The sequence below is a fragment of the Clostridium drakei genome, from assembly GCF_000633595.2.
GTDB classification, from domain to species: Bacteria; Bacillota; Clostridia; order Clostridiales; family Clostridiaceae; genus Clostridium_AM; species Clostridium_AM drakei.
In genome coordinates, this window is sequence record NZ_JIBU02000050.1 from 1 (window position 1) to 57,671 (window position 57,671).

The window sequence follows — 57,671 nt, forward strand, 5'->3', positions numbered from 1 at the left end:
TGATGAACCACTTACCATATATCACGGAATAAAAGTTAAAATCCAAACTTCCACTGCACCTTTGCATCGTAATATGCTTAAAATGTAATGTAAAACTTCATAGTGTTTCAAATACCAATAATGTGGTATTGCTGTAAGTTATATGATTTTTTATATAATGAAGATAAAATTATATTCCACCTTTTATATAAAATATTCCTATAATGAATACAATATATAACACAGCATTAAATGATAATCTTTTTGCTGATAAGTGATGTCTTTTCAAGGTAGTCCATATTAATAAAATTGCTACAAAAGTTATAATTGCTGAAATCATGAGGGATTTATCAAGCATCCATGGTGTAAAAATAATACCTAATGCACTTGGTACTGTAGCTTGAATCATCATAGACCCACTAATATTTGAAAGAGCCAAGTTTTCTTTACCTTGTCTTACCCATATAACAGCATTTAAAGTTTCTGGTAATTCTGTTGCCACTGGACTCAATAGTAAAGAAACCATATGAGCTGGAATTCCAAGGGAAATACTTAAAGTACTTAAATTGTGTACAAACATTTGTGATCCAATAAAAATAAATATAAGTGATCCTATAGTTTGAAGTAAAATTAATGATTTTTTAGGATTTTCACTTTTAGGACTGAATTTTAATGGTTCTAGTTCTCCAACAACCTCCACATTGTCACTATTCATTTCTCTATAAAAGTAAAGTCCATAAGCTAATAAAAATAAAATTCCAAGCCAAGGTTTTATTGCGAAGGCTACAAGACCTAATCCAATCTTAAATACAAAGATGCACATAAACCAGACTTGATCTCTTGCTAATTTTTTGCCATCAAATTTAATATGATCACCAGCTCTCCTATTTCCACTAAACATAATTATACTGATTCCAACAACAGCATAAGCAATTGTGCTTAAAACAAGAGGACCTCCTAAAGCAGCACCAACACCAATATCCTTTTGACTTGAACTTGCTCCAAATACTACAGCTATGAATGTAACAATACTTTCAGGTAAAGCAGTACCAAAGGCTGCTAAAACTGAACCTACAGCACTTTGAGAAATATTGAAGGCTTTGCCTACCCATTCAATTCCATTTACAAATAGTTCGCAACTAAAATAAATTAAAAGTGCTGCAGAAATCATTACTAAAATAGTTATTATCATTTTTTCTCCTCCTCAAAATAAAAAAATAAAAGACCTTTGGCGTATTAGAAAAACACGCCAAAAGTCTCGTTTCGCATTTTGCGGATACTGCCAGGCTCATCACCAATATGTTGACAATATCTATCAAACTACTCCCTTTTGTAAATATGTATTTATAAAGTATACTAAATTCATTTTATTATGTCAACAAGCTAGTTTTATTTAGAAGCTACAAAGGCAATAATAGATTATTTCTTAGGTATCTCTCCAAAAGAAACAATTCTTTAATTTTAGTTTATATACCTTGTTTATACATGAACAAGGTATATAGTTTATAAATTTTTATGAAACATCAGTGTTTTTATCATCTTGCAATCCATTCATATCTTTTATTGTTTCTGTTTTTTCATTTAAATTATTATCACTTTCTATACCTTGATTATTGATTTGTGTTAACTCATTTATAGGTGATATTGCGAAACTAAATGCACCCATATTTGCTGCCTGAGCAATAGAATTTTGAAAATAGTTTTCAAAGTTATCTAAATCTCTTGTATCCTTTGACATAATCTCACCTCTTTTAAATTTAGTTTTTACAAAATGAACTATATTATTCGGTAATAATTTTAAACGCTGTATACTATATATTTTTGAATTTCTATGTGTTGAATTTAGCAAATCAAGTGATTCTTAGACTCAGGTTGAGTTTGCTTATGGAATATGTATTAACAAAGCAGAACTCATGAAATATCATTTAGGCATTTTACCCATCTGAGTCTTAAAAGAACTTATACAGGGGTGTATCAGCTGTTAGCTCACATTTAAATAGGATTGGTAGCCATCGGATAAAATTTTTCATATGGGAAATCATATATAAAGTGAAATAAATTCTGTCTATATATATGAAATGAAGGTGTTTAAATAAATACAAGAAATTAAAAAGTAGGGGGTAGATACAATAGTGCTTAGATTATTAAAATATTTAAAACCATTTATTGGACTTATTATTGCTGCTATAGCATTACTATTTGTTCAGGCAATGTGCGATTTGGCACTGCCAGACTATATGTCTAATATAGTAAATGTAGGTATACAACAAGGTGGAATTGAAAATGCAGTACCTCAGGCTGTAAGAAAGAGTGAAATGGATAAGCTTACATTATTTATTTTTGGAAAAGACAAAGATACAGTTATGAGTAATTATGTATTTGTAGACAAATCAAGTAAAGATTATGTCAAGTATATTAAAGAATATCCTGTTATTTTAAGTGAACCAATTTACGTACTTAAGAGTGTAAGCAATACAGAAATTGATAAGTTAAATCCAATTATAGGCAAAGCACTTCTCACGGTTTCAGGTATTGATAATATGAAGAATGATGCAAAGGGTGGTGTAATTAATTTTAATGGAAGGAAACTTCCTGTAAATACAAATTTATTTGCTTTGTTTGGAAAATTACCTGAAGATCAACGTGGAAAAATCATGGAAGAAGGAGCAAAGAAGTTCACGGCTTTAGGAGATAAGATGATTGTTCAGGTTGCTGCTAGCTCAGTAAAAGCTGAATACAGAGCTTTGGGAATTAATACAGATAAAATTCAAAATAGCTATATAATTAACATTGGAGTCAAAATGATTTTAATATCTCTTTTAAGTGCAGTGTGCATCGTAGCTGTTGGTTTTTTTGCAGCTAGAACTGCTGCAGGACTTTCAAGGAATTTAAGAAGTAGAATATTTACGAAAGTTCAAAGTTTTTCAAATGCTGAGATAAATAAGTTTTCTACAGCTTCGCTTATTACAAGAACTACTAATGATATTACTCAAATTCAGATGCTTATTGTTATAATGATAAGAATGATATTTTATGCTCCTATTATAGGTATTGGAGGTGTTATAAAGGCTATGTCTCGAAGTACTTCTATGTCCTGGATTATTGCATTGGCAGTAGCAGCACTTCTGATAATTATTATTACTGTGATTTTTGTTGCTATGCCAAAATTTAAGATTATACAAAAACTTATAGATAAACTAAATCTTGTTACTAGAGAAAATCTTTCAGGTATCATGGTAGTAAGAGCCTTTAATACTCAAAAATTTGAAGAAGAAAGGTTTGATAAGGCGAATAAGGATCTCACTGATACAAACTTGTTTGTAAACCGTGTAATGGTAATCTTATTTCCTTTCATGATGCTTATAATGAATGGTGTAACAGTACTAATTGTTTGGGTTGGCGCTCACCAGATCGCAAATTCCAGTATGCAGGTTGGAGATATGATGGCCTTTATGCAGTATGCTATGCAGATTTTATTTGCATTTCTTATGATGTCTTTTATGTTTATTATGATACCCAGAGCGTCTGTAGCTGGACAGCGTATAGTAGAAGTTTTGGAAACAGACACCGTAATAAATGATCCTAAATTACCAAAGAATTTTGACAACAATTTAAAAGGCATTTTAGAGTTTAACAATGTTTCTTTTAGATATCCTGGGGCAGAAGAAGATGTACTTAAGAATATTAGCTTTAAAGCCTTACCCGGACAGACAACAGCTATTATCGGGCCTACTGGCTCGGGTAAAACTACACTCATTAGTTTAGTACCAAGGTTTTATGATGTAACAGATGGTCAGCTTCTTGTAGATGGTGTTGATGTACGAGAGGTTACTCAATATGATTTAAGGGATAAGATTGGTTATGTTCCTCAAAAAGGCAATTTATTCAGTGGTACTATAGAATCTAACTTGAGGTATGCAAAACAAAATTCAACAGAAGAAGATCTAAGAAAAGCTTCAGAGATAGCTCAGGCTATGGAATTTATAAATGATAAGCCTGATGGTTTTAAAACAGAAATTTCACAAGGAGGAACTAATGTTTCTGGAGGGCAGAAGCAGAGACTGGCTATTGCCCGTGCTCTTGTAAAAAAACCAGAGATCTTTATATTTGATGACAGTTTTTCAGCACTTGATTTTAAAACTGATGCTGCACTTAGAAAAGCACTTAAATCCAAGACTAGTTCTACAACAGTGATAATTGTAGCCCAAAGAATTGCAACTATAAAAAATGCTGAACAGATAATAGTTCTTGATGAAGGCAAAATAGTAGGTACGGGTACTCATAAACAGCTTATGGACACATGTGAGACCTATAAAGAAATTGCTTTGTCGCAGCTTTCGAAGGAGGAGTTAGCATTAGTGGGAAAAACAATAAATCTGTAAACTCTGAAGGTAGAAAACATCGAGGTCCGGGTGGTCCAATGGCTATGATGAAGGGTGAAAAGGCTCGCGATTTTAAGGGCACAATGAGTAAGTTAATCAAATACTTAAATGTTTATAAAGTATCAATAATCATAGTATTTATTTTTGCAATAGTCAGTGCAGCTTTAAGTGTAGCAGGTCCTAAAATTTTGGGAAAGGCAACTACAAAGTTATTCGAAGGAATAATGGCTAAAATTGCGGGTACAGGAAATATTGACTTCGATTATATTAGAAATATAGTTATTATACTTATAGTACTATATTTGATAAGTGCTTTTTTTGCTTATATACAGGGGTGGATTATGTCGAGTGTATCCATGAAGGTAAGCTATAATATGAGAAAGGAACTTTCAAAGAAAATTAATAAAATGCCTCTTAAATATTTTGACAGTACAAATTATGGTGAAGTATTATCTCGTGTTACAAATGATGTTGATACATTAAGTCAGACACTTAACCAGAGCTTGGGACAGATAATTACATCAGTAACTACTGTAATTGGAGTTCTTGTAATGATGCTTACAATTAGCTGGCAACTTACTCTTGTAGCGCTTGTTATGATTCCGATATCTTTTTTTCTTATAATATTTATTGTAAAGAATTCTCAAAAATTTTTTAAACAGCAGCAGGATTATCTGGGAAATGTAAATGGACATATTGAAGAAATGTATAGTGGACACTTAGTAATGAAGGCTTTTAATGGAGAGAAAAAAAGTGTTGAAAAGTTTGACAAATTAAATAGAAGGCTTTTCAGCTCAGCATGGAAGTCACAGTTTTTAACAAGTATAATGATGCCACTTATGAATTTTGTAGGTAATCTAGGTTATGTTGGAGTATGTATACTAGGTGGATATCTAGCTGTAAAAGGAAGTATTTCTGTTGGGGATATTCAAGCCTTTATACAATATGTACGTCAATTTACACAGCCTATTTCACAGATTGCCAATATATCCAATATACTTCAACAGACTGCTGCATCAGCTGAGAGAGTATTTGAATTTTTAGCAGAGGAAGAAGAAGTGCCTGAAGCCTCTAACCCTGTAAATCCTGAAAATGTAGATGGAAGTGTAGAGTTTAAGAATGTGCATTTTGGATATAAATCTAAGACTACAGTTATAAATGATTTTTCAGTTAAAGTTAGAGAAGGACAGAGGGTTGCAATTGTTGGACCAACAGGCGCAGGCAAGACTACCATGATAAAACTTCTTATGCGATTTTATGATGTAACTAAAGGTGAAATATTGATTGATGAACATGATATAAGAAATTTTACACGTGAAGGGTTGCGTTCAATGTTTGGAATGGTCCTTCAAGATACATGGCTGTATAATGGCACTATAATGGAGAACATAAGGTATGGAAAACTTGATGCAAGTGATGAAGAGGTCAAAAAAGCAGCAAGAGCAGCTCATGTGGATAGCTTTGTACATACTCTTCCAGATGGTTATAATATGGTTCTTAATGAAGAAGCAAGTAATGTATCTCAAGGACAAAAACAGCTTTTGACAATTGCAAGAGCTATTCTTTCAAATCCAAAGATACTTATTCTTGATGAAGCTACAAGTTCCGTTGATACTCGTACAGAAATACAAATTCAAAAAGCTATGAATAATCTTATGAAAAACCGAACTAGCTTCATAATAGCTCATAGGCTATCAACTGTTCGTGATGCTGATCTAATACTTTTTATGAAACATGGTGATATTGTTGAGCAAGGAACTCACGAAGAATTGCTTCACAATGAAGGCTTTTATGCTAGCCTTTACAATAGCCAATTTGAATTATCTGAAATGGTAATAGATGATAATCTTTAAAATTATATTTAAGCAGTTATTTTATATAATAGTAACATTGCGAAGCAAAGCCTCGCAATGTTTTTTAAACTATGAAATTTGATAATTAATATATTCCATAATCTAATATGCATAGTTCTCTATTTTCATCATATCCAAAGGTACTTAGTTTTGAAAATTCATGCTGCACAGCAGCAGATTCAAATACTAGATTTTCTTTAAAACTATCAAGAAGGGATAAAAATGCATTACTGTTAGCAAAAGAGTTGCCCTCTTTAATGTGAGAATATATGGTATCAGGACAATCATCGTTTTTAGCTAAAGGAACCACGGGTTTGTGTATGGTTAAATATATAAACTTACTTTTATATATGGCATAAACAGGACAAAGTATTTTTTTAAATGGCATTATAGAACCATCTTCGGAATGATATAAATTAAATTCATTAATACATTGTTCAGCACCAAAAGGTAAACCATTTAAGGTTGAGTCAGAAGATGTTTTTATTATTAGATTATCCACTAAATATACACATCTAGCACTGCGTGCAATAAGGTTTTTTCTATTTAGTTGTTTCATGAGTTTTTTACTTATTATTTTATTCTCACCTAGGTGCATATTATAGTTATCTTTTAAGTATTTTTCAACTTGAGCTAAATTGTAATCCATAAAACACCTCCGTTTAAGAAAAAAATGACCAAACAAAAATAAATAAATTCAATTATTACAATATTCTATAATAAATAATATAATATGTATCGCCAAATGTCTAGATGTTTTATGTAGAAAATTTAATTAATATGAGAAAATACATTGAATTATGATTCTAAATTTATAATATTATGTATTTATTATAGGTATTATATTTATAATTTGATTTTGTATATTGAATATAACATATTTATTATATTCAATATGTTTTAAAGAAAGTAGAAGGTTTTAGAATATTATAAATAAAAATCTTAAATTTGAAAAGTTATGTGTAAACTTGTATAATAAAGGAAAGAATTTTAATATGCATATGTTTAAATGGAAGTATGTGAATTTCTATAGCAATTGTAGAAAAAAATGCAGTTTTATGATATATTTATTTCATTAGAAATGAAAAATTTAAATTAAGTATGATAGAAAGAGAAGTGGAATTCATGGAAGAAAATAACGTTAAGTCCAATTTTATTAAAAATATTATTACAGAAGACTTGGAATCAGGAAAACATAAACAAATAGTTACTCGTTTTCCTCCAGAACCAAATGGATATTTACATATAGGCCATGCTAAATCTATAACATTGAATTTTGAGTTGGCAGATGAGTTTAATGGAAAAACTAATTTGCGTTTTGATGATACAAATCCTGTAAAGGAAGATACAGAATATGTAGAGTCTATAAAAGAGGATGTTAAATGGCTAGGTTTTGATTGGGATGCATTATATTTTGCTTCTGACTATTTTGATGAAATGTATAAGAGAGCTTTAGTACTTATTAAAAAGGGTAAAGCTTTTGTATGTGATTTAACAGCAGAAGAAATAAGAGAGCATAGAGGAACTTTAACAAAACCAGGAGTAGAAAGTCCTTATAGAAATAGAACAATAGAAGAAAACCTAGATTTATTTGAACGTATGAGAAGTGGTGAATTTAAGGATGGAGAAAAAGTTTTAAGAGCAAAAATTGATATGAGTTCGCCTAACATAAACATGAGGGATCCTGTAATTTATCGTATAGCTCATTCTACTCATCACAATACAGGAGACAAATGGTGTATATACCCTATGTACGATTTTGCACATCCTATTGAAGATGCTATTGAAGGAGTTACACATTCAATTTGTACTTTAGAGTTTGAAGATCATCGTCCTCTATATGATTGGGTAGTAAGAGAATGTGAAATGGAAGCACAACCAAGACAAATTGAATTTGCAAGATTGAATGTTACAAATACAGTTACAAGTAAGAGAAAACTAAAAAAATTAGTGGATGAAAAGTTTGTAGATGGATGGGATGATCCACGTATGCCAACTATTGCAGGTATTAGAAGAAGAGGATATACTCCTGAATCCATTCGTAATTTCTGTAGAGAGATTGGAGTGGCAAAAGCCAGTAGTGTGGTAGATGAACAAATGCTAGAGCATTTTTTAAGAGAAGATTTAAAAGCAAAAGTTCCAGCTACTATGGCTGTTTTAAGACCACTAAAAGTTATTATAACAAATTATCCAGAAGGTAAAGTAGAAATGCTTGAAGCTGAAAATAATTCTGAAAATGAAGCATTAGGAGTACGTCAAATTCCATTTTCAAGAGAGTTGTATATAGATCAAGAAGATTTTATAGAAAATCCTCCTAAGAAATACTTTAGATTATTTCCGGGAAATGAAGTAAGATTTAAAAATGCTTATTTTATAAAATGTAATGAAGTTGTAAAAGATGATGATGGTAATGTAGTAGAACTTCACTGTACTTATGATCCAGAAACAAAATGTGGAACAGGATTTACAGGAAGAAAGGTGAAGGGAACAATTCACTGGATAGATGCAAGTCACGCTCTTCCAGCAGAATTTAGATTATTCCAGCCTTTAATATTGGATGAAGAATCAGAAGAAGATGATGGAAAAGATTTCTTGGATAAGGTTAATCCAAATTCATTAGAAGTATTACAGGGATTTGTAGAAGAAAATATGAAGGGTGTAAAGCCACAAGAAAAATTCCAGTTTATAAGAGTAGGATATTTTAATGTAGATGCTAAATACAGTACTGATGAGAAACCGGTACTTAATAGAATAGTATCATTAAAGAGTTCATTTAAAATAAAAAAATAAGTTAATGTGTATTTAAAAAATTACCTAAAGAGATTGAATTGTGTGAAACATTTGTAATTGATATGGTACTATGAAATTAAAACTCCTGTCCTTTAGTTAGGAATGGGAGTTTTTTATTTGTGAAAAAATTGAAATTAGGAACAATTAATGTAACTATAATAAAATCAAGAAAGAAAGTTGTACAGTCACTTTCCATGGCGGCTTAATATTTTTGCGTTTTCAACTATGGTAATACAAAGGTAAATGGGTATATTAGGGAAAATAGTGATTTTAGAAAAGGGTGATGTTAATGAGTTATGTACCTGTGGTTATTGAACACACAAATTAATGAGAACGTTCTTATGATATTTATTCAAGATTGCTTAAAGATAGAATAATCATGTTAAATGGTGAGGTAACAGATGCAAGTGCTAGTGTAATTGTAGCACAACTTTTGTTTCTTGAAGCAAATAATCCTCATGAAGATATTCATTTTTATATAAATAGTCCAGGAGGCTCTATTACAGCTGGAATGGCAATATATGATACAATGCAGTATATTAAATTAGGTGTTTCTACAATATGTGTAGGAATGGCTGCAAGTATGGGGTCATTTCTTTTAACAGCAGGTGAACCTGGAAAAAGGTATGCACTCCCAAATAGTGAAATACTAATACATCAACCATCAGTATATGGAGGTTTTCAAGGACAGGCTACTGATATAAAAATTCATACAGATTGGCTGCTTAAAACTAAGAAAAAAATGAATAAAATATACAGTGAAAAAACAGGTAAGCCTATTGAGCAAATAGAAAAGGATATGGAAAGAGATTGTTTTATGAGTGCTAAGGAAGCTGTAGAATATGGATTAGTGGATAAAATTCTTTCAAAATAGACTTAGTTTTTGTATTTAATATAGAGTTGTAATAATTATTTTAGAATTGCACAAACTATATTTAGCCTTCATTGTACAAATTATCTTACATGAATAAGACCTGTACCTATTATGGTGCAGGTCTTGTTTTGTCAATATTATTCATGAAAGAAAATAGGTGCTGGTTTTCTAGTAGGTGCTGTTAGTTGTGCCTTAGGATATCCAAGAACCATAGGACATACCAATTTGTAGTTACTTGGAACATTATGTTTTGATTTAAAATCCGCAGTATCAAGAGTGTGTTCCCCAAAGCCTATCCAGCATGTTCCAATTCCATATTCATTAGCAGCAAGCATAATGTTACCAGCAGCTAGAGTACAGTCATAAGTATACCAGTGAGAATTAGTGTCACCGTAGATTATTAACAAACAAGGAGCATCATAAAAAATGTTGAATTTCTCATTGGTTAACCAGCTTTCATACTGTTTTAGATATGGATATTTTTTAAAGTTTTCAAGTATGTATTTTTTTGTATCATCAGATAACTGCTTCATTTCATCCCTATCAGTTATAACAGCAAAACCCCAAGCCTCATTTCCAGAACCAGTAGCAGCTTTGGTTCCAAGAGTAATTAATTCAGTGATAATATCCTTGTCAATTTTTTTGTCTGTAAAAGATCGTATACTTCTTCTCTTGTTTATACATTCAATGATATTCATAAATTTTATGTAGTGACAAAGTGTATAATAAGTATCACTTCATCACTATAATTCACTTCCTTTCTTTCTAAATTTTTCTGTATACAACATTATAGCATGTTGATAGTATGTAAAGTAAGGATTATGATTACTATTTGATAAATTAAGCCTAAAGCCATTCTGTAATTTCTTGCAATGGCTTTCGTGGTCGTGGGTATGGTGATTGATCAGGATATCCTATAGCTACGGCTGCCACAAGCTCATCTCTACGATTTAACCATGAGCATATTTCTTTATCACAATAAAAAATATCACAAATCCAAAGAGCACCTAATTTAGAATCCTGTGCTGCCAAAAGAAGTGTTTGTATAGATGCACCTATGGATTGAGTATCAGTAAGTAATCTATGATGATTGTAGTCTTCTTCGAAATTAGAAAATGCATTGAATACTAAAACTACTGCCGATGCTTCATTAATTGAATTGGCACTTAACTCAAAACTTCCAATAGATTTGTTTTGTTTTTTATATAAACTTGATACATCACTCATAATATTTACTAACTCGTTTTTCTTCTTATTTTGAAGAACAACAAATCTCCATGGCTGACGATTTTTACCTGAAGGTGCTTTCGTTGCTAATTCCAGTAAATTTTCAAGTGTTTCTTTTGGTATTATTTTATTTTGAAACTTTCTTATACTTCTTCGTTCTTCTATTGCCTTTATTGTATCCATAGTAATCCTCCTGTAAGTAATTATTATAAGATATATTAATATATTCTATAATTTACTACAAAATAAAAAAATCTATATGGGGTATATGAAAAAACCCCATATAGAAAAATTATTCTACTACAATTAAATCTTTTGTATAATGATTTAAAACTTCGCATCCGTCTTCTGTTACTATTACAAGATCTTCGATACGAACGCCTACATCTCCAGGTAGGTATATTCCAGGTTCGATTGAAAATATCTGACCTGGTTGAACTCTATCTGTATTTGAAGAAGATACATCACCAAAGTCATGACATTCAATGCCGATTGAATGTCCTAATCTATGGGTAAAGTATTTTCCGTATCCTTTTTCAGTTATATAATCTCTAGCTGCTGCATCTATATCGCAAAATCTGACACCTGCTTTAACTTTATCTATACCTCTTTTATTTGCCTCAAGTACAATGTTGTATATTTCTCTACTGTGCTCTGAAACAGATTTGTAGAATACAGTTCTTGTCATATCAGAACAATATGAGTTTTTCTTACAACCAATATCAATTACAACACTGTCTCCTGGTTTAACTGTAGAATTATCCATTACATGATGAGGATCAGCAGCATTTGCTCCATAACCTACTATAGGATCAAAAGAATGTCCCTCAGCACCAAGTTCTTCCCATATACCAGAAAGAAGTTGACCCATCTTTTTTTCAGAATGTTTTTCAGGAACAAGCTTAATCATTTTGTCTACTGCAATATCATTTAATTTTGAAGCTTGTCTCATCAATTCTTTTTCATTTTCATCTTTGCACATTCTTACCATATCGACAATTTCAGATCCATTTACAAATGTGCTTCCGCATTTAAGTTCCATTAATCCTAAAAGAAATTTTGAAGGCCAGTTTTTATCAATACCCATAGGTTTATCTTTTTCAACATGTTTTGCTAGAATTTGTACTGGATTTTCAGTATCATTAAACCATATCATTTCTGTTCCCAAATCTTCAGTTATTGGAAATAATTCATTAATAAATAATTTATTTTTTCCATTTAGATTTAAGTAAAGTACAAGCATTCTTTCACCAGGAAGAATCCACTTCCCTGTAAGATAGAAAATACTAGCAGGATCAGATACTATAATCTGAGGCAGCTTTCTATCTTCCATAATTTTTAAAACTTTTTTTAATCTTTCCTGTATCATGAAAAATTCCCTCCTAAAAATAATATACTTTTTAGTCGCTTGCGGAATTCCGTAAGCATTAAATTAGTCTAATTTTTAGTTATTAGACGTTTATATTTTACCACACTATGGAATAATAAAGTTTATCACAATAAAAATAAGCCATAGCGAGGAGAATAATCATGTTTTATATTAGTAAATTCTATTTTTGAAATATTTACTCATATTAAAATTCAAAATGTTGAATTGTTTTCGTTTTCATGATATTATATTATCATAATTATTACAGTATGTACATAATTAATTTTAGATATACTGTAATTTAACGTGAAAATCATATTATTTGGAGGAAAATGATGATAAATGAAATAGCACAAAAAATACATGATTTACGAAAAGAAAAAAATCTTACTTTAAAAGATTTAAGCAATTTAACTGGGTTATCAATAAGTTTTTTGTCTCAGGTTGAAAATAATTCATCATCTCTTGCAATAACTTCTTTAAAAAAGATTTCAGATGCTTTAGATGTTAATATAAATTATTTTTTTGATATTCCAGAAGTGAATAATTTTTTAGTCAAATCAGAGGATGAAAAACCTTTTAAAATAGAAGGTTCAAATTCAGAGTTCATAAGATTAAGTGGAGATTTTCTCAATCGAAAGCTGGAAGCTATGATCACAACGATTCCGCCAGAACAAAGGCATGGTAGTAACTTTAGCCATCCTGGAGAGGAATTTGTTTATGTTCTTGAGGGGACTCTTATTGTGGTAATTGATGAAAATGAATATGAAGTTAAGGCGGGAGATTCAATACATTATCCGTCAACGTCTAATCACGGATGGATTAATCCATCTAAACAAAGTGTGAAGATCCTTACTGTACTAACACCAGTAATTTTTTAAAAATTTGCTATTCTTTGAAAAGCAATTCTATTTTTTATTGTAATATAGAAAATATTAAATTGCTTTTCTAAAAATAAATTATGAAAGAGATGAACAAATATGAGTGAAGGTGTAAAAAAAATAATTTCAAGATTAAGAAAAATCATGGAACAAGAGAGCTTGGATGCTTATGTTATTCCATCCTCAGACAATCATCAAAGCGAATATGTAGGTGAATTTTTTAAGGCAATAACTTATGTGACAGGATTTACAGGTGAGGCTGCCACAGTAGTTATTATGAAAAATGAAATTGGACTTTGGACAGATGGAAGATTTTTTTTGCAAGCTGAATATCAACTTAAAGGCAGTGGAATTAAGCTCTTCAAAATGGGCAACCCAGGTGTGCCTACAGTGTTAGAATATTTGGAAAATCAAATTCCATGTAATGGTAAACTTGGATTTGATGGACGTCTTATTTCTATGCAAGAAGGAGGAGAAATTGTTCAGAGACTTGCACGTAAGAGCGTGATAGTTGAATATGACCATGACCTTATTGACAAAGTGTGGGAAGGCCGTCCTAAACTTGCAAGTGAACCTGTTTTTCTTCTTGAAGAAAAGTATTCTGGTGAAAGTACAGTATCCAAGCTATGCAGGGTAAGGAAGGTTATGGAAGAAGAAGGCGCAAATCAGCATGTTATTACAACTTTAGATGATATTGCATGGTTACTTAACATTCGAGGTAGTGATGTTTCATATTCACCACTGATACTTTGCTATGTAGTCGTTTCTATGAAAAAGGTAGACTTGTTTATTGAAGAAAGTCGACTTGATGCTAAAGTAAAGGAAGTTTTAGCTAAAGATGGTGTAGTATTAAGGCCTTACAATGATATTTATGAATATGTTAAGAGCTTTAAAGATGAAGATGTAGTAATGATTGATCCAGAACGCATCAATTATGCACTTTATAAGGATATTCAATCTAACACCAAAAAAATAGAAAGGGACAATCCTACAGTACTATTTAAAGCTATGAAAAATTCTGTAGAACTTGCTAATATTGAAAACGCTCACATTAAAGATGGTGTTGCCTTTACAAAGTTGATGTATTGGCTAAAGACAAATGTGGGGAAAACAAAAATCACAGAAATTACTGTTGCTGAAAAATTGGAAGAATTAAGAAAACTTCAAGATGGTTACTTATGGCAAAGCTTTGCACCAATTTGTGCGTTTAAGGAGCATGCGGCTATGATGCATTATTCTTCTACACCTGAAACAGATGTAGAACTTGAAAAAGGCTACTTTTTCTTAATGGATACTGGTGGAAACTATTTTGAAGGCTCAACGGATATTACTAGAACAATAGCTCTTGGAGAAGTGAGTAAAGAGCTTAAACATCACTTTACAACTGTGGCTAGAGCTATGATGAATTTAGCGCGTGCTAAATTTTTATATGGATGCAAAGGATATAACTTGGATGTGTTAGCTAGAGAGCCTATGTGGAATCTTGATATTGACTATAAATGTGGAACCGGTCATGGAGTTGGTTATTTGTTAAATGTTCATGAAGGACCTACTGGTTTTAGGTGGTATATAGTACCATCAAAGCATGAAACACACATATTTGAGGAAGGTATGGTCATAACTGATGAACCTGGAATTTATATAGATGGATCACATGGTATACGCTTAGAAAATGAACTTATTGTTAGGAAAGGTGTTGAAAATGAATTTGGTCAATTTATGCATTTTGATGCTGTAACTTATGCTCCAATAGATTTGGATGCAATAGACTCAGAAGATCTTAACCGTGATGAAAAACTGTATTTAAACAGTTATCATAAACTTGTGTACCAGAAATTAGCTGAACACTTAAATGATAAAGAACGTGAATGGCTCAAATTGTATACAAGAGAAATTTAAAAAATCAAATTTGAAGGGGGAAAATCATGAGTGAAATGACAGTAAAAGACAAACGACCTTTTGGTTTTTACGTTTGTTGTATTTCGTTCTTATTAGAAAGAATGGCCTATTATGCAGCTAAATATCTTATATTTGTTTTTGTTGCAGCCACAATAGTAACAGGTGGATTGGGACTTACAAAAGTTGAAGCTGCACTTATTCAATCAAATCTTGTTGCATTTACCTATCTTGCACCTGTTGTTGGTGGGTTTATTTGTGACAGATATATTGGAGCAAGATATTGTATTCCAGTTGGATTACTTTTGATGGCTGGTGGCTATATAATTGGAGGATCTGCAACAAGTGTATTAACAATGAACATAATGGTAGCTCTTGTAGCTATTGGTACAGGACTTTTTAAAGGAAATGTTTCTGCAATTAATGGATCTTTATTTAAAGATGAAGCACAGCTTGACTCAGCATTTTCAGTTCAGTATTCTTTTGTTAATGTTGGATCATTTATAGGAACAATGGCAGTGGGAGTTCTTGTAGCTAGTACTTTTGCACATGGTGGCGTTCAGGGCTTCAGACCTGCATTCAAATTATGTGGTATTATTTGTATTATTGATGCTTTATGGTTTTTGTTTGGTATGAAATTTCTTGGTGATGCAGGAAAAAAACCTTTTAAAGCGGGTAAGCATATTGAAAAGAAAGTTGAAGCTGAAGTTAAGCCATTAACAAGAGTTGAAAGAAGAAAGGTATTTGCCATTATATTAGTATCTATATTTTCAATTGTATTCTGGATTTTTTGGTATCTAACTTACCTAGCTGTTTATGATTATGGTGCTCAATTTGTCAATATGAACCTAGGTGGATTTACAGTACCACTTTCCTGGTTTGATTCATTAAATTCTTTTGTATGTATTGTACTAGGACCAGTTTTGGCTATATTATGGTTTAAATTGTCTAAGAGACCTCAAGGTGATATAAGCTTGTTCAAAAAATTAGCTATGGGACTTAGTTTCCTTGGATTATCTTTCTTGATGCTTGTAGGAGCTGAACTTTCAAGAGGTATAGGTGCATCAGCTGCATCAAAGGCAAATATTATTTGGATCATTGCGTTTGGTGTACTACTTAGTATGGGAGAAATGCTTTTCTCACCACTTGGTAATTCTTTTGTTACTAAATATGCACCAAATAAGATGTATTCGGTGCTTATGGGGGTTTGGATTTTTGCTACTTTCATTGCTGGTAAATCTTATGGCTATTTATATGCATTTGCTTCAAAATTCCCGATAATGAAGGCATATATTGTAATACCAATCATTTTATTTATATGTGGAGTGTTATTATTCTTATTTGACAAAAAGCTTGTAAGATTGCTTGAAGATGAAGATCCTAGTAAAAAGGATAGTGCTAATTTATCTGCTTAATAGTTTTTATTTTTAAAATAGAGAAGGTGCCTTCTAGTAATTTACAGAGGGCATCTTTTTTTAAATAAAAACATGATATAATAAATTATTGACAGTTTAAATTGATAACATGTGAGTTTAGAGAAGGAGAGATATATGATTCTTTGTACTTTAATAGGCAATCCTAATGTTGGACAAGATATTATATTTAATAAAATAGCAAGAATTCAAAAGAATTCTGATGATGAAGGAAGTTCAAAAATTGAAAAGCAGGAAGGATTTATTGACAACGCAATTAAAATAGTGGCCTTTCCAGGAATATATTCTATAGATACAGATTCAAAGCTTGAAAAAATATTCAATGATTATATAAATGGTAATAAGGTGGATTTAATAATAAATGTGGTAAATGCTCTTAATTTGGAAAGGAACCTTTATCTTACTATGCAACTTAAAAAGTTGAATATACCTATACTTGTAGTTTTAAATAAGATAGATAGAGCAGAAAAAAGTGGATTATATATAGATTGTGAAAAATTGTCTGAAATTTTAGGAGCCAAAATTATATCAATGAATAATATAACTGATAAAGAGGTAAAAAAACTAAAGAATTGTATAAAAAAAGATAAATTTACAGTTTGTAAAAAAATAGACGATAACACAAATAATGAAAAAGAAATTTATTCTTATATAGAAAAAATTATGAATTTAGTTGCTGTAAAAAAAGTGAAAAATGCAATTAGTGGTACAGAAAAAATTGATAGATTTGTTTTAAATAAATACTTGGCATATCCTATATTTATAGCTATTATATATTTAATTTTTAAATTGGTTTTTTCATGGATAGGAACGCCTTTGTCTGAAGTATTTAGAAGTACACTTTTTAATTATGTAATACCTTTTTTAAATAAGCTTTTACAAAACCAAAGTCCGTGGTTTAAATCACTTTTAGTTGATGGAGTTGTATCTGGAATTAGCTCAGTTTTAGTATTTTTACCTGTAATACTTACACTTTTTGCATTACTTTCTTTATTAGAAGACAGTGGATATATGAGTAGAGCAGCTTTTTTAATGGATAAAATTATGAGTTTATCAGGAGTATCTGGTAAATCATTTATTCCTATGATTATAGGGTTTGGTTGTTCTGTTCCAGCACTTATGGCTGCAAAAAATATTGAAAATAAAAGAGAAAGAATAATTACAGCATTAGTTATACCTTTCATGTCCTGTAATGCAAAGCTTCCAGTATACATGCTTTTTACTACCATATTTTTTCCAGGAAAGGAAATTGTAATTTTAGGTTTAATGTATATTACAGGTATATTAATGGCATTTTTCTATAGTTTTATATTTAAATTAATATTTAAAGAGAAGGAATATGAACCATATATGGAAGAATTGCCTCATTATGTCATGCCTGATTTAAAACTACTTTTAATGCATACCTGGGAAAAAGGAAAAGGCTTTTTAAAGAAAATAGGAACTATAATTTTTTCTATGTCCATTATAACATGGGTATTGTCTAACTTTAATTTCAGTGGTATGGTAAATATAAATTATAGTTTTCTTGCATCAGTTGGAAAATTTATATCACCAATTTTTAATCCTCTAGGCTTTGGAAATTGGCAGAATTCAGTTTCGCTTCTTACAGGGCTTATGGGGAAGGAAGTTATAGCAGGAACCTTAGGGGTTCTATATGGTGGCAATTTACCTTCGGTTATTCCACATCAATTTAATTTAGCGTCAGCCTTAAGTTTTTTGATTTTTGTACTGCTATATACTCCTTGTGCATCTAGTATAATAACAATAAAAAAAGAATTTGGAATGAAGCTCACTTTGGTTTCTATATTTTATCAATTTGCTAATGCATGGATAATTTCATTTTTATTTTTTCATATGGGAATGAGGTATTTTTATGGATTATAGAAAAATCATTGAGTTTATTATTGCTGGAATCATAATTATTTTGGCTGTATATATATTATACAAAAATATAAAAAATCGAAATGATAAATGTAGTGGTTGTGGAAGCTGCTCTAAAATGTGCCCTTATTATGAGAATAAAAAAACTATTAATGAAAATAAGAAAAAATAGGTTAAAAAATATTGATTTAATATAATTGCTTTTCCAAAGTGTCAATTTTCACTGAGGTGAAGTTTACACAATTTGAAGACAATAATTTTTGATATTTTTGGGGGAGATGTACATGGGAAAAAGATGTGTATTGGTTTCCGAATGTAAGGTAGGGGATATAATTGCCCAAAAGATAGTAAGTAAATATGGTGCAACTATTGCTGTAGAAAATACTGTAATAAACAATTATATAATAAAAAAGCTTGCTACATTTGAAATAAAATACATTTGGATTTATGCTACAGATAGTGGAGAGTTACCCAAATTCACCAAAACTAGCTTTTCTGATGTAAAAAAGAATTATAAAACTAACATTATGGAAATAAATGAGGTAGTAAATGATCTATGTAAGGGAAAAAAGGTAGAAGTAAATAAAATAGATAAAATATCTAATTCAATTTATAAAAACATAAATGATGAATATTATATTGTTAAATGTCTTAACGAATTGAGAAATTCTGAAGAATATGTATATACTCATAGTGTAAATGTATCTTTTTATGGAATGCTTTTAGGCAAGTGGTTGTGTTTAACTAAAAAGGATATAAACCAAATAGTCGTAGCAGGACTTCTTCATGATATAGGAAATGTTAAGGTACCTATTGAGATTTTAAATAAAAAAGGGAAAATAGATGTGGAAGAGTTTGATGAAATTAAGAAACATCCTGTTTATGGATATAACATGGTGAAAGATACCAGTATTGTATCAGATATAGTTAAAGAAGTTATACTAATGCATCATGAAAGAATGAATAGTACAGGGTATCCTCTTGGTAAAAACGGTGATGAATTAAGTATATATTGTAAAATAATTGCTGTTGTAGATGCTTATGATGCAATTACATCTGACAGAACCTATAGAAATAGAAGAACTCCTTTTGAAGCTTTTGAAATGCTTAAAAACAATAGCATTGAATACTTTGATATACACATAATGAATACCTTTTTAGAAAATATAGCAGCTTGCTATGTGGGATCAAAGGTTTTACTAACTAACGATGAGAAAGGGGAAATTTTATATGTACCTCCTCATTGTATTACAAATCCTGTTGTGAGTATTGGGGAAAGATATATTGACCTCTCCAAAGAATCAGATATTAAAGTTAAAGCAATGCTGTAATTTATAAATGTGCGTTTCCATATAATTATACAAAAGACTTATTTTTACAAAAGTCTATTATTAGTATATATCAATTGCAAGATTTTGTAAAGAGCAAAAGATAGAATATTATGTTTAGAAAATAACCTATAAAAGTAAAAAGCTTTTATAGGTTATTTTTATAAAAAAAACTATGATTCGGAGTGTTTTTTACAGTATTCATTAAATATAATTACAAATGATATTACATATATAAGTAATAATATTATTGAAGTACAAAAACCATAAAATATTATATCTATTATTTCTAATTCCATAAAATCACCTCATAACAATAATTAGTGCATTTACATTCATATTAAATTTTAATTATATTATCTTATAAATTATTTTAGACAAGTTATTCAAAGGTTATACAAATAGTTATATTTTATACTAAAAGTTATAGAGTATGTGGCAGTAATAGTTTAGGTTCAATCTAAGCTTGTTCAAATTTTTACTAATAGAGTTTGACATGCTTTATTTATAAATGATATACTTTTATTGTTAGGATAAACAAAAAATACATTTAATGTAAAAATATAAAGTTTACAATTTGAATAAAACATAATACAATCTGATGGAATGAGTTTAAACATCAGATGGCTAAAAATGGAGGAGAAAAATGGCATATCAATTTACACCTATAAAATTTGATAATATGGGTTATATTAGAGATTCAGTATTTTCCATTTTACGTGGTGCTATTCTTGATGGAAAATTAGAACCTGGTCAAAGATTGGTAGAACGTAATATTGCAGAACAACTTAGAATAAGTAGGACTCCGGTTAGAGAAGCAATTCGTAAACTTGAGTTGGAAAAGCTGGTTACTCATATTCCTAGAAAAGGGGTAGTTGTTTCTGGATTTACTAAAGAGGATGTTGCGGAAATACAATTAATGAGAGAAGCATTGGAATCCCTTAGTTGTAGTATTGCAGCTTCAAAAATCAAAAGTAGGGATCTAGAAAAATTAGAATCTGTTAATAACAAAATGTTAGAAGAATATGAAAAAGGAAATATCGAAAAATCAATATCAGGTAATAAACAATTTCATGAAATTATTTATAAGGCTGCAGAAAGTCCTCATTTATATTATTTTGTTAATACACTTCGTGCTTATATCAGTAAATTTACAAAATTGACATATACTAAAAGTGGTCGTATGAAAGAAGTATATAATGAACATAAAGAAATTATTGAAGCTCTACGCAAACATGATAGCAATACAGCATATGATATAGCTAAAGCACATGTACAAAAAACCGGTAGGGTATTTTTAGAAATGTCTTATTCAGATAATACCTAATGAAAATTTAAAATGAATTGTTTGAATTGTTTGAATTTTATAAAGTTAAGTAATTCTAAATTATTCATTATACTAATAGTAGATAGTTGAAAATATTAAGTTTATAACATAATTCTAAATTTTGAAAATGCAAAAAAATATAATAAGATTAAAAAATATCAAAAACATTTCATGCTAATTATGGAAAAGTATTGCAATTAAAAAAGTATGTGATATAATATAAGTAAAGATGTGCAAAACAGAAAATTCAGAAAAATCACTTCAAATTATTTGCTTAAAAAGTATATTCAATATAAATAAGATTGATTATCACACAATATAAAACACGATCTTAAGATGAAAATTATTTTTTTCATTAAGATGGTATACCGTATACCTAATAGATAATTATATTCCTATAATTTTTAAAATATTACAGCTAATAAAAACATGTCAGATTACCCTGTAAATAAGTATTTAGATGAAGAATACTTTGGATAAAATGGTATACCGTATACCAAAATTAAGTTAATAAACATAATATTTTTCTAGTTTAATACCTAGTAAAAATAGCAAAGAGGTGTTTAGAATGGTTGGAATCAATACTATTAAATTGAAAGTCAAAGAAGGATTAGTAGAAGATTCCCGTAAAGGCATAGTTCGAATAAATAGAGAAGATATGGAGCAGTTAGATATAGATACAGGAGATGTTGTTAGTGTTAAAGGTAAAAAAGATACTGTAGCTAAGGTTTATCCATCATTTAATGATATTTATGGAGTACCACTTATACAGATGGATGGAATTATTAGAAGGAATGCTGGTGCAGGGTTAAATGAGGTAGTAACAGTTAGCAAAATTGAAGTAAAAACAGCAAGAGAAGTTGTGCTTTCTCCAATAGATATGTTCTTTAAGTGCAAGAAAGATGATGTAGTAGAGATAAAAAATTTAATAAAAGGTATTCCAATATTAATTGATGATGAAGTATCTTTAATGGTTTATGGACATAATGAAATTGGATTTCATATAACAGGAACAGCACCATCGGGTCCGGTTCAAGTAACTGAAAAAACTGAACTTGTTTTTGTAGAATGTGAACTTGGAGGTTCAAAAACTAGGGTTACTTATGAAGATATAGGAGGATTAAGTGCTCAAGTCAAAAAGATAAGAGAAATTGTAGAATTGCCCTTAAAATATCCAGAAATATTTAGAAGATTAGGTTTTGAAGCACCAAAAGGTATTCTACTCTATGGACCTCCAGGTACAGGGAAAACTTTAATTGCTAAAGCAATAGCATCTGAAACGGAAGCACACTTTATTCATGTTAATGGACCAGAAATAATGAATAAATATTATGGCGAAAGTGAAGCTAGAATTCGACAAATTTTTAAAGAAGCTAGAAATAAATCTCCAAGTATAATTTTTCTTGACGAGCTTGATTCTATTGCACCAAGACGAGAAAATGTTCATGGTGATGTGGAAAAGAGAGTAGTTGCACAACTGCTTGCTCTTATGGATGGTCTGGAAAGTAGAGGACAAGTTGTTGTAATAGGTGCTACTAACATACCAGATTCATTAGATACTGCATTAAGACGTGCTGGTAGATTTGATAAAGAAATTGCTATAATGCCTCCTGATAAAGATGGAAGGTTTAATATATTGCAAATCCATACAAAAGGTATGCCCCTTGATGATGATGTAGAATTAGAAGAATTAGCTAAGATAACTCATGGTTTTGTTGGATCAGATCTTTCGGCCTTATGTAAAGAAGCTGGTATGGTAGCTTTACGCAGTTCTATGGATAAAATTGGGCTAGATGGTAAAATACCTCTATTCAAAATTTCTATGAATGATTTTATGAAAGCTTTAATGGAAATTGAACCATCAGCTACTCGTGAGTATGCTACAGAAATTCCAGATGTAAAATGGGAAGATATAGGAGGTCTAAATGAAATTAAAAATACTTTAAAGACTCTATTGGAGATTCCATTTACAGATTCCAAGTTATGCAAGGAATATAACTTTACTTCCCCAAAAGGTATTTTACTTACTGGACCATCAGGTACAGGTAAAACTTTAATTGCAAAGGCTGCTGGAAATTCTACAAAATCAAATTTTATAACTATAAGTGGACTTACGTTAGCCTCTAACTGGAAGGGACAATCAGAAAAGATTTTACATGATATATTTATTAAAGCAAAGCAAAGTGCTCCATGTATTTTATTCTTTGATGAAATCGATGCCATTATTCGTTCTAGATCAGAGGTGTCAAATAATTTAACAGAAAGACTTATAAGCCAGCTCATATTAGAATTTGATGATTTAGAAAAATCTAATAAAGTTACTGTGCTTGCTGCTACTAACAGAATGGATTTAATTGATTCGGTTTTAATAAGAGAGGGGCGTTTTGAATATATACTAGAGTTTAATTTGCCAGATGTTAATGAAAGAGAATGTATTTTAAAAATTCATTCTGAAAGATTACCTACATTAAAGGATATAGACTTTAGAAGATTAGCTGAAGCTACAGAAGGAATGACAGGAGCGGAATTAGCTAATTTGTGTCATAAATCCTCATTTATAGCACTTACAGAAGCAATGAAAACAGGTTCAAAGGTGAAAATTGATGAAAATATTTTTGAGCGTGCCATTGAAAATGTGAATGCTGAAAAACAACTTAAGGAGGTGGTTGCCCGCAATTCTTAAGTTAACTATAAAACAAAAATATTTATTATTAAAGGAAGGAAGGTGTAGAACAAAGTGATGAATAAAAATTTGTTCGCTGAACCAGATTTAAAGCAAATCACAGTTTGGGGAAGAGGAGTGTATGAAAACAAAGAAGCTCGTGACGTAGTTGTTTCTTTAACTGAAGCTGCAGCCTTAGAAGGAAAACGCGTTCAAGCTTGGGAGAATTACGTTGATCTTCCAGATCGTATTTATGTTCCAGTAAGGGCATATGGAAAGATTAGCCCTAATGAAATTGAGTCAAAATATGTTTATGAAAATGAGGAACCAGATATAGTTGTTCTTACAGAGGAAACTCTCGTTAAAGGTGTAGACATATTAGATGGAATTAGACCTGGAGCTATCTTGGTAATTAATACTAAGAGGGCACCTGAGTATTTATTCAAATTCATAAAGAAAAATACTGAAAATCTTTCAAAAATAGTTACAATAGACGCAAATAAATTATCGAAGTCTATTATTACTCTTTCAGGAGCAGAAGGTGCTACTGATGCATCCGGTATAGGTAAAGGAATGGGTGCTGCATTAGCTGCTGCTGTTGTTAAAGGTACAGGAATTGTTAAATTTGAAAACTTGTTAGAAATTGTTGTTAATAAGAGTGCTGCAAAGAAAGCTTATAATCAAGCTGTCGTTGTAGATGTAAAGAGCTTACCTAAAGCTTCTGCCTAAAATATTAAGGGGGTGTCGTAAAAATGGCTGTACCATATGAAAAGATTCCTTTTGCAGGGACTGTCCCTTCACCACAAAAAGAAAATGAAGGAATGATTACTGGCAATTGGCGTACAAGAAGACCCGTACTAGATGCTGATAAATGTGTAGAATGTCAAACTTGTTGGATTAGCTGCCCTGATTCGAGTGTTAACCTTATGACAAAGGATCATCCTATTAACTTTAATTTAAAGTATTGTAAGGGTTGTGGTATTTGTGCCGAGGTTTGCCCAGTTGGAGCAATAAGCTTAGTTCCTGAGTTAGATTTTGAAGATTAAGTTTAATATTAACAGGAGGTGAATTAAAAAAAATGAAAAGTAATATAAAGAGAATGTCTGGTTGTGTTGCAACAGCTAATGCAATCAAATTAGCTAATGTTGATGTTATTTGTTCATATCCAATACGTCCATACACTGGGATTATGTCAGAATTATCAAGAATGGTAGCAGATGGAGAGTTAGATGCTGAATTTGTTCTTGGCGAAGGTGAGCATGGACAATTAAGTGTGGTTTACGGTGCTGCAGCTGCAGGAGCTCGTGCTTTTACAGGTAGTTCAGGAGTAGGTGTTACTTACGCAATGGAAGTTTATTCACCAATATCAGGAGAAAGACTGCCATTACAGATGGCTATTGCTGATCGTACATTAGACCCTCCAGGAGATTTCGGTTCTGAACAGACAGATGCTTTATGCTGCCGTGATCAAGGCTGGATACAAGGATGGGCATCCACTCCACAGGAAGCTTTAGATATGAGTCTTATGTACTATCGTATAGGTGAAGATCCTAGAGTTCTTTTACCTCAATATGCTTGCCAAGATGGATACTTTGTATCTCACATACTTGGTGAAGTTGAAGTTCCATCACAGGAACAAGTTGATTCGTTCTTACCACCATATAAGAACCATCATGTTTTAGATACAAGAAATCCTCAGATAATTGGCGCACAGATGGAACCTGAAATGGGTCCTGGTACTCAATATCAACGTCATTTAGCTGTAGAAGGTACCTATAAAGTAATTGAAGAAGTTCATGATGAATTTGGACGTATATTTGGACGTAAATATAATCCATGGTTAGAAGAATATATGACTGACGATGCTGAATGTGTTATCTTTATGCAGGGTGGACATGCTGAAACAGCTAAAAATGTTGCTAAACATTTACGTAACCTTGGAGAAAAAGTTGGTGTAGTTAGACTACGCACATTCCGTCCATTCCCAACACAGCAAGTAAGAGACGTTTTGAGAAAATTTAAGGTTGTAGGAGTAGTTGATAACTCAGTAAACTTTGGAATTTCCTGTGGATCAGGTGTTCTATTAACTGAAGCTAGAGCAGCTCTGTACAATAATGATGAAAAAGTTAAAACAGTTGGATTTGTTGCCGGCTTAGGTGGATCAATGATTACTCATGATGAGTTCTATAAGATGTTTAACATATTAAAAGAAGTTAACAAGACAGGTAAAGTTGATAAACAAAGCTATTGGGCACCATTTGAACTATAAGTATGAGGGGAGGAAAGTCAAGTGTTAGAAGAAATTAAATCTATTAAACAAGCACCAGTAGAAGAATATTATGTTCCTGGTCATCGTACATGTGCAGGGTGTGGTCCTGCTTTGCAGTATAGATTAGTTGCCAAAGCTGCTGGAAAAAATACAATTTTCATAGGACCTACTGGTTGTATGTATGTTGCAAATACAAGTTATGGTTGTGGTCCTTGGGCAGTTCCATGGATACACGCACAAATTACTAATGGTGGTGGAGTTGCATCTGGAATATCGGCAGCTTTTAAAGCTATGATAAGAAAACATAAAACTGATGCAGAATACCCTAATATAATTGTTATGGCTGGAGACGGCGGTACAGCTGATATAGGAATTCAAGCTCTATCTGCAGCTTTCTATAGAGGTCATAATATAGTATTTATTTGCTATGATAATGAATCTTATGCAAATACAGGAATTCAAGCTTCTCCAACTACTCCATATGGTGCATGGACTACGTTCACACCAGCTGGACCTGTAGTTCCAGAAGGTAAGAAGCTTATGCCTAAAGATATTACAAAGGTTATGGCACATGGTCATCCAGAATTAAAATATTTAGCTACTGCATCATTGGGATATCCGCTAGACTTAATGAATAAAGTACGTAAAGCTTGCAATGCTGAAGGACCAGCTTTCTTATATATTCATGCTCCATGTCCAAAAGGTTGGAGTTTCCCAGCTGAAAAGACAGTTGAAGTAGCAAAATTAGCAGTTGATACTGGTATGGTACAATTATATGAACTTGTTGATGGTCAGTATAAGCTTACAATTACACCTAAAGAGTATAAACCAGTTAGTGAATACATCAAGTGTCAAGGTAGATTTAGTCATTTACAACCAGAGCATATAGAAAAACTTCAACAATTTGCAAATCAAAGATTGAAGGAAGTTGGAGTTGATGTTACTGTATCTCAAACAGCAAAATAAATAATTTTAAATTAAACTTGTATTTAATTTAATAAAATAATTAGCAGAGTTTGCCTGCTGTGTTAACCCCGGGCCAATTTACAATTGATCCGGGGTTATAATCAAGTAAAATATCTAGTGCTAAAAACTTATTTTTGGCATTAAGTATTAAATAAATTTAAAAATTAAATATTGATTGGGGAGGAATAACGTATGGCTAATGTTGATGACATTAAAGCTAAGGCTCTTGAGACGTATGGACCAATTCTTGGTAATCGCTGGTTTCAACTAGTTGTTGCTTTTGTATCTATGGTGATGATTGCAAACCTCCAATATGCATGGACTTTGTTCACCATTCCATTAACTAAAACTATAGGAGTGTCTTTAGCAGTTATACAATGTGCTTTTACAATATTTATTGTAATGCAAACTTTTTCTCAGCCAATTGCTGGTTATTTGCTTGATAGACTTGGCCCAAGATTTGTGTTCCTTTTATCAGGTATATTAGTTGGATTTGGATGGAGCATGATGGGACAAATACATTCTGTTGCTGGACTTTATTTTTTCTATGCTGTAGCAGGAGCTGGAGCAGGAGGGGTCTATGGTGGAAGTGTTAGTACAGCAGTTCGTTGGTTTCCTGATAAACGTGGTCTTTGTTCTGGATTAGTAGTTGCAGGATATGGAATGGGTTCAATGGCTTTTGTTCCAGTACTTGCAAAAATGTTAGCGAATGGTAATGTTTCTGTTCCGTTTATGCGTACAGGAATACTTCAAGGTATTGTGCTTATAATTGCAGCATTAGTTTTACGTTATCCTGTTGGAACAAAATCACCTAGTAAAAAAGACAAGAAAGAAGCTATTGCTAATTTAGATCCTTCACAAATTGGATTTAAACCTTCAGAAATGTTAAGAACTCCTCATTTTTGGCTTACATGGACAATGTTCTTTGGTATTAATGTTGGTGGGCTTATAGTAACAGCAAATACAACATCATTTGGAAAGAAAATGGGAATCGCTGCTGCATATATTACATTAGCTGTAACAATGAACTCTTTTGCTAATGGTGTTAGTAGATTTTTCTGGGGATGGATATCAGATAGGATAGGACGTTATAAAACTATGGTTATTGGATTTGGCTTAAATGCAATATTTCTATTTTTATTGCCGATATTAGGAAGTAAGAGCAATGTTTTATATGTAGTTTGTTTAGCATTTGTTATGTTTACATTTGGCGAGGCATTTTCATTATTCCCATCGGTGAATGCAGATATGTTTGGAACAACTTATTCTACTTCTAATTATGGTTTTTTAAATAGTGCTAAAGGAACAGCATCTCTTTTAGGTGGTGGATTAGGAGTTTTACTGGCCAATTCTTTTGGATGGAATATTGTATTTTCTTTCGCAGCAGCACTTTCATTATATGCATCCATAATGTCACTTATCTTGCCACGTATACCAAAACCTGTAAAAAAGCAGAATACTATAGATAATTTCAAACCTACTATTCCTCAATAGTATTTGGTTTGCACTTAAATATAGTATCTCGATAAGTTGATTACTTTCTATTGGGAATATATTTACGAGATATATTCCCATCCATTTCTTGTAGTATAACATACTCTTTAAAGTATTGCAATAGTATTTGGTATACCAAACGCAATTTTTAATATAAAAATGCATGTCAAATACTTATGTTTTTAAATGAGTACTGCATTAAAATTTTTCCTCTTACCTATGTCCTAAATAAGAATTAATTGGTATGAATTAGAAATGTAAATTGTAGATGCCAAATGCTATTGCAATACTTTAAAGAGTATTAAAACATCAAATGGAAAATTAATAAATAGGAGGTAATTTACGATGTTAAAAAAATTAAATGACAATAATTTTGAAGGTTTTGTAGGAGACAGTTTTTATTCTGTGATAGGGTTTTATTATCCTTCTGTAAAAAATGGTGATAAAATGCTAAATGTGATGGAAAGTTTTGAAGAGACACATGGTAACATAGCTTGCGGAACAATGGATATTACAGAACAAGAAATACCAGATGAATATGGGATTGGAGAAGATGAAAGTCCAGTTATAGTTGTATTTAAGCAGGGAAATGCAATTAAAGCTATAACTGAATTTTCATCAGAAAATATTCAAAATGCAATTACTCCTCCAGGGAAAAATATAACTTTACAATAATATAATCAATAGATGGATTATGTATATATGTAATGCATTAAAAAGCAACCTTCAACTGTATAAAGGCTTGTATATGATATAAGGTTCAATACAGTTGAAAGTTGCTTATTAGTGCATAAACATAATATTTATATTAAATGAAAATTATATTCTTTATACTTTGAACATTAACGCAGATTTTTCAAGATTGTCCGCACTATCTTTTACGTTATGTACTTGTTCAACTACATAATTTGTCATTTCCACTACACTAGATGTTTTTGAAGCTATATTTGTGGTACCTTCAGCACCTTCATTTGAAGTTAAAGTTATTCCATTTAATGATTGGGTCATGCTTAACATGAGCTTTTGAATTTGTTCAATTGCTATGCTAAAATCATTGGATAAATTAAATACACTTTCGGCATCCTTATTATATATTTCCCCTGTCTGAACCATTGAGATATAGTCATTATGTACTTGTTTATCAATAAATTCTAATATTTCATTAGAGCTTTCTGCTAGATTTTTTACTGAGGTTAATACTATTTCTGTTATGTTTTGTATTTCATTTACAGTGTTAGCAGAACTCTCTGCTAATTTTCTTATTTCATCTGATACTACTGCAAAGCCTTTACCAGCTTCACCAGCTCTAGCAGCTTCTATAGCTGCATTTAGAGCAAGAAGATTAGTTTCAGATGTTATCTGTAATATAGTATCAGATAGTACTTTAATTTGTTCAACTGATTTTGATTTTTCTATTGCATTTTTTAAATTTTTATTAGTTGAAGAATATACTTCATTTGCACTTTGCTGAGATGATAGTGCAGTTGATTTTACTGAATTTGCTCTACTGCTTATTTTTTTTGATTTTAGAGCAGTTTCTTTAGCCTTGCAAGTAACATCCTCTATAGTATTTTTTATTTTATGTGATGTAGCATTTATTTCTTGTGTGGATGCAGAAGTTTCTTCCATACCAGCTGAAAGCTGTTCTGTTGTTGCAGATACGTCTTGTATATCCATATTTAGTTTTACTAAACTATTATCAGCATTGTTTATCATGGACTTAATATTAGAAGACTCATTAATTACAGATATTAAAGCTTCTCTAATAGAAACTTTCATTTTATCTATAGCCTGTAGCATTGTACCAAATTCATCTTTACTAATTAATAGTTTAGAGGGTATGTCTTTAGTAAAATCTCCTTTGGCGAGTATTCCCAAATAGTTTGTTGCTGTACTTAATGAAAATACAATAGGTTTTACTATTGAAATTGTAAGTAAAGCACCAAGAAGTATGGCAATAATTAAAATAATTATAGATATCCTTAGTGATTGGGTATAAGCTATTTGAGTTTGATTATATGTGTCATCGACTTTTTTCATATGGTATTTAACTAGAGTATTTGCTCCAGAACGAAAACTGTCTAAAACACTTGTGTTATTAGCAGAAAAATAAGCGTATATGTCTTCAGATTTTACATTCCCAGAAGAAGACATATCTTTTATTTTTGTACATACTTCAGTATACTTTGGTAACTGTTTTTCTAGTTTATTTACAGAATCTTTTTCTGATTGGGTTAAATTAAGGGCTTTATATTCATCAATATCATTTTTTATTCCTTTAAACTTTGAATCTATTTCGTCTAAGAAAGCTTTTTGGTTTTGCTTGTTTCCATTGTTTTGAATTAGATTAAGCAAATCATATTGTACAGTTCGGGACTGTATTCTCATGTCGTCCATTATATTTATAGCTTTAATATTTTCATCGTGAATGTTAGATATGTTTTTATTTGATTTTTCGTTAAAGTAATATCCTGTGAAGCTGATAATAAAACAAAATGATAATAAAATAACAGATAATATTGAAATTTTATATAGCATTTTTAAATTTTTAAACATTTATGATACCTCCTAAGCTATTTTAAATTTTATCTTGAATTTTGAAAGCATAATTATTATGAAATAAGACTAAAATTTCTTTTAAACATGGAATTTAATATGTATTACTTAGTGAATTGAAGTCTATATAAGTTTTGTGAGTATTAAATAATAAAGAAAAACTATTCATTTTAATGCTAAATTGAGTGTACATAAAAATATGGTTAATAATCCTGTTAAAATTATACTATATAAGAATTTTAATGTCAATTTGTAATAAAATAAAACATTATATTACAAATTATTCATATTATACAATATAAAGTTAAAAACTATTTACTATAAAGAATTTTAATCATAAAAAATAAGCTTATTTGTGAAAAATTTAAATATATGTTTACAACAATTAGAAATTAAAATAAATTATTGATAAGTAATAGGTCATGTTATAAAATTTTAGATATGATGAAAGGCTTACAGATAAAACTGTGAGCCTTTAAATACTGTAAATATCAGAAAACTCAATGTTGACTTTTTCCATGCAATTTTGATTTTCGTTTAATAGAGTAGAACTAGAAATTGGCATTTTTTCAGGTATTATTCTTATAGGAAATTTCATGGTAAATTCACTTCCTAAGCCAAGGGTGCTGTTGACAGTTATTTTACCACTATGTTTTTCAACTAATGATTTTACTATGGCTAGTCCTACGCCACTTCCTTCACATTCCCTTGATAACGATTTATCAATTTGGTAAAAGCGTTCAAATATAATTGGAAGCTTGTCTTCAGGAATTCCCTTTCCATCATCTTTCACTGAGATAATTATATGATCTTGTCTATCATATAAGCTGACCCATATATTGCCTTCAGGTTTTGAGAATTTTATAGCATTTGAAATCAGATTTAATATTATTCTTTCAAACTGATCTATATCAATAGCCATTATCTTTTCTTCCACATTAGTGTCAAAGGTTATTTTTATACCATTAGATTTTATATATTGTGCTACTGATAATACAATATTTTCGACTACTTCTACAATATTCAAGTTTTTCAATTGAATATCAAAAAAATTTGAATCAATTTTAGTTAAGTCAATTATATTATTTACCAATCTTAACAATCTATAACTGTTCTGCTTAATTATATCGATATATTTTTTTTCAGTATTTTCATTAATTTTTTCATTTAAATGTGTAGAACTTTTTTCGTTTAATAGTTGTAATGCTGATAAAATTATAGTTAAAGGTGTTTTTAATTCATGTGAAATATTTGAAAAAAATTCAGTTCTTATTTTATTAGACTCTAGTGCTTCTTCTAGTATTTTATTATTTTCTTTTAGTTCTAATTCAGAATTCTTCAGTACAGACCATTCAGATTCACTTTTTATTAAAGTGTATTTATGATTACGAATAACATCAGCAATTTGAAAAGAAGTGCATTTCAATAAATTATATAGGCATATAATTGTAAAAGGAAAATTGTCAATAATATTATTGAGATGGGTTTCACAATCAGAAAAGTTGAACCATAAATTTTTATCAATCCAACCGATATCACCAATAGCTTTTACGCCTACAAAACCTTTAGTCTTAGCAAGTTCTATATATTTAAGCCATCTATTTGTCACTTTTTTTCTATGAAAATTATCATCATTAATATACCAATCAATATAAGGTATTAACAATAACTGATGTTTCATAATATATTGTTCTATATTATTGATGGATTTTTTCAATATTTTTATAATTACATTTTTGTCAATGCCACTATAAACCCAAATACATAGTTCGTCATTTTCAAGTCCAGCTTTAATATAATTTACTAATATATCTGAGAAATCATCTCTTGATAAATAAAACATACACATATGCGTACTCCACGATATTTTTCCAAGACCCTTAATTCCTGATTCTCTTAGTATTTCCAATTTTATTCCTCCCATAGAATTTATTTGATCCTTAAATGAGTATTTTATTTTGGTTGAAAATTAAACATATAAGTATTTTATTTTAGAGTTTATCAGAAGGCTTGTAAACAAACTAGTTGTATTTTTAGTACGCTTTAAATCTAGTTATTTTTTTCTTAAAATTTATCCTAGAATATAAAGTAATTAATTATATACATAATACCACAATTAGTCATAAAATTCTATATAATGTATATTACATCAAAAAAATACATAAAAGTTGAATATTCTAATCACTTTAAAATATTTAATAGTTAATTTAGACATATTAAACATTAAATAGAAAATACTATATGTATATTAGTGTAATCAATAACTACAATGTATACATATTGTAATAAAGTTTTAACAATTACGTATTGAAAAAAGAACAAATGATGGATAAAATTCTTCGTATTACAGGAAAGACATAATTTAATATGTTTTTTTGCAACATGGAAAAAATTCCACTATTTGTTCATTTGGTTTAGCTTTTTAATTTCATTGATAATCACTCCTGTTAATTGTTTACACACGTAAACAAAATGTGTGAAAAAATTTATATTTTAAATTTTAGGCATCTTTCATAACAATTGGTTTAATTTTTTGTCCATTATCTACGCGGATTGTGTAGCTTCCCTTAGTAAGCTTTCCTGTAGTTTCAATTTTTACATTTTCAGTATCTTCTTCAGGGATATTTATAATCTCATTTTTGGGATTGCATTTTTCAAATAATACTTTTTTATCATTATAAATTTTTATATTTACTGTTCCAAATTTGGTATCTGAAGTTACATTTATACTATAAGATTTTTTATTTGTATTTATTTTGTAAAAATCTTTTCCATCCCACAATTCAAAGGTAGTATTCCATAAATTTTTATCAAAGGTTGCAGAAGAATTCACTTCACTTACAGGTATTGAATTTAAGTTACCTTCTGTTTTTAAGTTAGAAGCTTTTGTCAACCCTGTAGATCCTATAAGGGTAATTGCTAAAATACCTAAAATAATGCTTTTTAAAGAAACTTTTTTATATTTTAATATCAAGGTAATTCTTTTTTTTATTTCTGATTTATCTTTAATCATTGAAGTTGTTCCAAGCAGTGTATTGTAGTTAGTATTTATTTCTAATATTTTTATAATTGTATTGCCATAGTGTATATTTTCTGCATCATTTAAGTATTTAAGAACATCTGAATCACAGGAAATTTCACAATCTTGTTTCATTTTGTAAAAACCATATCTTATTATTGGGTTAAACCAATATATAGTATTTAGAATTATGATAATCCAATTAATTACTATATCCAATTTCTTAAAGTGGCAAAGTTCATGCATTATAATATATTTGAGTTCCTGACTGGAAATGCTTTCTGCTGTTTTTCTAGATATTAAAATTATAGGGTGAATTATTCCTTCTAAGCAAGGACTGATTGCATAATCAGTGTACATTAAAGTAAATTTCTTTTTTATATTCATAGTTTTCATGCAGTTATTTAATACTTCATTAAAATTTGAAATATAATTAGTATCTGAAAGCTTTTTAATAATTTTAATTTTCTTAGTGCCATGAAGAGTAAAAGTAATTGAACACAGTATTCCAAATATCCATATGAAAAGTAATATGCTTTTATAATTTAATTTATTATTGGAATTTTTTATACTTTCGCCATTGTCTATATCTTTATAATTAATATCATTTTTGCATATTGTTTTTAGTGGAGTATTTATAATTCTTTGTTTTTCAATTAAGATATTAGATATATTAAATATGCTTAAGTTGCTTTGTAATTCATATGGTATAGTAAGTTTTATTATTAAAAGAAACCATATAAAGTAATGAAATTTAACATTTAATTTGTCCTTTAAAATTGTTTTTGTTAAAAGTATTAATATTACAAGTATGCTTCCATTTATAGACATAAAAAAAATTGTTTCCATTAAATTTAGCATAACAATATCACCTGCCATTTTATTTTTTTGAAGAATTATTACTTGACTTGGTTAAGATTTCCTTTAATTCTTCAATCTCATCATTGGATAACTTTTTATTATTAACAAAATTTAATACCATAGAATTAATAGAACCATTGAAAATTTTATTTAGAAAAGATTTGCTCTCTTCATTTATATAATCATTTTCAGAAATCAAAGCATGATAATAATATTCCTTTCCATCTTTACGAAAACTAATAATATCTTTTTTTAGTAGTCTATTTATTAGTGTTTTTATGGTATTAGGTTTCCAGCTACTTTTGCTTTCAAGTTTTTCTATAATTCTATTTGCTGTTATTTCAGGTGTTCTCCATATAATTTTCATTACTTCTAATTCTGCATTGGAAATACTAGAATTGTTTTTCATAGAATAAAATCTCCTTTCTAAATATTGTTTACATATGTAATTGATATTTTAATATTACATGTGTAAACAGAAAAAGTCAATGATAATAGAAAATTAATGCTTTAATAGTAAAATTATTATATTCCTCAAACAGAGTAATAATTATTGTGGTATAATCATCAATAATAAATAAAATATGGATATTTTAAAGTGTATTATGTATAGATCAATTAAAGGAGTGATAATGTGACAGGAAAATACATAGTGTCTCATTTTATAAAAAACTATGAGGATACTAGTGATATAAAGGTAAGAGAAAGGTATGGTATTTTAAGTGGTATTTTAGGAATAATAATAAATTTAATACTTTTTATAGTGGAAATTATTATTGGATTTATAACCAACAGTATTGCTATAATTGCTGATGCCTTTCATAATTTAATTGATGTAACAAGTTCTATAATAGCTCTTGTTGGCTTTAGATTGTCAAATAAACCAGCGGATAAAGGTCATCCTTTTGGTCATGGAAGAATGGAATACATATCTGCACTAATAGTTGCATTTTTAATTTTAATGGTTGGATTTGAATTTGTTAAAACTTCTTTTGGCAGAATTATGCATCCAGAGCCAGTAATCTTTAATGTTACCACCTTAATAATTATAGCTTTTGCTATACCTTTAAAGTTATGGCTCAGTTATTTTAATAAATCTTTAGGTAAAATAATTAATTCATCTACCCTTGAAGCTACAGGTAGAGATGCTTTAAATGATGTGGCAATATTAAGTGGTGTAATTATTTCATTATCATTTAGTTATATGTTTAAAATAAATATAGATGGATATGTTAGTATGATTGTAGCAATATTTATAATGCTGTCAGGAATATCCTTGATAAAAGAAACAATAAATCCACTTTTAGGCGAAGCGCCTGATCAAGAGTTAGTAAATGAAATAAAAGATTCAGTGCTTGAATATGAACACATTTTAGGTGTACATGATATTATAATTCACAATTATGGTCCAGGAAGGTCAATGGCTTCTCTTCACGCAGAAGTTCCAAGTAATATATCAATTATGAAAATCCATGAAATAATTGATAAAGGGGAAAGAGAGCTTTCAGAAAAATATAATATGTTTATTGTTATTCATATGGATCCAATATGCCGTGATTCAAAAGAAATAGTTGATGCTAACCATACAGTTCAGAAAATACTTGCTAAATTTCCTGTTATAAGTTCTTTTCATGATCTTAGAATAATAGGAGAAGGTGAAAATAAGAATCTTGTTTTTGATATAGTAATAGGTTTTGATAAGGAGATAACAGAAGAAGCTGAGGAAAAACTTAAATTAGATATTGATAGTGGAATTAAGGCTGAGCATGCTGGATATAATGTAGTTGTAACTATTGATAGGGATTATGCAAGTTAACTTGTGATGAGGTGAAATTAATTATGGATGTAATTACCTATTGTCTAAAAAGTGAAAATATCAATTCAGATTTGTATTATAAGGAAATATCAATGGTCTCAGTTAAAGTTCTGGAAAAAATTCAAAATTCAGCTCTTTCGATAATTGATGATTTTGCAGACTTTATAAAAGAAAGTAATATAGAAGAATGTAGAAGTAAAGAGGAGTATAGATTGGAGTTTCTTACCATTGGAGTTTTGCTTATAGTATATATAAATAGAGCTAGAAAATTGAAGTTAGCTCCTCAAAAGATGCTTTCATATCTATCTGTGTTTAGAAATAATGTTAAGCCTTTAAAACCTGCATTGAATAAGCTTAAAGGCATATTATCAACAACCTTTCTTAGTGAAGATAGTGAAAATAGTACCATTTCAGAACAAGTGTATTTTGATAATTTTGTTAATTTGATCAAGTGGATGAAGGCTTCAGGTGATTTTAAGTTTTGCTTAGATAGGTTAATTAATTGGTATAAGTTTCTTAAAAGTAAACCTGCAAAATATAGAAATGAATTTGTTAGTAAAGCTAATTTCATTGCTAAATGGTTTAAAGTAGAAGGAAGTAGAGAACTTGGTAAATACACATCACAAGTAAGTAATTTCTTAAATCAAAGTTATCCAAAGTATAAATTTAGAGAAGATATGATATTTTGTGGTAGAAAAGAAATAGAATATCATCTTAATATGGTTGGAGCTGAAATACTTAATAAAGCCTTTAAAGAGGATTTTATTAAAACAAAATATAAAATGGTTCTAGTGCCTTCTTGTATGAGGTTTCATAATGATATTAAGTGTAAGGCTAAGAAAACTGATAAAGGTTATTTGTGTGTAAGCTGTACTGAAAGCTGTAGAGTGAATAAGCTTTCTCAAATGGGCAGTAAGTATAATTTTAAAGTATACATGATATTTCATGAATCAGAAGCTTTTTCAAATGAAAAAATAAAAAGGGGAAAAATTGGAGTTGTTGGAGTAGCCTGTGTTCTCAACTTGCTTGAAGGTGGATGGAGAGCAAAAAGCTTAAATTTTGTACCACAATGTGTAATACTAGACTACTGTGGTTGTAAAAATCATTGGCATAAAGAAGGAATACAAACGGATATAAATATTAAGCAGTTAAAAAGGATACTGCAAATTTCATAATCATATATTATCCTTTTGGATAATATATGATTACTGAAACTCCGATAAGTGTAATAGTTCCTCAAATTAAGTCAAACTTATCTGGAATGACACTATCTATTTAACTTGTTTAGTAGTGTAAGTTTCCTTTGTTATCAAGTATGAAGGGTGATTCAACCCAGTTGGTGGATAAAATTCATCATGGGTATATACAAATCCAAGCTTTTTAAGCAATCCAGCAGACGCTGTGTTTTTAGGGTTGTGTCCTGCAAAAAGTGCATTAACTCCAAGGGTATTGAAAGAATACTCTATGATTTCAGAACATGCTTCCTTAGCAAATCCTTTCCCCTAATATTGTTGTTTTAAATGTATTCCCATTTCGAAAATATTGTTTTTAGGATCATATGGCCGCAGGCCACAACATCCTATATTTTTATTAGTTTCTACGAGGTAAAGTGGAAAATATTGAACATTAGCATTAGTATAAGTTTCTATTTCCTTTTTGAGCCTTTCACATACCTGCTTTTCTGACATTTTACCATTTGATGTAATAAATTTTGTTACTTCTGGGTTTCCCCAAAGTTCTAAAGCATCAGATATATCTTCTTCACTCCATAGTGAAAATGCTAATCTTTCTGTACTCAAAAAAATTTTTCCCATAATTATATTCATTCCTTTCCTTATGTTGTTTATATAATTTATTTTACATGATTTTAAAAGTTGTAACAATCTTACTCCCAAGTGCTGACCATATAAGCAGTATATAATATTACATTCTTATAAATAAGAAACTTAAAGAGGTTTTTATCATTTTAAGAATATAGTTTTAAGAGACAGAGATGTCATAAAGTTTGATAATAAGATTATTTTAACGATAAAAAGGTATAATATGTTATTAAAATAACTTTATAAAGTGACTTGAAAAAGTTATTTTAAACTGTTATACTAAATTTAATAATAAAACAGGGAGTGATTGTGATGAAAGAGTATTTTTCTAATGTATCTAAAATAAATTATGAAGGATCAGATTCAAAAAATCCTTACTCATTTAAATATTATAATCCTGATGAAATAATTGGCGGAAAAAGAATGAAGGATCATTTAAGATTTTCAATGTCTTATTGGCATACATTAACTGCTAATGGAACTGATCAATTTGGAGTAGGTACAATGATTAGGTCATGGGATAATGTAAACGATAAGATGGAACTTGCTAAAGCAAGAATGGAAGCAGCATTTGAGTTTATGGACAAGCTAGATATAGATTATTTTTGCTTTCATGACAGAGATATAGCACCTGAAGGAAAAGATCTTGTAGAAACAAATAAGAACTTAGATGAAATGGTATCAATTTGTAAAGAATTAATGAAAAAAAATAATAAAAAATTACTATGGGGCACAGCTAACTTATTTAATAATCCTAGATTTGTACATGGTGCTGGAACTACATGTAATGCAAATGTTTATGCATATTCAGCAGCACAGTTAAAGAAAGCAATAGAAGTTACAAATGAATTAGGTGGAGAAAATTATGTATTTTGGGGTGGAAGAGAAGGATATGAAACACTCCTAAATACTGATATAGGATTTGAAATGGATAACTTTGCTAGAATATTACAGATGGCAGTGGATTATGCAAAGAAAATAGGTTTTAAAGGACAATTTCTTATAGAACCAAAGCCAAAGGAACCTACAAAGCATCAATATGATTTTGATGTAGCAACTGTTTTAGGATTCTTAAGAAAATATAAGTTAGAAAATTACTTTAAAGTAAATATTGAAGCAAATCATGCTACTTTAGCAGGACATACTTTCCAACATGAAATATGTTTGGCAAGAAATAATAATGTACTTGGAAGCTTGGATGCAAATCAAGGAGATCCACATCTTGGATGGGATACAGATCAATTCCCTACAAATATATATGATGCAACTTTAGCTATGTACGAAATACTTAAAAATGGTGATATAGCACCAGGTGGATTGAATTTTGATGCAAAGGTAAGAAGAGCATCCTTTGAACCAGAAGATTTATTCTTATCATATATAGCAGGAATGGATACGTTTGCTAAAGGACTTAGAATTGCGTATAAATTATTACATGATGGTCCTATTGAAAACTTTATTAAAGAAAGATATTCAAGCTTTTCTACTGGAATAGGTAAAGACATAGTAGATGGTAAAGCTGGATTTGAAGAACTAGAAAAATATGCTTTGAGCAATAATACTATGAACAACCAGTCAGGAAGACAAGAATATTTAGAATCAATAGTAAATCAATATATATTTGAAGATAAATAGAAAGTAATATGTAGAGGTTGTTTTAAACTACCTCTACAAAAATTACTAATAATTTTATGAAAGAAGAGATTGATGTGAACTTTTTAGGAATTGATTTAGGAACTTCTTCTGTAAAACTTATAATAATGAATGAAAAAGGTGGAATTTTAACAAGTGTATCAAAGGATTATGACATAAGCTATCCTAAAGTTGGATGGGCAGAACAAAATCCTGATGATTGGTGGAATAGTACTAAAGATGGTATTAAAGAACTTATAAATAGTTATAATATTAAACCAGAAACTATTGACGGGATAAGCTTTAGTGGTCAAATGCATGGACTTGTAATTCTTGATAGTAATAATAAAGTTTTAATGCCTGCCATATTATGGTGTGATCAGAGGACACAAAAACAATGTGATTACTTAAATAAAGAATTTGGTCAGGATAAACTTTCAAAATATACTGGTAACATGGCATTAACTGGCTTTACATTTCCAAAATTGCTTTGGGTTAAAGAAAATAAACCAGATATATATGCTAAAATAGCACATATTATGCTTCCTAAAGATTATATAAGTTTTAAGCTTACTGGAATGTTTGCATCTGACGTATCTGATGCATCTGGTACCATAATGTTTGATGTTGAAAATAGAAAATGGTCAAAGGAAATATTAGATTTATTTGAAATTAAAGAAAACGTTTTACCAAAGGTTTATGAATCCTACGAAGTCATAGGCAATGTTTCAAAAAAAGTGTCAAATGAAACTGGACTTTCAACAGCTACAAAAGTCATAGCTGGAGCAGGTGATCAGGCAGCTGGAGCTGTGGGTACTGGAACAGTTAATTCTGGGATATTATCTGTGGCACTTGGAACATCTGGTGTTGTTTTTGCATCAAGTGAAAAATTCTATGTGGATAATGAAAATAGACTTCATTCATTTTGCCATGCTAATGGAAAGTGGCATCAAATGGGTGTAATATTATCTGCAGCATCAAGCCTTAAATGGTGGGTAGATAATGTAAGTGGAGATATATTTGAAAAATTGCTTTCAGAAGCAGAAGGTTCTGCTGTAGGAAGTAATAAATTATTCTTTTTACCCTATTTAATAGGGGAGAGAACACCTTATAACGATCCTTGTGCAAAAGGAAGCTTTATTGGGTTAAATGTAACACATAAAAGAGGAGATATGACAAGAGCTATTTTAGAAGGAGTAGCTTTTGCTCTTAGAGATTCACTTGAGATATTGAGAACTTTAAATGTTGATATGAAAGAAGTAAGAATTAGTGGTGGAGGTTCTAAAAGTAAACTCTGGAGACAGATAATTGCAGATGTTTTCAATTTGAAGGTAAGTATTATAAATTCAAAGGAAGGTCCAGCTTATGGGGCGGCAATACTTGCAGCAGTTGGTTGTAAACTTTTTAATTCAGTGGATGAAGCATGTGAAGCTTTAATAAAGACCACAGATATAACAGAGTCTATAAGAGAAAATGTTGAAAAGTATGACAAGCTATACAAGGTTTATTCATCTTTATATACTTGTTTAAAAGATAAGTTTAAAGAAATAGATAACTTATCCGATATTGTTTAGCAGGGCAAATGCAAGAGTTAATGAAATGTGAATGAGTGAATTTAATCAAAAATTTGTTGTATAATCATTGTAATGAGATTGCACAACAAATTTTTTAATTTCTAAATAGGATTTTCAAAATCATTTAGCTGTAATATGCTACAAAATATAGATAAACTTAAACGAATAGCTTTAAATATTTTTCTTAAATAATATATGCATTAATGTTATACTAAGTAATTGTAGTAATAATTTTAAATTTGATTGGTGGTACTAATATGAGGAGATTAAAATCAGTAGATCAAGAAATGATAAGAATATTAAATCAAAAAAAATACTGAATTTGATATATAGAAATAATAAACTTACAAAACAGGAAATATCTCAAAAGCTTAATATAAGTATTCCAACAGTTATAAGCAATAGTAAGGATCTTATAGGACAGGGATTTTTAGAAGAAGCTGGTGTTGCAGAGTCAACTGGTGGTAGAAAACCCACAATTCTTAAGTTTTTGCCATATAGTAGATATTCCTTTGGTGTGTGCATTACTAAGGATAAAGTGAGAATTATATTGGCAAATTTAAACTTTGAAATAATGCATGAGATGGATTTTAATATGCCAGAAAAATTAAAAGATTTTAATGATATAATTTCTAAAGTGGCAGAGAATGTTGAGTATATTATAAAGAAATTTAATATTCCATATGCTAAGATACTTGGAATAGGATTTTCACTGCCTGGTACAGTGGATGAAAAAAATTTGCTTTTGAAAAATGTACCTAATTTGAGGTTGAAAAATATATCTTTTAAAGAATTTGAGAGTTGTTTTAAATTCCCTATTTTTATAGAAAATGAGGCAAATGCTTCAGCTTATGCAGAAACCTTTATTAATTTTAATGATATAAAAAGTGGATTGGTATTTATATCTATTACAGAAGGTATTGGAACAGGTGTAGTTATAGCAAACAATGTTTATAAAGGTTTTAATAAGCGGGCAGGTGAATTTGGACATATGACTATCGTAAAAGATGGTAAGAAGTGTAATTGCGGAAAAAATGGATGTTGGGAGCTTTATGCATCTAAGAAGGCCTTGCTTAGTGAGTATAGGAATGCTTTTGATGATATGAATGGAACTTTAGAGGATTTTCTAAACATGAGTAAAAATGATTTTAAAATAAAATCAATATTAGATACATATATTGACTTTTTGGCTGAAGGTATTAAAAATATAATTTTGGCTTTAGATCCTAAAAATATACTCATAGGCGGAGAAATATTTTCATATAAAGATTTTTTAGAAGAAGAATTAATTAAAAAAGTGTTTAAGGACAATAGTTTTTATGATGAAACTCAATGTAATGTTATGTTTTCAAGTCTAGGAGAAAATGCAGCTGTGTTTGGTGCAGTATTATTGCCTATGGAAAGTGTATTCTTTTTAAATGATGATATAATATAGAGAATAATATGGATGACTACGGAATTCAGGGATATATTAAACTGATTTATAGTGTTATATTCTCATAAAATAAGAAATTTCAAGGAGGTTTTTATGATAAATAATATAATATTTGATGTTGATGGTACACTATGGGATACAACGAAGATTGTAGCCAAAGCTTGGAATAGAGCAATTTCACAAGTTGGAGAAATAAACTCAGCCATGACTTCCACAATACTTAAGAAAGAGTTTGGAAAGACTATGGATGTAATTGCAGAAGATTTATTTCCTGATTTAGATAGTGAAAATAAAAAAATATTATTAGAAAAGTGTTGTGAATTTGAACATAATGATTTAATGGAAAATACAGATGATTTGCTGTTTCCAAATGTAAAGGAAACTATTATAAAATTATCAGAAAAGTTCAATTTGTTTATTGTGAGCAATTGCCAATGTGGATATATAGAATTATTTATGAAAAAAGCAGGAATTCAAGAGTATATAAAAGACTTTGAATGCTTTGGAAATACAGGTAGGTGTAAAGGTGAAAGCATTAAAATACTTATGGAAAGAAATAATTTAAGTGATGCAGTATATGTTGGAGATACTCAGGGAGATTATGAAGCCACAGTACTTGCTGGAATACCTTTTATATTTGCTAAGTATGGTTTTGGTAATGTTGAAGACTGCTATTTGGAAATCAGTGATATAAAAGAACTGTTAAATTTATAGAAAATTTTAAAATATCATATACATATTTTAAGTATAGTAAATTTTTATAAGTTGACATTATTAAAAGGTATTTATATAATTATCTTGAATATAGGTAAATTTAATTTTGAGAAAGGGCAAGGTATTGGCAGAAATGAAGATGTAATTCACTTTTTATTTGTTTGATAAAATTAAAATCAAAATAAAGTGCTGGTAAAGGTTTTATTGTTATGCATTTTATTTTACTTTGAGAGTGGATAGTGTTTTTGTAACTGTTGATAGTTTGTTTAAATATAGATATACAATACATAAATGGATTCTATTATTTTTTAATTTAGGGACTGATTTTATCTTAAAAATAGGATTAGAGTTTCAAATTGTATGTCTGTGATTTGTAGTTAATTTTAAATACTATAATGGTCTTTTTTATTGCAGTTAGTTTTGTTTTCCTGTTTTTTTAAGACTTTATTTGTAGTTATTAAAATTATTATATAGGTTAAGACACTATCCTCTCCAGTTTACAAGGAGGGGATTTTTTATGTTATTAATAGAAGGAAGTAATATTAAAAAATATTTTGGTGATAGATTAATATTGGATATAGATAATTTAAAAATTTATTCAGGAGATAGAATAGGTATTGTAGGAGCAAATGGAGTTGGTAAGACTACATTAATCAATATACTTACTAAAAAATTTGAACCTGATGAGGGCTTAATCAAGGTGTATGAAACATGTGCCTATATATCTCAGCTAGAAGAACCAGATAGTAAGAAAATTAGTAATGAAATGGCCTCAAAATTTAGAGTTGCAGCTATATGGAATGAAAACATGAGTGGAGGAGAGAAGACAAGATTTAAACTTGCCCGTAGTTTAGAATTTAGTAGTTCGTTAATATTTGCAGATGAACCTACAAGTAATATGGACATAGAGGGCATTGAATACATGGAAAAAAAGTTTAAAGAATATAAAGGTGCTCTCATTATTATATCTCATGATAGAAGCTTTTTAGATAAGCTTTGCAACAAGGTTTGGGAAATAGAGCATGGAATGATAAAAATTTATAATGGCAATTATAGTGATTATGGTTTGCAAAAAACTCAAGAAAGGGAAAGAGCTGAATTTGAATATGCAGAGTATGTGAAGGAAAAAGATCGTCTTAAGAATGTAATTATAGATACAAAACAAAAGTCAAAGAATGTTAAAAAGACGCCTAAGCGTATGGGGAATTCTGAAGCTAGACTCCATAAGATGGGAGATCAAAGGTCAAAAGTAAATATTGATGGAGTAGTAAAAAATGTTAAGAAAAGAATAGAGCATCTTCAGATTAAAGAAAAGCCTAATAAGCAGCAGGATATTAAGCTAAATATACCAGATTCAAACAAGCTTTATGGTAAAATAATTATAGAGGGCAAAAATATAAATAGAGTATTTGGAGAAAAATCCATATTTAATAATGCTGAATTCAAAATATATAACGAATCAAAGACAGCTTTAATTGGTCCTAATGGATGTGGCAAGAGTACCTTAATTAAAATGATACTGAATGAAAACTATTCTATAAAAATTGCTGAAGGAGCAAAGATAGGTTACTTTAGTCAGAATATGAGCATTTTAAAAGAGGAACTAACAATAATAGAAAATGTAATGGAAAAAAGCATATATAATGAAACTTTTGCTAGATTATTATTAGCAAGGTTGTTGATTAAGGGAGAGGACATATATAAGAAAGTAAGTGTACTAAGTGGTGGAGAACGGGTTAAGGTATCTTTTGCGAAAATATTAGTACAAGATATAAATTTGCTTATATTAGATGAACCTACTAATTACATGGATATAAACTCTCTTGAAGTTGTAGAGAAAGTGCTTAAAGAATACAGTAGAACGTTATTATTTGTTTCTCATGATAGAAGATTTATAAACTCAGTTGCAGATAATATAATTACCATAGAAAATTCTAAAATAAAGAGCTTTAATGGAAATTATGAAAAATATATGGCTCAAAGAAATACTAAATTGAATGATAACAAAAAGGAAATTGAAAAAGAAATTTTGGTATTGCAAAATAAGCTTTCAGAAGTTATAGGAAGACTATCTATGCCATCAAAGCAGGATAATATATCCATATTAGATCAAGAATATTACAGCATATTAGCTAAATTAAAGAATCTAAAATCTAGTATTTAAAAAAATGCAAAAAGGATTTTTAATAAAGACAAAAACTTTAATATTTTTTCAAGGTTTAGTGAGGATGGGATAAATTAGAAAATTCCATAATTTTGGTCACTCTCATAAAATTATGGAATTTTTTAATTTTAGGTATTAGGCTTTTTATAAAAATAAGTTTTTATGGGATTGTGCCACTAAGAAATTCACATGAAATTATGTTGCTTTATAAATTTAAAATTAACACAATATTATTTATTTTTAATAGGACAATTTAATATTTAAAAAATTATGCTGAATAGTATTTACCATTGAAAATAGTAACTTATATTATAATTTAATAGTATTATCAGCAGAATTCATTTTTTCAACTATAGTGTACATATTTGTGATTTCACCTACAAGCAATTTTTCCTTCAATCCATAAAAATCAAGGCAAGTTCCACAGTTGAATATATTTACCCCTTTTTCTTTAAGTGCTTTAATGCTTTCGATACAGTCAGAACCTTCAGTAGTAAGCTTAACACCACTATTTAAGAATAGTATGTCAGAAGGAAGTTTATCACTTTCACTTAAAGCATAGAAATAACTTTTCATTAAAGCTGTACCTAGTTTGTCATCACCAACACCAAGTTTATCAGAAGAAACTACTATAACAAGGTTTTTGTCATTAAAGTTCATAGGCTTACAGCTACAAGAATCTTTAGTGATATCTATATAATAAAGACCCTCTTTTTCTTCAACTTTATATTTAAAACCATTGCTCTCAGCAAATTTTGAAACATTATTCTTTGAAACATCATTATCTACTATAACAGTAGCTTGTCCTTCATTTATAGAATCAAAAAACTTTTTTGTATTAATAACAGGTTGAGGGCATTTTAATCCTTTACAATCAATTGTATTAGCCATTTGTATAATTACCACCTTTCAAAAAATAAATAATTGTATATTTAGGTATAAAATAATACAATAATAATAGTATGATTTTAAATAAATTATAACATAACTAAATGATACACATTATAGTTTTTGCAAATAGACAAATAAGCAACTATTTGTAAAAATTATGACCAAGGTAATAGAAAGTTAACAATCAGAAAATTCTGAAATAAACACTGCGGTGAGAAATTTGTGGTATTATAGTATACGGTATTTTATACTTGGACATAACTAAAGGATAATATAAAAAGGAAGGATTTTTATAATGAAAGAATTTATTTCTATGATGGGAGAATTCGTTTATAATTTTGTTATTTGTGGCATAAATGTTTTTCAAGTATCAGTAATTATACTAACAATGTACTATTTAATCATCTCATTATTTGGCTTTTATAAAAAAGAGGATAAAGAAGCAGAAAATTGTAAACCAGAAAAAAAATTTGCTTTGCTAGTAGCAGCACATAATGAAGAAATGGTAATTGGAAAAATAGTAGATAGTTTAAAAGAATTAGATTACCCTAAAGATTTATATGATATTTTTGTAATTGCAGATAATTGTACTGATAAAACAGCAGAAATAGCTAGAAAACATAGTGGTAATGTATATGAGAGAAATGTTTCAGATAAAAGGGGAAAAGGATATGCATTAGAATGGATGTTTGCTAGAGTATTTAAAATGGATACTAAATATGATGCTATAGCTATTTTTGATGCAGATAATTTAGTTTCAAAGAATTTTCTAAATGAAATGAACTATAAATTGCTTAATGGCTATAAGGTAGTACAAGGTTATATAGATAGTAAAAATCCTGATGATTCTTGGATAACACAATCTTATTCCATATCATTTTGGACAGCTAATAGGTTATTTCAATTAGGAAGGTCAAATTTAGGATTGTCAAGTCAGATAGGTGGAACTGGATTTTGCATGGATACAGAAACGCTTAAAAAATTAGGATGGGGCTCTACTTGTCTTACAGAAGATTTAGAGTTTACTTGTAAATTAGTACTTAATGGACATAAAGTTGGCTGGGCTCATAATGCTATAGTTTATGATGAAAAGCCTTTAACGTTAAAACAATCCTGGAATCAGAGAAAAAGATGGATGCAAGGATTTGCTGATGTATTTTCAAGGTTTTTTGTTAGACTTATGAAAAAAGCTGTAAAAGAAAGAAGTTTTATTACTTTAGATTGTGCTTTATATACTATGCAGCCATACTTTACATTGTTTATGGCAGCTTCTGCTTTAATAAGTTTAATCAAAGGTTTTAGTGGTATAGATGTAATAACATTGGATGGGATTTTTAGAGACATTTTTTATAGTAGTCAAAGTAGTTATAGTCAATATGCTTGGATGATATTTAGTATAGGCCAATTCTTATTTACACCAATAGTCATGTTATTGGAAACAAAGTTATCTAAAAAAATGTTTGGAGTATTTGCTTTATATTCTTTAAATGCAGTAGTATTTTCAGAGATTTTTAGGTATTTAAGAGATGACGGTAAATATAAGGAATTTTTAATAACACACCATTTAGCTATTGAAAATGTAAACAAGGGTTACATAATTCCGTCCATTGAGTACACAGTTCTAATTACCATTATTTATATAATGATATTTGTTATCATTATAGGAATGATTGATAGAAGATATTCATTAAAGATATTTATATGGTATATGTTATTTAGTATATATACTTTAACTTGGATTCCTATAACTATTCAAGGAATTTTGAATAAGGATAAGAAGGAATGGAGTCATACTAAACATATAAGGCAAATAAGTATTCAAGAAGTGGAATAATAAAAAAGTGTTAAATGTCAGGGAGATTAATCCTGACATTTAGCACTTTTTATTTTTTCGGCTAATTCATTTAAGTAAGTCCATCTATCAAATAGATAATCAAGTTTTTCTTGTAATTCTTTCTTTTCTTCCAAAAGCTTTTGAAGAAGTTCATAATCGCTGCCAGTAGAGTTTATCTTTGAATCTACAACTTGTATTTTATTTTCTACATCTTCAATAACATCATCTATTTCATCAAATTCTTTCTGCTCTTTATAGGAAAATTTTAAAGCTTTATTTTTATTTTCTTTGTAGTTTGCTTTAATATCTTTTTTACTTGGTTCTTTTATTTCTTGTTCCTGTTTTTCAATTTCACATTTATCCATGTATTCAGTATAATTTCCAGTATAATAATCTATGGAAGAATTGCCTTTGAAAATTAGAAGTTTTTTAAAAGCCTTATCTAAAAAGTATCTATCATGAGATACAGTTATAACTGCTCCTAAAAAGTCTTCCAAATAATCTTCTAAAACAGTAAGCGTTTCTATATCTAAATCATTAGTAGGTTCATCCAGCATCAATACATTAGGGGCACTCATAAGTACTCTAAGCAGCTGAAGTCTTCTTTTTTCACCACCAGAAAGTTTTGAAATAGGTGTCCACTGCATTTCTGGAGTAAATAAAAATCTTTCAAGCATAGTAGACGCACTTAAAGTTTCACCATCTGATGCTTTTAAAAACTCTCCAACTTCTTTTATATATTCTATAACTCTCAAGCTCTCATTCATTTCATTATTTTCTTGAGAAAAGTATCCTATCTTCACTGTTTCACCAATGTGAACTTCTCCAGAATCAGGTTTGATTATACCTGCACACATATTCAAAAATGTAGACTTACCAATACCGTTTGGTCCGATTATACCTACTCTGTCATTATTGGAAAATATATAGCTAAAGTTATCTATTAGCTTTCTATTTTCAAAGGATTTATTTATATTTTCCAGTTCTATGACTTTTTTACCCAGCCTAGTACTTGCAGATGATATTTGTACCTTATCACTGGTTTTCTCAAATTCGGTATTTTTAATTTCTTCAAATCTTTGAATTCTTGCTTTTTGCTTGGTACTTCTGGCCTTTGCACCCCTTTTTATCCAAGCTAATTCTCTACGAAAAAGGTTCTTGCGTTTATCCTCTAAAGCCTTGTTTAGTTCTTCTCTTTCAAATTTTTTTTCTAAGAAAATACTGTAATTTCCAACGTAGCTATAGAGATTTCCATTACTTAATTCTAAAATCCTATTAGTAACTCTATCTAAAAAGTATCTATCATGAGTAATCATAAGTAGAGAACCTTTTCTATTGTTTAAGTAATTTTCAAGCCAAGCTACAGTATCATTATCAATATGATTGGTAGGTTCATCTAGAATTAATAAATTTGAAGGTGTTATAAGAGTTCCAGCTAAAGCTATTCTCTTTTTTTGACCTCCAGAAAGGGTTGCTACTTTTGCGTCAAAATCAAAAATGTTAAGTTTAGTAAGTATAGCTTTAGCATCACTTTCCATTTGCCATGCATTTAAACTATCCATTTTAGCAGTTAAATCCAAAAGTTTTTTTTGTATACGTTCGTTATTAGAATTTTTTTCTAAAGCTCTAAGAGTATTTTCATATTCTCTTAGAACCTTCATTACTGGAGAGTTCCCTCTAAATACTTGTTCCAGTACTGTGGAATTTTCATCAAAGTATGTGTTTTGAGAAAGATAATTTACTGTTAAGTTGTTTGAGGTTATTATGTTTCCACTATCGTAATGTTCTATTCCAGCAGCAATTTTTAATAATGTTGATTTACCTGTACCATTTATACCTATAACACCTATTTTTTCTCCATCATTTATGCCTAAAGATATATTATTTAGAATTATTTTTTCACCATAACTTTTGCATATATTTTCTAAAGATATTAAGTTCATTTAATTCACATATCCTTTCTAGCTATTTTCATAACACTATTTAGTATATTATCAAAAAACTTTTTTTTCAACAATACTAAAAAATATTATTTAAAAATAGAATTTTATGAAGGATATTATTTTTTTTTATGGAATAAAATATATATATATATCTATGGATTAAAATGCAAAAATTATATATAAGGGAGGGCTGTCCATGGGGTATAGTATGAAAGAGATTAAAGGAAATTGTGAAGAGTTGATATTAAAGAAAGTTAACATAAATGGTAACATTTGTGGAGAATATGCTGAAATATCCATAAACCAGGTATATGAAAATAAAAGTAAAGGTGATATAGAGGGTGTGTATGTTTTTCCAATACCCAAGACTGCTGTAATATCAGGATTTGAAGCAGAGGTAGGAGGAAAAACTTTAAAAACTATAGTAGAAGAAAAAGAAAAGGCAATTAAAATTTATGAAAATGCTAAAAATAGAGGGGATAACACTGTATTTTTGGAAGAATTGAAGCCACATATTTTTAAAATAGCTGTTGGAAAAATTATAAGTGGTGAAACAGTTAAAATAAAATTATCATATATAGATCAGCTTCAATATAAAGATAAGAAGTTCAAGCTTACAATTCCAGCAATATATGAGCCAACAAAAATGGATGAAAATTCAAAGCTTAATAATTTAAAGAACACTTTAGTAAATAAAATCGTAAATAAAAAATCAGAAGATAATGAATTACAATTTAAAACTAACATTATAGTAGAGTCTTTATGTAAGTTAGATTTTGAATCTCCTTATCATAGGTTAAAAGTGGAAAGAGAAGGAGATACTATAGCTAAAATTAATTTGCAAGATGGTTATGAAGCTATGGATAAAGATTTTATACTTGTTATGAAAGAAAAAGATCCTTTAGAAGCTGATGGTATGATTTATGAATACAAAGAAAATGGAGAGGATAGAAGAGTAGTATATCTGAGAATGATTCCTAAGCTAGATGATTATGAAATGGAGGATAAGGAAAGTTACGTTTTCCTTATAGATATTTCAGATACTATGAAAGGTGATAAGTTAGAACAGGCTAAAAATGCACTTCAGATGTGTATAAGAAATCTTGAAGAAGGTGATACCTTTGACATTATTGCAATGGGAGAAACCTTAAAGTATTTTTGGAATGAAGGAATGGCTGAATTTAATTCTGAAACTTTAAAAAAGGCATCTCAGTGGATAGAAAATTTGACTACAGAGGATGATGCAGATATATTTGGAGCCATAAAATATAGTCTTGAAAATGAAGGTGGTCATAATACTATATTGATTTTTACTGATGATGAAGTTGAAGAAGAAGATGAAATACTAGATTATGTAAGGGAAAACTTAGGAGACAATAGAATATTTACTTTTGGTTTTGATTCAGAAACCAATAATTATTTCCTAAATAAATTAGCTCATGAGAGCTTTGGAAAAGCTGAATTTATAAATAAAGGTCAGAGAATAGAAAATGTAGTATTAAGACAATTTAAAAGAATTCAAAACCCAGAAGTAGATGATATACAAATAGATTGGGGAAATATGAAGGTTCAATCAACTTACCCAAGAACTATAGATTATATGTATGATAGAGAAGCTTTTTCTATTTTTGCTTATGTAATAGGTGAAGTAAGTGATGAAATAGTTGTAAGTGGAAAAGTTGGTAATGAGGATTATATAAAGAAAATAAATTTAGATAATTTTAATACAGAGGATAATGCTAATTTACTAAAAAAAATATGGGCAAGAAAGAGAATAAAATCCATTGAGATGAATATGAAGTCACAGCGTGGAGAAATAAAAGAGTCTATGAGGCAAAAAGTAATGGAACTATCTAAAAAGAATGGATTAATAAGTCATGAAACTACATTCATTTTCATGGAACTTAGAGAAGAACCAGTACTTGGTATAGAACTTAAGAATATAATTCCAATTAGCGTTAAGGAAATAACTCTATCAGATGAATTTGAAGAGGAAAACTTTGATGTGGAAGATAAGTCAGGATTCTTGTATAAAACATATGAGGGAACAATAGTTGAAGAAAAAATTCAAAAATTAAAAGGTGATAATTTATATTTAAATAGTAAATATCCTAGAAAGAAGCTTTTAAGAATAATTGCTAAAAATCAATTTGCAGAAGGAGCTTTTGTTGATTATGAGGATAGTAGCACAGAGGATAAGGTAGAGACTACTGCCATGGTATTGATGGCATTTATTTTAGGTGATGAAGATATAGATATATATTTCAATCAATTAAATAAATCTGTAGAATTTATATGTAATAAGTGTGTAAGTGAAGATTTTAAACTTGAAGATCAAATTGGCAAGATGATAATTTTAGCTTTAGAGCAAGCTATACAAAGTGGAATTCTAAAGGAAAAAAATGCTCATAAAGCTGAAAAGGCTTTAGAGTATCTATATGATTTATTGAATAAAAGAGAAAGCGCTAAGGAAATGTTAAATAATCTTATAGAGTGCTCCTTAAAGAAAAATTTGGCTTCACTTTTCACAATAAGTGAAGATGGAAGCTGTATAAATGAAAAAATAGTAATTAGTGAAGAAAGAAATTCTATTTTCAATATGGCTAAATTAGCAATACTTATGGTATTAAAGGATATGGACTAATGAATAGGGATTGTTAAAAAATAGTTGCTAACTAATTAAAAAACATAGGATTAAAGTGTTATAAAATGATCCTCTAGAATAGGTGACTTATAAAAACCTATTCTAGAGGACTTTTATATTTTTGTATAAAAAAGCATATTGAAAGGAATATTGAAATTAAATAAATAGAATATTTAAGCCGAAAAATTAATATGTATTTCAAAATATTATATAAAGGTTATTGCATTACAGTTATAATTGTTATATATTATATATAACAATTATAATTTAATTATTTTGGAGGAAAAATAAATGATAGAATTAAAGTATTTAAATAAAAGTTATAACGGAAATATAAAAGCAGTAGATAATTTAAATTTAACTATACCTGATGGGCAAATATTTGGGTTTCTAGGTCCTAATGGGGCAGGTAAGACTACTACTATAAAGATGATCACAGGTATTATTAATTCTAACAGTGGAAATATATTTATAAATAATATAAATATAAAAGAGAATTCTATAGAAGCTAAAAAACAGTTTGGATTTGTCCCAGATAATCCAGACATATTTTTAAGGCTTAAAGGTATAGAATATTTAAATTTTATGGCTGATATTTATGAAGTAGATAGCAAGGAAAGAATAAATAGAATAAAAAGTTTATCTGAAAGATTCGAAATAGATAAAGCACTAAACGATCAGATACAGAGCTATTCTCATGGTATGAGACAAAAAATAGTTATAATAGGAGCTTTAATTCATGATCCTTCTGTATGGATATTAGATGAGCCTATGACAGGTCTTGATCCAAAGTCATCCTTTACCTTAAAAGAAATGATGAGAGAGCATGCGGATAAAGGTAATACAGTATTTTTTTCAACTCATGTATTAGAAGTAGCTGAAAAAATATGTGATAGGTTTGCTATTATAAATAAAGGTAAAATCATGTTTAGTGGCACATTTAAAGAGCTTAAGGAAGGATTTAAGGAAAATGAATCCTTGGAAAATATATTTTTGGAGATGACACAAAATGAGTAAATATATAATTTTAACAAAGGCTCTCTTGAAAAATGGATATGGCTTATCAAATGGAGATAAGAAGAAAAAAATAAAAGCTACAATAATAGCAGTTGCCATAATAGCAGCTTGTATACCAACTATAATAGCATTTATTTATTTTATTGAAAGTGCTTACGATATGCTTTATAAAATAAATCAAGAAGGATTAATTTTTACTGTAGGTATAAATTTTACTTTTATTTTTATATTCTTTTTTGGAATATTTTATTCTTTAAATGTTATGTATTTTTCTAAGGATATAGAAAATTTATTGCCACTGCCATTAAAGCCATGGCATATAATAGCTTCAAAATTCACTATAACGTTACTATATGAGTATCTTACTGAAGCAGCAATATTATTACCTTTGTTTATAATATATGGCTTAAAGGGGCATATGGGAGTTATATACTATGTATATTCTATAATACTCTTTTTAACTATACCTATAATACCATTAAGTATAGCCAGTATTTTGAATATATTGATTATGAGATTTACTAATATGGGAAATCACAAAGATTTGTTAAAAATTATAGGTGGAATCTTAGCCATGTTTTTGGCTATAGCTTTTAATATAAAGATGCAAAAGTTAGCAAATTTAGGAATGAATCAGCAGCAAATATTGAATATATTAAGCCAAGGAAATAACTCCCTAGTTGGTATTTCAAGCAAGATATTTCCAGGAGTTTCTGAAGCTGTTAAAGCTATGGTGTTTAGTGGAACTTTGATAGGTTTAAAAAATATAATATTATTTTTAATAGTAACTCTATGTGTTTTATCCATATTTTTAATATTAGGAGAAAATCTATACTTTAAAGGCGTAATAGGAATTTCAGAAGCACCTTCAGGAAGAAAAAAATTAAATTACAATGATTTGCAAAAAGTATCACGAAAAAGTTCTCCCATTAAATCATTAGTGATTAAGGAGCTAAAAATACTGTTTAGAACACCTGTATATTTTATGAATTGTATTATTATGAATTTTTTATGGCCAGTATTTTTGTTAATACCATTTTTTACTGAACCAGAAGTTTTTAAAAAATTTAAAGGGGTTATGTTTGTAATCAATGATACAAAGTGGATTGGGATAATTATTATAATATCATTGGCAGCAGGCATATTTATAACTTCAAGTAACCTTATAACTTCTACAGCTATATCTAGAGAAGGAGGCAACTTATTTGTAAGTAAATACATTGCTATAGGATATGATGCTCAATTAATAGCTAAAGTTTTGTCAGGAGCAATTATGGGGACAGTAGGTATATTATCCATGTTATTAATGGCATTATTTTTAATGAAATTACCATTGTATTTAATTCTTATAGTTTTTGTATCATCATTACCTGGAATTTTATTTTCAGCTATGCTTGGAATAATGATTGATGTTGCTTTTCCAAAATTAAATTGGGATAATGAAGTAAAGGCTGTAAAACAAAATTTTAATGGATTTATAGCTATTATGATTGGAATTGGTGTAAGTGTGCTTGTGGCAATTTCTGTTATAAAACTTAATTTTGATAAATTTGCAATGAGTATAGGTGTAATTTTGTTATTTTTAATTATAGACTTCATTTTATATAAAATTATTGTAACTAAGGGTGTAAATTTATTTAGAAATATTGAAGTCTAATTCCTCAATTTTCACTAATAATTTTTCAGGTGAATTTTTAAATTTCACCTGAATTTTAATTTACAAATATTTTATTTTTATAAAAATAAGGATTTTAAATTGGATACATATAGTGTGTATTTTAATTTTTGTAATAAACTGTTATAATTTTATTTATAATGATCTGTAATGGAGGAATTAAATATGAATAAGGAACAATTAGCACAGTTAAAGCTTGAAGGATTTATTAATCAAAGAGATACTGGATATTTTACATTAAGGATTATAGCTGTATCAGGAATTATGTCATCAGATGAAATGAACAAAGTTTTAAGTATTGCCAATATATATGGAAGAGGATATATAAGCTTTACCACTCGATTAGGAATTGAAATTCCTTGGATAAAGGAAGAAAATATAGAGGGCGTAAAAGAGGATTTAAAAGCATTTAATTTAAAAGCTGGTGGAACTGGAAAAAAAGTGAGACCTATTGTTTCATGTAAGGGTACGGTATGTACTCATGGATTAATAGACACACAAAAATTGTGTGCTGAATTACATAAAAAATATTTTGCACATGATTTACCAGCTAAATTTAAAATAGGTATAGTAGGATGTCCAAATAATTGTGCTAAAACACAATTAAATGACCTTGGATTTATGGGACAAAGACTCCCTAAATTTGAAGAGAGTAAATGTAAAGCTTGTGGAGCCTGTGTAAAGGTATGTAAAGCTGGTGCCTTAGATAAAGTAGACGGTAAAACAAAATTTAATGAAGAAAAATGCTTAGGCTGTGGTAAATGTATCAGTGCTTGTCATTTTGATGCTATGGAAACTAAAAAAGAAGGAGTAGCAGTATTTTTAGGTGGTAAGTTTGGTAGAAAATATAAAATTGGAGACAAGCTTCAAGCTGTATTTTCATTAGATGAAATAGAAGAAGTAACACAAAAGGTTATGGATTATTATGCTGAAAATGGCAATGGAGGTGAGAGATTTGGAGATATGATAGACAGAATAGGAATAGAAAATTTAAAAGATCGATTGCTAAATAAGTTTTAGTTATAAAATGGAAGAAGGAGATGTCTGAAATACATATATTTATGTGAGTAGACATTTCCTTTTTTATTTTAGTAAGAATTTAACTTGCTATTAGTTTATCAAGATCATGTTCATTTATAAATTCATTTTCTAGAAGTTTTTCGGCAATTAGCTGAAGCTTATTCTTATTATCAATTATATAATTTAAAGTTGAGTTGTAGATTTTGTCTAAAATTTGTTTTGTTTCCCTCAATATCAGTTCATTTCCTAAGGATATTTCTTTATCATCTAAACAAACGAGACCCAATTTTTCACTCATTCCATATTTGGCTATCAAGGTCACTACCATTTTAGTGGCTCTTTGCAAATCATTAGCAGCACCACCTGTTATGTTTTCTTTACCAAATATTATTTCTTCAGAAGCTCTTCCACCTAATAATTCACTCACTTTATTCAAAATTTC

42 protein-coding genes and 3 pseudogenes (1 of these 45 running past the window's edge) are annotated in these 57,671 nt (G+C 29.3%); 31 read left to right on the forward strand and 14 right to left on the reverse strand.

The features are described 5' to 3' along the window. Window positions 1-169 precede the first annotated feature (169 nt). Together EG57_RS0221240 and EG57_RS0221245 are read right to left on the reverse strand one after the other, a co-directional pair. Window positions 170-1,171, reverse strand: a complete 1,002-nt coding sequence (locus EG57_RS0221240) for a sodium:calcium antiporter (protein WP_032079109.1) — start codon at window positions 1,169-1,171, stop codon at window positions 170-172. 321 nt (window positions 1,172-1,492) lie between these two features. Further along, window positions 1,493-1,717: a hypothetical protein gene (locus EG57_RS0221245; protein ID WP_032079110.1), complete on the reverse strand. Its 225-nt coding sequence runs from the start codon at window positions 1,715-1,717 to the stop codon at window positions 1,493-1,495. 394 nt (window positions 1,718-2,111) lie between these two features. Between EG57_RS0221245 and EG57_RS0221250 the strand changes: the two genes are divergently transcribed. The 3 genes and pseudogenes from EG57_RS0221250 (at window position 2,112) to EG57_RS27515 (ending at window position 6,214) form a co-directional block, all read left to right on the forward strand. Further along, entirely contained in the window at window positions 2,112-4,361 is a 2,250-nt protein-coding gene (locus tag EG57_RS0221250; protein ID WP_032079111.1) for an ABC transporter ATP-binding protein, read from the forward strand. An 83-nt stretch (window positions 4,362-4,444) separates the two neighbouring features. Then, a pseudogene (locus tag EG57_RS27510) lies at window positions 4,445-5,317 on the forward strand (ABC transporter permease); the annotation flags it as partial. 165 nt (window positions 5,318-5,482) lie between these two features. Then, a complete protein-coding gene (locus tag EG57_RS27515; protein ID WP_414629356.1) occupies window positions 5,483-6,214 on the forward strand; it encodes an ABC transporter ATP-binding protein in 732 nt (243 codons plus the stop codon). An 85-nt stretch (window positions 6,215-6,299) separates the two neighbouring features. Here the strand turns inward: EG57_RS27515 and EG57_RS0221260 are convergent, their stop codons facing one another. Next, window positions 6,300-6,863: a hypothetical protein gene (locus EG57_RS0221260; RefSeq protein WP_029161702.1), complete on the reverse strand. Its 564-nt coding sequence runs from the start codon at window positions 6,861-6,863 to the stop codon at window positions 6,300-6,302. A 476-nt stretch (window positions 6,864-7,339) separates the two neighbouring features. On the opposite strand from EG57_RS0221260, the gene EG57_RS0221265 reads away from it, so the two are divergent. Both EG57_RS0221265 and clpP read left to right on the forward strand, forming a co-directional pair. Next, a complete protein-coding gene (locus EG57_RS0221265) occupies window positions 7,340-9,004 on the forward strand; it encodes a glutamine--tRNA ligase/YqeY domain fusion protein (RefSeq protein WP_032079113.1) in 1,665 nt (554 codons plus the stop codon). 289 nt (window positions 9,005-9,293) lie between these two features. Beyond that, window positions 9,294-9,878 (forward strand): annotated as a pseudogene (clpP, locus tag EG57_RS25270) (ATP-dependent Clp endopeptidase proteolytic subunit ClpP). A gap of 137 nt (window positions 9,879-10,015) precedes the next feature. Here the strand turns inward: clpP and EG57_RS0221275 are convergent. From EG57_RS0221275 to EG57_RS0221285, 3 genes are all read right to left on the reverse strand, one after another. Next, the gene (locus EG57_RS0221275; protein ID WP_032079114.1) at window positions 10,016-10,576 is read right to left on the reverse strand and encodes a nitroreductase; all 561 of its coding nucleotides are present in this window, start codon (window positions 10,574-10,576) and stop codon (window positions 10,016-10,018) included. A 148-nt stretch (window positions 10,577-10,724) separates the two neighbouring features. After that, window positions 10,725-11,288, reverse strand: coding sequence for a nitroreductase family protein (locus EG57_RS0221280; RefSeq protein ID WP_032079115.1), 564 nt, complete (start codon window positions 11,286-11,288; stop codon window positions 10,725-10,727). A gap of 109 nt (window positions 11,289-11,397) precedes the next feature. Next, window positions 11,398-12,474, reverse strand: a complete 1,077-nt coding sequence (locus tag EG57_RS0221285) for a M24 family metallopeptidase (protein WP_032079116.1) — start codon at window positions 12,472-12,474, stop codon at window positions 11,398-11,400. Window positions 12,475-12,809: 335 nt separating this feature from the next. Here EG57_RS0221285 and EG57_RS0221290 point away from each other — a divergent pair, with 335 nt between their 5' ends. The 14 genes from EG57_RS0221290 to EG57_RS0221355 all read left to right on the forward strand — a co-directional run bounded on the left by EG57_RS0221290 (window position 12,810) and on the right by EG57_RS0221355 (window position 29,289). Beyond that, window positions 12,810-13,355 (forward strand): helix-turn-helix domain-containing protein, encoded by a 546-nt coding sequence (locus EG57_RS0221290; RefSeq protein WP_032079117.1) that lies wholly within the window; start codon window positions 12,810-12,812, stop codon window positions 13,353-13,355. 99 nt (window positions 13,356-13,454) lie between these two features. Further along, complete coding sequence (locus tag EG57_RS0221295; RefSeq protein ID WP_032079118.1) at window positions 13,455-15,254, forward strand: aminopeptidase P family protein; 1,800 nt, start codon at window positions 13,455-13,457, stop codon at window positions 15,252-15,254. A 35-nt stretch (window positions 15,255-15,289) separates the two neighbouring features. After that, the gene (locus tag EG57_RS0221300; protein ID WP_032079150.1) at window positions 15,290-16,666 is read left to right on the forward strand and encodes a POT-type proton-dependent oligopeptide transporter; all 1,377 of its coding nucleotides are present in this window, start codon (window positions 15,290-15,292) and stop codon (window positions 16,664-16,666) included. Window positions 16,667-16,801: 135 nt separating this feature from the next. Next, window positions 16,802-18,571, forward strand: coding sequence for a ferrous iron transport protein B (gene feoB, locus EG57_RS0221305; RefSeq protein ID WP_032079119.1), 1,770 nt, complete (start codon window positions 16,802-16,804; stop codon window positions 18,569-18,571). Further along, on the forward strand, window positions 18,561-18,740 hold the full coding sequence (locus EG57_RS0221310; RefSeq protein ID WP_032079120.1) for a FeoB-associated Cys-rich membrane protein: 180 nt from the start codon (window positions 18,561-18,563) through the stop codon (window positions 18,738-18,740). Before feoB ends, EG57_RS0221310 begins: the two co-directional genes overlap by 11 nt. Before the next feature lie 112 nt (window positions 18,741-18,852). After that, complete coding sequence (locus tag EG57_RS0221315) at window positions 18,853-19,899, forward strand: HD-GYP domain-containing protein (RefSeq protein WP_032079121.1); 1,047 nt, start codon at window positions 18,853-18,855, stop codon at window positions 19,897-19,899. 643 nt (window positions 19,900-20,542) lie between these two features. After that, entirely contained in the window at window positions 20,543-21,223 is a 681-nt protein-coding gene (locus EG57_RS0221320) for a GntR family transcriptional regulator (RefSeq protein WP_032079122.1), read from the forward strand. Window positions 21,224-21,791: 568 nt separating this feature from the next. Next, window positions 21,792-23,906, forward strand: a complete 2,115-nt coding sequence (locus EG57_RS0221325) for an AAA family ATPase (RefSeq protein ID WP_032079123.1) — start codon at window positions 21,792-21,794, stop codon at window positions 23,904-23,906. A gap of 57 nt (window positions 23,907-23,963) precedes the next feature. After that, window positions 23,964-24,614, forward strand: a complete 651-nt coding sequence (locus EG57_RS0221330) for an oxalate oxidoreductase subunit delta (protein ID WP_032079151.1) — start codon at window positions 23,964-23,966, stop codon at window positions 24,612-24,614. Window positions 24,615-24,637: 23 nt separating this feature from the next. After that, window positions 24,638-24,931 carry a 4Fe-4S dicluster-binding protein gene (locus tag EG57_RS0221335; protein WP_032079124.1) on the forward strand — a complete coding sequence of 98 codons (294 nt, stop codon included), beginning with the start codon at window positions 24,638-24,640 and terminating at the stop codon, window positions 24,929-24,931. A gap of 32 nt (window positions 24,932-24,963) precedes the next feature. After that, window positions 24,964-26,154 carry an oxalate oxidoreductase subunit alpha gene (locus EG57_RS0221340; protein ID WP_032079125.1) on the forward strand — a complete coding sequence of 397 codons (1,191 nt, stop codon included), beginning with the start codon at window positions 24,964-24,966 and terminating at the stop codon, window positions 26,152-26,154. A 21-nt stretch (window positions 26,155-26,175) separates the two neighbouring features. Further along, window positions 26,176-27,120, forward strand: a complete 945-nt coding sequence (locus tag EG57_RS0221345; protein WP_029161717.1) for an oxalate oxidoreductase subunit beta — start codon at window positions 26,176-26,178, stop codon at window positions 27,118-27,120. Window positions 27,121-27,312: 192 nt separating this feature from the next. Further along, window positions 27,313-28,614, forward strand: coding sequence for an oxalate/formate MFS antiporter (gene oxlT, locus EG57_RS0221350; RefSeq protein WP_032079126.1), 1,302 nt, complete (start codon window positions 27,313-27,315; stop codon window positions 28,612-28,614). A 345-nt stretch (window positions 28,615-28,959) separates the two neighbouring features. Continuing rightward, window positions 28,960-29,289 carry a hypothetical protein gene (locus EG57_RS0221355; protein WP_032079127.1) on the forward strand — a complete coding sequence of 110 codons (330 nt, stop codon included), beginning with the start codon at window positions 28,960-28,962 and terminating at the stop codon, window positions 29,287-29,289. A 153-nt stretch (window positions 29,290-29,442) separates the two neighbouring features. Here EG57_RS0221355 and EG57_RS0221360 read toward each other — a convergent pair whose 3' ends face one another. From EG57_RS0221360 to EG57_RS0221375, 4 genes are all read right to left on the reverse strand, one after another. Next, a complete protein-coding gene (locus tag EG57_RS0221360; protein WP_032079128.1) occupies window positions 29,443-31,170 on the reverse strand; it encodes a methyl-accepting chemotaxis protein in 1,728 nt (575 codons plus the stop codon). Between the two features lie 475 nt (window positions 31,171-31,645). Continuing rightward, entirely contained in the window at window positions 31,646-33,079 is a 1,434-nt protein-coding gene (locus EG57_RS25590; protein ID WP_052038044.1) for an MEDS domain-containing protein, read from the reverse strand. Between the two features lie 591 nt (window positions 33,080-33,670). Continuing rightward, window positions 33,671-35,050, reverse strand: a complete 1,380-nt coding sequence (locus EG57_RS0221370) for a M56 family metallopeptidase (RefSeq protein WP_052038045.1) — start codon at window positions 35,048-35,050, stop codon at window positions 33,671-33,673. A gap of 19 nt (window positions 35,051-35,069) precedes the next feature. After that, on the reverse strand, window positions 35,070-35,459 hold the full coding sequence (locus EG57_RS0221375) for a BlaI/MecI/CopY family transcriptional regulator (protein WP_032079129.1): 390 nt from the start codon (window positions 35,457-35,459) through the stop codon (window positions 35,070-35,072). Window positions 35,460-35,684: 225 nt separating this feature from the next. On the opposite strand from EG57_RS0221375, the gene EG57_RS0221380 reads away from it, so the two are divergent. Then, on the forward strand, window positions 35,685-36,866 hold the full coding sequence (locus EG57_RS0221380; RefSeq protein ID WP_032079130.1) for a cation diffusion facilitator family transporter: 1,182 nt from the start codon (window positions 35,685-35,687) through the stop codon (window positions 36,864-36,866). 23 nt (window positions 36,867-36,889) lie between these two features. After that, window positions 36,890-38,041, forward strand: a complete 1,152-nt coding sequence (locus EG57_RS0221385; RefSeq protein ID WP_032079131.1) for a DUF116 domain-containing protein — start codon at window positions 36,890-36,892, stop codon at window positions 38,039-38,041. Window positions 38,042-38,137: 96 nt separating this feature from the next. Here EG57_RS0221385 and EG57_RS25275 read toward each other — a convergent pair. Then, window positions 38,138-38,692, reverse strand: a pseudogene (locus tag EG57_RS25275) (GNAT family N-acetyltransferase). Window positions 38,693-38,998: 306 nt separating this feature from the next. Here EG57_RS25275 and xylA point away from each other — a divergent pair. The 5 genes from xylA to abc-f all read left to right on the forward strand — a co-directional run bounded on the left by xylA (window position 38,999) and on the right by abc-f (window position 46,205). Then, window positions 38,999-40,321 (forward strand): xylose isomerase, encoded by a 1,323-nt coding sequence (gene xylA, locus EG57_RS0221395; protein WP_032079132.1) that lies wholly within the window; start codon window positions 38,999-39,001, stop codon window positions 40,319-40,321. 74 nt (window positions 40,322-40,395) lie between these two features. Beyond that, on the forward strand, window positions 40,396-41,892 hold the full coding sequence (gene xylB, locus EG57_RS0221400; RefSeq protein WP_032079133.1) for a xylulokinase: 1,497 nt from the start codon (window positions 40,396-40,398) through the stop codon (window positions 41,890-41,892). 322 nt (window positions 41,893-42,214) lie between these two features. Further along, window positions 42,215-43,327, forward strand: a complete 1,113-nt coding sequence (locus tag EG57_RS0221405; RefSeq protein ID WP_242859908.1) for an ROK family protein — start codon at window positions 42,215-42,217, stop codon at window positions 43,325-43,327. 93 nt (window positions 43,328-43,420) lie between these two features. Next, window positions 43,421-44,041, forward strand: a complete 621-nt coding sequence (locus EG57_RS0221410; RefSeq protein ID WP_032079135.1) for an HAD family hydrolase — start codon at window positions 43,421-43,423, stop codon at window positions 44,039-44,041. 517 nt (window positions 44,042-44,558) lie between these two features. Beyond that, window positions 44,559-46,205: a ribosomal protection-like ABC-F family protein gene (gene abc-f, locus EG57_RS0221415; protein WP_032079136.1), complete on the forward strand. Its 1,647-nt coding sequence runs from the start codon at window positions 44,559-44,561 to the stop codon at window positions 46,203-46,205. A gap of 309 nt (window positions 46,206-46,514) precedes the next feature. On the opposite strand, the gene yedF is transcribed toward abc-f, so the two are convergent. Continuing rightward, on the reverse strand, window positions 46,515-47,096 hold the full coding sequence (gene yedF, locus EG57_RS0221420) for a sulfurtransferase-like selenium metabolism protein YedF (protein ID WP_032079137.1): 582 nt from the start codon (window positions 47,094-47,096) through the stop codon (window positions 46,515-46,517). 388 nt (window positions 47,097-47,484) lie between these two features. Here yedF and EG57_RS0221425 point away from each other — a divergent pair, with 388 nt between their 5' ends. Continuing rightward, a complete protein-coding gene (locus EG57_RS0221425) occupies window positions 47,485-48,930 on the forward strand; it encodes a glycosyltransferase family 2 protein (protein WP_414629357.1) in 1,446 nt (481 codons plus the stop codon). Between the two features lie 26 nt (window positions 48,931-48,956). Here the strand turns inward: EG57_RS0221425 and EG57_RS0221430 are convergent, their stop codons facing one another. Further along, window positions 48,957-50,873: an ABC-F family ATP-binding cassette domain-containing protein gene (locus tag EG57_RS0221430; protein WP_032079139.1), complete on the reverse strand. Its 1,917-nt coding sequence runs from the start codon at window positions 50,871-50,873 to the stop codon at window positions 48,957-48,959. Between the two features lie 196 nt (window positions 50,874-51,069). On the opposite strand from EG57_RS0221430, the gene EG57_RS0221435 reads away from it, so the two are divergent. From EG57_RS0221435 to EG57_RS0221450, 4 genes are all read left to right on the forward strand, one after another. Further along, window positions 51,070-53,517, forward strand: a complete 2,448-nt coding sequence (locus EG57_RS0221435; RefSeq protein ID WP_032079140.1) for a VIT and vWA domain-containing protein — start codon at window positions 51,070-51,072, stop codon at window positions 53,515-53,517. 291 nt (window positions 53,518-53,808) lie between these two features. Then, complete coding sequence (locus EG57_RS0221440) at window positions 53,809-54,534, forward strand: ABC transporter ATP-binding protein (protein WP_032079141.1); 726 nt, start codon at window positions 53,809-53,811, stop codon at window positions 54,532-54,534. Beyond that, window positions 54,527-56,191, forward strand: coding sequence for a putative ABC transporter permease subunit (locus EG57_RS0221445; protein WP_032079142.1), 1,665 nt, complete (start codon window positions 54,527-54,529; stop codon window positions 56,189-56,191). The genes EG57_RS0221440 and EG57_RS0221445 overlap by 8 nt, the downstream gene beginning before the upstream one ends. Window positions 56,192-56,374: 183 nt before the next feature. Next, the gene (locus tag EG57_RS0221450; RefSeq protein ID WP_032079143.1) at window positions 56,375-57,229 is read left to right on the forward strand and encodes a 4Fe-4S binding protein; all 855 of its coding nucleotides are present in this window, start codon (window positions 56,375-56,377) and stop codon (window positions 57,227-57,229) included. Window positions 57,230-57,308: 79 nt separating this feature from the next. Here EG57_RS0221450 and EG57_RS0221455 read toward each other — a convergent pair whose 3' ends face one another. After that, on the reverse strand, window positions 57,309-57,671 hold the final stretch of the coding sequence (locus EG57_RS0221455) for an ATP-dependent metallopeptidase FtsH/Yme1/Tma family protein (RefSeq protein ID WP_032079144.1). The gene runs 1,425 nt beyond the window's last position; the window shows 363 of its 1,788 coding nt (coding positions 1,426-1,788); its start codon lies off the right edge, out of view — the gene reads right to left on this strand; its stop codon occupies window positions 57,309-57,311.

Excerpts from the sequence above, each read along its gene's own strand:
- EG57_RS0221330 (WP_032079151.1), top strand. The coding sequence starts at position 23,964 with ATGAATAAAAATTTGTTCGCTGAACCAGATTTAAAGCAAATCACAGTT.
- EG57_RS0221370 (WP_052038045.1), bottom strand. The coding sequence starts at position 35,050 with ATGCTAAATTTAATGGAAACAATTTTTTTTATGTCTATAAATGGAAGC.
- EG57_RS0221295 (WP_032079118.1), top strand. The coding sequence starts at position 13,455 with ATGAGTGAAGGTGTAAAAAAAATAATTTCAAGATTAAGAAAAATCATG.
- EG57_RS0221285 (WP_032079116.1), bottom strand. The coding sequence starts at position 12,474 with ATGATACAGGAAAGATTAAAAAAAGTTTTAAAAATTATGGAAGATAGA.
- EG57_RS0221325 (WP_032079123.1), top strand. The coding sequence starts at position 21,792 with ATGGTTGGAATCAATACTATTAAATTGAAAGTCAAAGAAGGATTAGTA.
- EG57_RS0221275 (WP_032079114.1), bottom strand. The coding sequence starts at position 10,576 with ATGAATATCATTGAATGTATAAACAAGAGAAGAAGTATACGATCTTTT.
- EG57_RS0221435 (WP_032079140.1), top strand. The coding sequence starts at position 51,070 with ATGGGGTATAGTATGAAAGAGATTAAAGGAAATTGTGAAGAGTTGATA.
- EG57_RS0221445 (WP_032079142.1), top strand. The coding sequence starts at position 54,527 with ATGAGTAAATATATAATTTTAACAAAGGCTCTCTTGAAAAATGGATAT.
- EG57_RS0221265 (WP_032079113.1), top strand. The coding sequence starts at position 7,340 with ATGGAAGAAAATAACGTTAAGTCCAATTTTATTAAAAATATTATTACA.
- EG57_RS0221310 (WP_032079120.1), top strand. The coding sequence starts at position 18,561 with ATGGATTATAGAAAAATCATTGAGTTTATTATTGCTGGAATCATAATT.
- EG57_RS0221315 (WP_032079121.1), top strand. The coding sequence starts at position 18,853 with ATGGGAAAAAGATGTGTATTGGTTTCCGAATGTAAGGTAGGGGATATA.
- EG57_RS0221440 (WP_032079141.1), top strand. The coding sequence starts at position 53,809 with ATGATAGAATTAAAGTATTTAAATAAAAGTTATAACGGAAATATAAAA.
- EG57_RS0221260 (WP_029161702.1), bottom strand. The coding sequence starts at position 6,863 with ATGGATTACAATTTAGCTCAAGTTGAAAAATACTTAAAAGATAACTAT.
- EG57_RS0221320 (WP_032079122.1), top strand. The coding sequence starts at position 20,543 with ATGGCATATCAATTTACACCTATAAAATTTGATAATATGGGTTATATT.
- EG57_RS0221410 (WP_032079135.1), top strand. The coding sequence starts at position 43,421 with ATGATAAATAATATAATATTTGATGTTGATGGTACACTATGGGATACA.
- feoB (WP_032079119.1), top strand. The coding sequence starts at position 16,802 with ATGATTCTTTGTACTTTAATAGGCAATCCTAATGTTGGACAAGATATT.
- xylA (WP_032079132.1), top strand. The coding sequence starts at position 38,999 with ATGAAAGAGTATTTTTCTAATGTATCTAAAATAAATTATGAAGGATCA.
- EG57_RS0221425 (WP_414629357.1), top strand. The coding sequence starts at position 47,485 with ATGTACTATTTAATCATCTCATTATTTGGCTTTTATAAAAAAGAGGAT.
- EG57_RS0221430 (WP_032079139.1), bottom strand. The coding sequence starts at position 50,873 with ATGAACTTAATATCTTTAGAAAATATATGCAAAAGTTATGGTGAAAAA.
- EG57_RS0221300 (WP_032079150.1), top strand. The coding sequence starts at position 15,290 with ATGACAGTAAAAGACAAACGACCTTTTGGTTTTTACGTTTGTTGTATT.
- EG57_RS0221240 (WP_032079109.1), bottom strand. The coding sequence starts at position 1,171 with ATGATAATAACTATTTTAGTAATGATTTCTGCAGCACTTTTAATTTAT.
- EG57_RS0221340 (WP_032079125.1), top strand. The coding sequence starts at position 24,964 with ATGAAAAGTAATATAAAGAGAATGTCTGGTTGTGTTGCAACAGCTAAT.
- EG57_RS0221335 (WP_032079124.1), top strand. The coding sequence starts at position 24,638 with ATGGCTGTACCATATGAAAAGATTCCTTTTGCAGGGACTGTCCCTTCA.
- EG57_RS0221450 (WP_032079143.1), top strand. The coding sequence starts at position 56,375 with ATGAATAAGGAACAATTAGCACAGTTAAAGCTTGAAGGATTTATTAAT.
- EG57_RS0221245 (WP_032079110.1), bottom strand. The coding sequence starts at position 1,717 with ATGTCAAAGGATACAAGAGATTTAGATAACTTTGAAAACTATTTTCAA.
- abc-f (WP_032079136.1), top strand. The coding sequence starts at position 44,559 with ATGTTATTAATAGAAGGAAGTAATATTAAAAAATATTTTGGTGATAGA.
- EG57_RS0221355 (WP_032079127.1), top strand. The coding sequence starts at position 28,960 with ATGTTAAAAAAATTAAATGACAATAATTTTGAAGGTTTTGTAGGAGAC.
- EG57_RS0221375 (WP_032079129.1), bottom strand. The coding sequence starts at position 35,459 with ATGAAAAACAATTCTAGTATTTCCAATGCAGAATTAGAAGTAATGAAA.
- EG57_RS0221360 (WP_032079128.1), bottom strand. The coding sequence starts at position 31,170 with ATGTTTAAAAATTTAAAAATGCTATATAAAATTTCAATATTATCTGTT.
- EG57_RS0221385 (WP_032079131.1), top strand. The coding sequence starts at position 36,890 with ATGGATGTAATTACCTATTGTCTAAAAAGTGAAAATATCAATTCAGAT.
- oxlT (WP_032079126.1), top strand. The coding sequence starts at position 27,313 with ATGGCTAATGTTGATGACATTAAAGCTAAGGCTCTTGAGACGTATGGA.
- yedF (WP_032079137.1), bottom strand. The coding sequence starts at position 47,096 with ATGGCTAATACAATTGATTGTAAAGGATTAAAATGCCCTCAACCTGTT.
- EG57_RS0221290 (WP_032079117.1), top strand. The coding sequence starts at position 12,810 with ATGATAAATGAAATAGCACAAAAAATACATGATTTACGAAAAGAAAAA.
- EG57_RS0221280 (WP_032079115.1), bottom strand. The coding sequence starts at position 11,288 with ATGGATACAATAAAGGCAATAGAAGAACGAAGAAGTATAAGAAAGTTT.